The organism is Pseudomonas sp. R9.37 (genome assembly GCF_963878885.1).
Taxonomy (GTDB): domain Bacteria; phylum Pseudomonadota; class Gammaproteobacteria; order Pseudomonadales; family Pseudomonadaceae; genus Aquipseudomonas.
In genome coordinates this window covers 168,743-225,113 of sequence record NZ_CAWNZA010000022.1, presented here as the reverse complement: position 1 = coordinate 225,113, position 56,371 = coordinate 168,743, and the positions used below count along the sequence as shown (strand labels likewise).

The window sequence follows — 56,371 nt, the reverse complement described above, 5'->3', positions numbered from 1 at the left end:
CACGCCTTCTTCATCCATCTCCAGGCCGATCAGGCGCACGCCGAGCATGCGCGCGGCCGTGATCAGCCCTGGATAGGTCAGCTGTTCGGTGACCACCGTATCGCCCGCTCGCAGCAATGCCATCATCGCGCACAGCAGGCCATGCTGACCGCCGTTGACGCAGATGACCTGTTCGGGAATCGGATGAAAATCACGCTGCACCAGCCACTGCGCCCCGGCCTCACGGTAGCGCGGCAAACCGGCATCCGGGGTGTAGGCGCTGATGTCCTGGAGAAACTTGGCGTTGGTCGACAACGTTTGGAAGCTCTGGGCCAGAAACACCGTCTCCTGACCAGGAATATGCATGTTACGGCTCATGTCGAAGTAATGGCGCGGCTCCTCGCTGACGTTGCGAAAACCTTCATCACGCTGGCGCTCCATCCCACGCTTGCGCACGAAAGTGCCGTCACCCACTCGCGCCACCACCAACCCGAGGCGTTCCAGTTCGCCGTAGGCCCGGCTGATAGTGCCGATGGTCACACCCAGATTGTCGGAAAGCACCCGATGGGGCGGCAGTTTTCGTCCGGGTTCAATCAAGCCTTCAAGGATGCCCCGTTCCATCACATCGGACAGGCGCTTGTACTTCACGCCCTGACCGCTGGACAACCCCTCACGCATAATTGACACCATGTCAATATTTGTTTTGACAGCCATCATTCGCCCTAATAGTGTGCTTTTACGGGTTCAATCACCGAATGAAACAACTTAATACACAGTCAATATAGAGTTCAATTCCGGCTCAGGGAAGCAATAAACGATGCCAATGTCCGCCGTTCTTGAAAACACAACAAAAACAAAAACTCAGAAACAGTGGTTGGCCGGCCTGGTAACCAGCGTGATGTTTCTTATCGTGTGCCTGAGTTGGGGCACTACATGGCTGGGGATCAAGATCGCCGTCGAAAGCGTGCCACCGCTGACCTCCGCGGGCTTGCGCTTCCTGATCGCCTTCCCGCTGTTCCTGTGTTTCGCCCTGGTGCGCCGCGAGCCCATCCTGTTCCCGCGCGAAAGCCGCTGGTTCTTCGTATTCGTGACGCTGTCCTACTTCAGCGTTCCCTATTACCTGCTCAACTACGGCGAGATGCATGTTTCTTCAGGCCTCACCGCGCTGCTGTTCAGCTGCATGCCGGTGTTTATCCTGATTTTTTCCGCGCTGTTTCTGCGCGAGCGGATCTATTTTTCCCAGGTAGTCGGCATCGGCATCGGTTTCGGCAGCCTCTACATGATCATCAAGAGCCAGGGCCTGCACCTGGACCACGCCGAGTTCTTCGGGGTGCTGGCGATTCTGACCGCCGCGATCATGCATGCCTTGTGCTACGTCATTACCAAGCAAAAAGGCAGCGCCATCAGCGTGATCACCTACAACACACTGCCCATCGGCATTGCCGGGTTGATGCTGTTTGTGGCCGGCCTGTGGTTTGAAACTCCAACCTTCGAAACCATCACGCTGCGTTCCTGGAGCGCGCTGTTCTACCTGGGGCTGGTGGCGTCGGTGGGCGGGTTTATCGTGTATTTCATGCTGCTCAAGCGCTTGAGTCCGATCATTCTGTCGTTCGTGTTCATCATCTTCCCGGTATTCGCGGTGATCATCGGCGCCTGGTACGAAGGCGTGGAAATTTCCCGTGACCTGATGCTGTATTCCGCCATCCTGCTGGCTGGTTTTGCGATCACCAAGCTGCCTGTCGAAAAACTCCTGGCCAAGAAAAATTGAGCCTCCTGACCCACCCCTATCAGCAACGCGAGAGAAACATGGACGTCCTCCGCCCCAATGCCCTGGAGCAGATCTATGCCCACGCCAGCCGCAGCTACCCAGAGGAATGCTGTGGTTTTGTCTTCGCCGACGGCAGCGTGTACCTGGGCAGCAATATCCAGAACGAATTGCACCGCAAGAACCCCCAGATGTACTCGCGCAGCGCGGCCAACGGCTACACCTTCTCGGTGGCCGACACCCTGTTGATGAACAAGGCGTTGCGCAGTGATAACCCGGTGGTGGTGATCTATCACTCGCACCCGGATGTCGGCGCCTATTTCAGTGACGAAGACCAGGACAAGGCGCTGTTCCTGGGTGAGCCGATCTACCCCGTGAGCTACCTGGTGGTGGACGTACGCCAGGGCAAGGCCCTGGGCTCAAAGCTGTTTGCCTGGGACGGCAAGCATTTCGCCCCTCAACCCTTCAACGACCTGCACACGGAGTTGTCCATGAACGCTGTCTCTTTCCCCGACATTCTGGTTCGCGTGGCCAAGCTGCCGGAATCGACCCTCGAGGGCACCGGATCGACATTGCGCGAAGTCATTGAAAACCTCTGCAGCAGCCATCCGCAGCTGCGCCCGCACCTGTTTCACGAGCAGAACAATCAGCTCAAGGAACACTTCCTGTTCACGGCCGAGGAAGAACTGATCGACGCCGACGAACCCTTGCCGGAAAAAGCCAGAATCGAAGTGCTGCTCGCCACCTCGGGCGGCATGGACGTGGAGGCTTTAAGCAATGAAGAAGTGCAGCGCTACGTGCGTCATATCACTCTGCCTGGCGTCGGGCGCGAAGGTCAGTTGAACCTGAAAAAGGCCAAGGTATTGATCATCGGCACCGGCGGCCTCGGCTCGCCCATCAGCCTGTACCTGGCGGCGGCCGGCATTGGCACCCTGGGCCTGGTGGACTTCGATGTGGTGGAAAGCAGCAACCTGCAGCGCCAGATCGTTCACGGCAACAGCACACTGGGCATGCCCAAGGTCGAGTCGGCCAAGCAGCGCCTGCAGGATCTGAACCGGCACATCCAGATTAACGCGCACGACACCGCCCTCAACGCCGACAACGCCCTGGAGCTGGTAGGCGCCTACGACCTGGTGATCGATGGCACCGATAATTTCGACACGCGTTACCTGGTCAACGACGCCTGCGTGCAGCTGGGTAAGCCGCTGGTCTACGGCGCCATCTACCGCTTCGACGGGCAGATCAGTGTGCTCAACTATAAAGGTGGGCCGTGCTACCGCTGCCTGTTTCCCTCTGCACCGCCTGCCGAGCTGGCACCCAACTGCAGCGCCGGCGGCGTAATCGGCGTATTGCCGGGGGTGGTCGGCATGATTCAAGCCACCGAGGCCATCAAGTTGCTGATCGGCATTGGCGAGCCGCTGTCCGGTCGGTTGATGCGCTTCGATGCGCTGGCGATGAAATTCAGCGAAATCCGCTTCAAGCGTCGCGCCGACTGCCCGTGCTGCTCGGCGCTGCGTCGCAGCGAACCCGTGGCGCCGACAGTGTGCGCCGATGCCGTGCCCAGCCAACCGTCACTGGCCGAAGAACGCTACATCAAGCCGCGAGTACTCAAGCAAGTGCTTGAACACCACCGCAGCGCCGATGTGCTGCTGGACGTGCGTGACGCCACTGAACTGGAGGTGTGCAAACTGCCAGGCGTGGTGCATATCCCCCTGGCCGAACTGGATGAGCAACTGCACAGCCTCAGCCGCGACAACACCCATTACCTGATCTGCTACGCCGGCTCCCGCGCCGAGCAAGCCGCCAGCACTTTGCTGGCCGCCGGTTTCGCCAACACCAAAGTCCTGCAGGGCGGCATGAAACACTGGGTTCGCGACGTCGAACCCGACATGCCTTTGTACTGATCCGGGGGCTGACCGATGTTGCATAACTCCATTCTTGACGTGATCGGCCACACGCCGATCGTGCGTCTGGCGCAGTTTTCCGAAGACCTTGGCATCGAGGTCTACGCCAAGCTGGAATCCCTCAACCCAGGTGGCAGCCACAAGGCACGCATCGCCCTGGGCATGATCCTCGACGCCGAGCGCCGCGGCGTGCTGATGCGCGATTCCGGGCAGACCATCATCGAGCCCAGCGGCGGCAACACCGGCATTGGGCTGGTGATGGCCGGCAACGTGTTGGGTTACAAAGTGGTGCTGGTGATCCCGGACAACTACAGCCCCGAAAAGCAGAAACTGCTGCGCCTGTACGGTGCCAGGGTGGTGCTGTCGGACAGCCGCCTGGGGAACAATTCCCACGGCGAAAAGTGCATGGAGCTGCAGCTGGAAAACCCCAGCTACGTGATGCTCAACCAGCAGCGTAACGGCGCCAATCCGCAAACCCACCGCGACACCACCGCCCCGGAAATCCTCCGCGCGTTCGGTGAACGGCGCGTGGATTATTTCGTCAGCGGCATCGGTACCGGCGGCCACCTCACGGGCATCGGCGAAACGCTCAAGGCCGCCTGGCCTGCACTGCGGGTCATGGGCGTGGAACCGGAGGAATGCGACCTGCTGAAAAACCAGCACGCGCCGCACCATATCCAGGGCCTGTCGATTGGCTTGATCCCGAGCATTCTCAACCTGGACGTGATCGACGGCATGCTCAAGGTGTCGCACCAGGCCTGCATCGACATGATCAAACGCATCATGTGCACCGACGCCATCAGCCTGGGCTTGTCCTCGGCCGCCAACATGGTCGCCATCGCCCAACTCGCCCCCGAACTGCCGCCCGAAACGGTGGTGTTGACCATGGTCTACGACAATGCTGACAGCTACCTGCCCAGTTTCGAATAACCGGTTTCCCAACCATCCAGAACGCGGGGGTGCCTCCATGGGGGGCTTTATCGACATGCAACAGCTGCACGATGAGTTGCTCACCCACCTCATCAAGACCCTGACGCCTGCGCAGATCAAGCAGCTGGAACCGCACCTGGCGCCGCTGATCCAGAACGCCGCCCAGGCGGTGGCCGAAGACTTGATCGCCTATGCCTATCGCGACCCGGCGTCACGCGGGCGCGGCGAGTTGATTCTGGAATCCTATGCCTCGTTCAAGGCCGTGCTGTTCTACCGCCTTGCGCACCTGGTATGGCATTTCCCCGATCAAACCAATGGCGAGTTTTCGCGCATGGCTCTCAAGCTCAGCAACCAGGGCAAAATTCTCTCTGGAGCCGAGATCCATCCCGCTGCGCGCATAGGCCGGCGCTTCGTGCTGGACCACGGTTACGGCACAGTGATCGGCGAAACCTGCGAGATCGGCAACGACTGCTACATCCTCTGCGGCGTGACACTGGGCGCCCGTGGGATCGCCAACAACCCGGATGGCAAACGCCACCCGCGCCTGGGCAACAACGTCGAGGTCGGCGCCGGCGCCCGCGTGTTGGGTTATGTGCTGATCGGCGACAACGTGTTTATCAGCCCTTCGTGCGTCATCACCCAGGACGTGCCTGCAGGGACCAAGGTCAAGGTGGTCAATCAGGTTCAACTGCAGAAAAACGATGAGTCAGACCACAGCAACTACCTCGGGGCGTTTGCCCTGGACGAGCGTTTGCACGTGGTCGGCGAAGTAAATGCCAGCCACAAGGTCACGGTGCTCGACGCCGACTTTCACCCGTTACAGGGGCTGATGCTGGAGCCCACCGTGAAAGAGCGGCATCACCTGCAGTTTCGCCTGCGCCGCCTCGACGTCGGCGAGCAGCTGCCACGCTTGCCGCTGAACCTGAAAATCTGCGGGCCGGAATTTGAAATCACCCTGCTCTCCCCCCCTGGCTTGAGTGCGATGGTGCGCCACCTGTTGCAAGCCAGCCCACTGATTGTCGGAGGTTGAACATGTCTGTGCACACCATGGAAACCCTGGCGCTGTTCGACAGCGCGCCCTATCAGAATGCCTTCAGCGCGCGGGTAATTGCTGTCAGCGAACACGGCATTGCCCTGGAGCACACGCTGTTCTACCCCACCGGCGGCGGCCAGCCGGGCGACACCGGGCACCTGACACTGGCCGATGGCACGCGCGTCGAGGTGATCGGCACCGTACGCGACCCAGTGCTGCGTTCGATCATCTGGCATCAAGTCGAAGAGTGTCCGCCGCAGTTGACTGCCGGGGTCCAGGTGGACGCGGGTCTGAACTGGGAGCGCCGCTACCAGCATATGAAGATGCACACCTGCCTGCATTTGCTGTGCTCGATCATTGATGCCCCCGTCACCGGTTGCAGCATCAGCGCAGACAAAGGCCGGCTGGATTTCGACTTGCCGGAAATGACCCTCGATAAAGACAGCATCACCCGCGACCTCAACGCCCTGATTGAGCAGGCACACGTGGTGAAAACCCTGTCGATGCCCGCCTCGGAGTACTCAACCCTGCTGCAGATCACCCGTACCCAGGCGGTAGCGCCCCCGGTGATCCAGGGTTCGGTGAGGGTAATTGAAATCGCCGGCATCGATATCCAGCCATGCGGTGGCACCCATGTGATCAACACCGAGGAAATCGGCCGGGTGTTCTGCGAGAAAATCGAGAAGAAGAGCAAGCACAACCGCCGGGTGATCCTGCGGTTCGAGGGATAGATCAACCCTGACGCGGCCCGTATGGGGTGCCCCCATACACGGCCGACGCGGTGCAGCCCTTATTGCTTTTGCTCGCTGATTTTCTTGCTCAAGGCTTCGATCTGCGCCTGAAGCTGCGCAACCACGGCCTTGAACTGCGCTTCCATCTGATCAAGCCCAGCCTGGAGCTGGGCGTTTTCGCTCATGAGTGCTTCGACGCCACGCGCAGAAGTCGCGTCTGGCTCATCGCTCGGGACCGGCGTTGAGTCATTCGCGGGCGCAGTTGCGTCGGGTGACGGACCCGGCTCAGCGGAATTGTCCGGCTCAGAAGGCACCGCGTTCTGAGGCGTGCCAATCGCGTCAATGCGTTGAGCCAAGCCCTGGATTTGCTCTTGCAGTTGCTGAATTACCGTCTTGAGCTCTCCGAAAAACGCTAACACTTCCTGACGAAACGCTTTGCTCTCACGGTTCAACGCTTCAAGGCTTTGAGCCTGGCCCGGCTCAGTTCCCGATGGGTCCTGTGTAACCGGCGTAGCCTGCGACGGCGCAGTGTGCTGCTCACCTGCAGAACGGTTCTGCGGCGCCGCCTCAGGCTCGTTCGAGGAGGGTTGAGTGGTATTGAGTTGCTGAGTCAGGTCGACGACTTGCTGTTGGAGGCTCTGGATCTGCGGCCCAACCTCGGCGGCAAACCCCTGGAACTTGGCACGAAGCGCTATATTTTTTTGCGTCAGTTCTGCCAGCAAGTCCGTTGCCTCCGAGCCCTGTGACGGTGGCGGGTTCACGATGGCGCTATGACTTGAGAACTGGCCGCGCTGCTCGGGCGTCATCGCGGGACGCAGCGGCGCCGAATCGGGCGGGGTACTGGTGCGTTCGGATGCGTGGGCGCTGTCCTGGTAGCTGATGGGCGACGGCTTTTGAGGCTGTTCATAGCCAACCGTGTAGGGTGCTGGTCGAGTGTTTACGCTAGTCATAGGGACCTTCCCGGATTCAGGTAGTGGAGGGGTGATTGCCGATTCGAAGGCCTGCGTTCGCACGCCGTCTGGTTACCTGATTGGCGTTTCTCTGAAAGAGGGTTCCGGAACCGTAGGGCGGGTAAGTGGCTATTTGTATCTCAGGCAAAAAACAGCGGTGTCTTGCGGTTGTGTCAGGGCGCACGCCCGGCGCACCACCCCATAAGCCGCAGTTCGTACAGGAAACTGACAGCAAATTTATGTGCTTGTAACATTCAGAAACGTACAATCCCGCCAGCAACGCCTCGTTGCCCCTGACTCACGAAAACAGCGCCCGCCCTTCTCGGTGGGTCATTCGTGCAGCAGCTAAGCTCACTCCCATCACGCCCCTGAACGCTGCAGGACTGACTGCCTATGAACAGAGTGTTTCGTCACTATTTACCGGCGTCCACGCTGCGCTTGCTGCCCAATCGCTGGGATTTGGTCGCCTTGCCGTTGGTGATCGGCTTTTTATTGTTTTTCTCCATTACGGCGCGGGAAACCTGGGCACCGATCGCCACGTTGCAAAGTGAAGTGATCTCCCTCGACCCGGCCAACCTGCCGGAATACGCCATGCGCACCACCCTGCGCATGCTGGCGGCGATGGTCGCCGCGCTGGTCTTCACCCTGTTGTACGGCACCCTGGCCGCCAAAAGCCGGCGTGCCGAGAAACTGCTGGTGCCGGTGCTCGACATCCTGCAATCGGTGCCGGTGCTCGGCTATATCTCGTTTACCGTGACGTTTTTCCTGTTGCTGTTTCCCGGGCGTGTACTGGGCGCCGAGTTCGCCGCGATCTTTGCGATTTTCACCAGCCAGGCCTGGAACATGACGTTCAGTTTCTACCAGTCGCTGCGCATGCTGCCCCACGACCTGGTTGAAGTGTCGACCAACCTGCGGCTCTCCGGCTGGCAGAAGTTCTGGAAGCTCGACGTGCCCTTCGCCATGCCCGGGCTGGTCTGGAACATGATGATGAGCATGTCCGGCGGCTGGTTTTTTGTGGTCGCCTCCGAAGCCATTACCGTCGGCGACAAGACCATCACCCTGCCGGGCGTGGGTTCTTACCTGGCCCTGGCCATTGCCCAGAAAGACCTGCACGCCGTGGGTTACGTGATCCTGGCGATGATTGTGGTCATCCTGATGTATGACCAGTTCCTGTTCCGTCCGCTGGTGGCCTGGGCCGACAAGTTCCGCATGGAGACCACGGCCTCTCAGGGCGCCGCGCCGCAATCCTGGCTGTTGAACCTGATCCAGCGTACGCGCGTGGTTCAGCGCATCCTGCGCCCGATCACCCGTGCCATCAGCCGTATCGGTAACAAGCGTTTCAGCCTTGCGGGCGGTGCGCTCAAGGCGTTGCCGGCAGAAACACCGAAGGCGTCAAAAGTGATCGATTGGGTGTGGGGCACACTCATAGCGCTGCTGGCCGCGTATGCGCTGTATCACATCGTGCAGTACGTCGGCACAGAAGTGACCTTTGCCGAGGTCGGCCATGTGTTCGTGTTGGGCCTGATCACGCTGCTGCGGGTAACCGGGCTGATTCTGATCGCATCACTCATCTGGGTACCGCTGGGCGTGATGATCGGCCTGCGCCCCAGCCTGGCGGAGAAAATCCAGCCCCTGGCGCAGTTCCTCGCCGCCTTCCCGGCGAACCTGCTGTTCCCGGTATTCGTCATCGTGATCCTGCACTACAAGCTCAACCCGGACATCTGGCTGAGCCCGCTGATCGTGCTGGGCACCCAGTGGTACATCCTGTTCAACGTAATCGCCGGGGCCAGCGCGTTTCCCAATGACTTCAAGGAAGCTGCCGCCAACTTCCGCATCCGCGGCTGGTTGTGGTGGCGCAAGGTGATGCTGCCGGGGATCTTCCCCTATTACGTTACCGGGGCCATTACCGCTTCGGGCGGCGCGTGGAACGCCAGTATCGTTTCCGAGTACGTGTCCTGGGGCCAGGACAACGTGGTCGCCCACGGGCTGGGCGCCTACATTGCACAGACCACCGCCGCCGGCGACTTCCCGAAAATCGCCCTGGGCGTGGTGGTGATGTCGATCTTTGTGGTGGCCTTCAACCGCGCAGTCTGGCGGCCGATGTACGCCCTGGCTGAAAACAAACTTCGCTTGAATTGACGGGATTCGCTGTGATGAATACCAATACCGAACACGCTGCTGATACCCCGCAAATCTACTCGCTGAAAAACGTCAACCGGGTTTTCGGCAAGGGCAAAGACGAGCTGCAAGTGCTCAGCGGCGTGGACTTGAGCCTGCACGAAGGCGAGATCGTCGGCATGCTCGGGCGCTCCGGCTCGGGCAAGTCCACCTTGCTGCGCATCATCGCCGGGCTGATTCAGCCGTCGTCGGGCGAAGTCCACTACAACGGCGTACCGCTCAACGGCCCGGCCGAAGGCGTGGCCATGGTGTTCCAGACCTTTGCGCTGTTCCCCTGGCTGACCGTGCTGGAAAACGTGGAAGCCGGCCTGCAAGCCTTGCAAGTCGAGCGCAAGGAAAGCCGCCGCCGTGCCCTGGCCGCCATCGACCTGATCGGCCTGGACGGGTTTGAAAACGCCTACCCGCGCGAATTGTCCGGCGGCATGCGCCAGCGCGTGGGCTTTGCCCGTGGCCTGGTGGTTAACCCGACGCTGCTGCTGATGGACGAACCGTTCTCGGCCCTCGACGTGCTCACCGCCGAAACCCTGCGCACCGACTTGCTGGACTTGTGGAGCGGCAAGCAACTGCCGATCAAATCGATCCTGATCGTGACCCACAACATCGAAGAAGCGGTGCTGATGTGCGACCGCATCCTGGTGTTGTCGTCCAACCCTGGCCGCGTGGTCGCCGAAATCAAAGTGCCATTCGCGCACCCGCGCAACCGCCTGGACCCGACCTTTCGGCAAATGGTCGACGACATTTATGCCTTGATGACCGACCGGCGCAGCGCCGATGCCAAAGGCATCCCCGAGTTGAAAATGGGCAGCCTGCTGCCGGAAGTGTCGACCAACCTGATGGCCGGCCTGATCGAAACCCTCGCCGCCGAGCCATACAACGGCCACGCAGGTTTGCCCACGGTGGCCGAGCGCCGTTTGCTGGAAGTGGACGATTTATTCCCGGTGGCCGAGATGCTCGAGCATTTGGGTTTCGCCGAACTCAAGGGCGCCGACATCACCCTTACCGACGCCGGCAAACTGTTCGCCGACTACGGCACCCAGGAACGCAAAACCCTGTTCGCCGAACATTTGATCCGGCACGTGCCACTGGCCGCGCGCATTCATCAGGTGTTGCTCGAGCGCAGCGGGCACCGCGCGCCACGGGTGCGCTTCGAGCAGGAGCTGGAGGACTCGATGACCGAAGCCTTTGTGCAGAAAACCCTGGAAAGCGTGGTGGCGTGGGGCCGGTATGCGGAGATTTTCTCCTATGACGACCATACAGAGACCTTCAGCCTGGATGATGTGGAAGGCAGTATGTAGGGCACTTAAGCGAACACCCATCAAAATGTGGGAGCTGGCTTGCCTGCGATGCAGGCAATTCGGTCTTTCAGAAACACCGAGGTGATGCTATCGCAGGCAAGCCAGCTCCCACATTGATTGGGTTTACACAGTGAGTGTTGTGGTGGTGTTTAGACCACAAACAGGTCCACAAATCGGTTAACCGGCGTAGCCTCAAGCCGCGCCTGATCCTTGCACAACGCAAATATCTCGTCACTGCGCTGCGCGGTAAACCGTGTGGCCAGGTTGGCCTTGAACTTGTCTTCCAGCAATGGAATGCCATCCACCCGACGCCGACGATGGCCAATCGGGTACTCCACCGCCACCTGCTCGGTGCTGGAACCATCCTTGAAAAACACCTGCACCGCGTTGGCGATGGAGCGCTTGTCCGCCTCCAGGTATTCGCGGCTGTAGCGTGGCTCTTCGACGATCACCATCTTCTGGCGCAATTCATCGATGATCGGGTGGGCCGCGTGAAACGCGTCCTCGTACTGCTCGGCCACCAGATTGCCGAAGGCCAACGGCACCGCGGTCATGTATTGCAGGCAGTGGTCGCGGTCGGCGGCGTTGGCCAACGGGCCGACCTTGGAGATGATGCGAATCGCCGACTCGTGGGTGGTGATCACGATGCGCTCGATTTCATGCAGGCGAGCTTTGACCTGCGGGTGCAATGTCACAGCGGCTTCGCAGGCGGTTTGCGCATGGAATTCGGCGGGGAAACTGATCTTGAACAGTACGTTTTCCATCACATAAGTGCCGTAGGGCTGCGACAGGCGGAACGCGCGTTTGTCCTCAGGCTTGAGCGCCAGGTCGTTGTTGGTGTGACTGAACAGCACGTCATAGAAGCCCCACTGCGGCGCACTCAACACACCCGGAATGCCCATCTCGCCGCGCAAGGCGATATCGGCCAGGCGCACGCCACGGCTCGACGCATCCCCGGCGGCCCAAGATTTGCGCGAACCGGCGTTTGGCGCGTGGCGGTAAGTGCGCAGTGCCTGGCCGTCGACAAACGCATGGGACAACGCCGCGAGCAACTGCTCGCGGTTGGCGCCCATCAGCTTGGCGGTGACCGCCGTGGAGGCGACTTTCACCAGCAACACGTGGTCGAGGCCGACACGGTTGAAGGAGTTTTCCAGGGCGATCACGCCCTGGATTTCGTGGGCCATGATCATCGCTTCCAGCACCGCGCGCACGGTCAGCGGCGCGTCGCCATTGGCCACGCGCTTTTGCGAAAGGTGGTCGGCCACGGCGAGGATGCCGCCGAGGTTATCCGAAGGGTGGCCCCATTCGGCGGCGAGCCAGGTGTCGTTGTAGTCGAGCCAACGCACGATGCAGCCGATGTCCCAGGCGGCTTTGACCGGGTCCAGGCGGAACGAGGTGCCCGGCACGCGCGCCCCGAACGGCACGACGGTGCCCTCCACGAGTGGCCCCAGGTGCTTGGTGCACTCGGGAAAACGCAGGGCCAGCAGGCCACAGCCGAGGGTGTCCATCAGGCAGTGGCGGGCGGTGTCCAATGCGGCCTGGGAGTCGATGCGGTAATCGAGGACATAATCGGCGATGTCCTGCAGGACCTGGTCGTAGTCGGGGCGGTTGTTCTGGTCGACGTTGGCGCTCATGGCAGTTCTCCAAACAGTTAGGGGTTGTTCCATCCTCAGGGTCAGGGTTGATCATGTGTTGGCAGGTCTGATTGCCTGCTTATAAGTGTTGGGTAGCGCGCTTAAGCACTAGTGGGCGCGGGCTTGCTCGCGAATGCAGTGGGCCTGTCAACTTATGTGTAGCTGACACACCGCATTCGCGAGCAAGCCCGCTCCCACACAAGCCGGCTCCCACAGGGGTTCAGTGCCGGGGATTAAAAGGCGTCGCCGGGCACGCGTACGAAACCTTCCATCAATACCCGCGCGCTGCGGCTCATGATGGCTTTCTTAACCACCCATTCGCCGTTCACCTGGGTCGCCTCCGCGCCCACACGCAAGGTGCCGGACGGATGCCCGAAGCGCACCGCGTTACGTTCCACACCACCGGCTGCGAGGTTGACCAAGGTGCCGGAAATCGCCGCCGCCGTGCCAATCGCCACCGCCGCCGTGCCCATCATCGCGTGGTGCAACTTGCCCATCGACAAGGCGCGCACCAGCAAATCCACATCACCGGCCTTGATTGCCTTGCCGCTGGACGCCACGTAGTCCAAAGGCTTGGCCACAAAGGCGACCTTGGGCGTGTGCTGACGCTGGGCGGCTTCGTCAAGATGCTTGATCAGGCCCATGCGCAACGCGCCATAGGCCCGCACGGTTTCAAACATCGCCAGGGCTTTGGGGTCGCTGTTGATCGCGCTTTGCAGCTCGGTGCCGGTGTAGCCGAGGTCTTCGGCATTGATGAAAATCGTCGGAATGCCCGCGTTGATCAGCGTCGCCTTGAAAGTGCCGACACCGGGCACCTCCAAGTCGTCGATCAGATTGCCGGTGGGGAACATCGAGCCACCGCCGCCCTCCTCTTCCGCCGCCGGGTCCATGAACTCCAGCTGCACTTCGGCGGCCGGGAAGGTCACGCCGTCGAGTTCGAAGTCGCCGGTTTCCTGCACCGCGCCGTCGGTGATCGGCACATGGGCGATGATGGTCTTGCCGATGTTGGCCTGCCAGACCCGCACCACGGCCACGCCGTTGCGGGGCACGCGGGCGGGGTCGACCAGCCCGGCGCTGATGGCGAACGAACCGACCGCCGCCGACAGGTTGCCGCAGTTACCGCTCCAGTCGACAAAAGGCTTGTCGATGGAGACCTGACCAAACAGGTAGTCCACGTCGTGATCGGCGCGGGTGCTCTTGGCCAGGATTACGGTTTTGCTGGTGCTCGAGGTGGCGCCGCCCATGCCGTCAATTTGCTTGTCGTAGGGATCGGGGCTGCCGATCACGCGTAACAGCAAGGCGTCGCGCGCGGCGCCCGGCACCTGCGCGGCTTCGGGCAGGTCCTTGAGGCTGAAAAACACGCCCTTGCTGGTGCCGCCACGCATGTAGGTGGCGGGAATTTTGATTTGCGCTGCGTGTGCCATGGTTATCCCCTTAAGCCGTCGCCGCCGATTCCAGGAAGTCCTGGGCAAAACGTTGCAACACGCCGCCCGCCTCGTAGATCGACACTTCTTCGGCGGTGTCCAGGCGGCACGTCACCGGCACTTCGACACGCTCACCATTTTTGCGGTTGATCACCAGGGTCAGCTGCGCACGCGGGGTGCGCTGGCCAACCACGTCATAGGTTTCGCTGCCATCGATGTTTAGGGTGTGGCGGTCGGTGCCCGGCAGAAACTCCAGCGGCAACACGCCCATGCCCACCAGGTTGGTGCGGTGAATACGCTCGAAGCCTTCGGCGGCAATGGCCTCCACACCGGCCAGGCGCACGCCCTTGGCCGCCCAGTCGCGGGACGAGCCCTGGCCGTAGTCGGCGCCGGCAATGATGATCAGCGGCTGCTTGCGTTCCATGTAGGTTTCAATGGCTTCCCACATCCGCGTGACCTGGCCTTCCGGCTCGATACGCGCGAGAGAACCCTGCTTGACCTTGCCGTTTTCCTGGACCATTTCGTTGAACAGTTTCGGGTTGGCAAAGGTCGCGCGTTGCGCGGTCAAGTGGTCGCCGCGGTGAGTCGCGTAGGAGTTGAAGTCGACTTCCGGCAAGCCCATTTTCGCCAGGTACTCACCGGCCGCGCTGTCGAGCATGATCGCGTTGGACGGCGACAGGTGATCGGTGGTGATGTTGTCCGGCAGCACCGCCAACGGGCGCATGCCTTTAAGCGGCCGCGCACCGGCCAGTGCGCCTTCCCAATACGGCGGGCGGCGGATGTAGGTGCTTTGCGGGCGCCAGTCGTACAGCGGCGCGACTTTGGGGCCGGTGTCTTCGTGAATCGCAAACATCGGGATGTAAACCGCGCGGAACTGCTCCGGCTTGACCGAGGCCTTGACCACCGCGTCGATCTCTTCATCGCTCGGCCAGATGTCCTGCAGGCGGATTTCCTTGCCGTTGGCATCGAGGCCGAGCACGTCCTTTTCAATGTCGAAACGGATGGTGCCGGCAATCGCGTAAGCCACGACCAATGGCGGCGAAGCGAGGAACGCTTGCTTGGCATAGGGGTGAATGCGCCCGTCGAAGTTGCGGTTGCCCGACAACACGGCGGTGGCGTACAGATCGCGGTCGATGATTTCTTGCTGGATCACCGGGTCGAGTGCGCCGGACATGCCGTTGCAGGTGGTGCAGGCAAACGCCACAACACCAAAACCCAGCTGCTCCAATTCGTGGGTCAAGCCCGCTTCGTCGAGGTACATCGCCACGGTTTTCGAGCCGGGCGCCAGCGAGGATTTGACCCACGGCTTGCGCGTCAGCCCAAGCTTGTTGGCGTTACGCGCCAGCAGGCCGGCGGCGATCACGTTGCGCGGGTTACTGGTGTTGGTGCAACTGGTGATAGCGGCGATGATCACCGCGCCATCCGGCATTTGCCCTGGCACTTCGTCCCACTGGCCGGAGATGCCCTTGGACGCCAGATCGCTGGTGGCCACGCGCGCATGCGGGTTGCTCGGCCCGGCCATGTTGCGCACCACGCTGGACAGGTCGAAGGTCAGGCCGCGCTCGTATTGCGCGCCCTTGAGGTCATCCGCCCATAGGCCGGTGTGACGCGCGTATTGCTCCACCAGGGTGACTTGTTCGTCTTCGCGGCCGGTGAGTTTCAGGTAGGCGATGGTCTGCGGGTCGATGTAGAACATCGCCGCGGTGGCACCGTATTCCGGGGCCATGTTGGAGATGGTCGCGCGGTCGCCCAGGGTCAGCTTGGAGGCGCCTTCGCCGAAGAATTCCAGCCAGGCACCCACCACTTTCTGCTTACGCAGGAATTCGGTCAGCGCCAGCACCATGTCGGTGGCAGTGATGCCAGGCAGCAGCTTGCCGGTGAGTTCGACGCCGATGATTTCCGGCAGGCGCATCCACGACGCGCGGCCAAGCATCACGCTCTCGGCCTCCAGGCCGCCGACGCCGATGGCGATCACGCCCAGCGCATCCACGTGCGGCGTGTGGCTGTCGGTGCCGACGCAGGTGTCCGGGAACGCCACGCCGTCACGCACCTGAATCACCGGAGACATTTTCTCCAGGTTGATCTGGTGCATGATGCCGTTGCCCGGCGGGATCACGTCGACGTTCTTGAAGGCCTTTTTGGTCCACTCGATAAAGTGAAAACGGTCTTCGTTGCGGCGGTCTTCGATGGCGCGGTTTTTCTCGAACGCGTCCGGGTCCGAACCACCGGCTTCGACCGCCAGGGAGTGGTCGACGATCAGCTGGGTGGGCACCACCGGGTTGACCTGGGCCGGGTCACCGCCTTGCAGGGCGATGGCGTCGCGCAGGCCGGCAAGGTCGACCAGGGCGGTCTGGCCGAGGATGTCGTGGCACACCACACGCGCCGGGAACCAGGGGAAGTCGAGGTCGCGCTTGCGTTCGATCAGTTGGCTCAGGGACGCATTGAGCGTGGCCGGGTCGCAACGGCGCACCAGGTTCTCCGCGAGCACGCGAGAGGTGTACGGCAAAGTGGCGTAGGCGCCGGGGGCGATTGCATCGACAGCCGCACGGGCGTCGTAGAAATCCAGGCGGCTGCCAGGGAGCGGTTTGCGAAATTCAGTGTTCATCGTCAGGACTCGGTCACGGTAGTTACAAAAGAAGAACCGAAGCAGATCCAGAATTGGAACGTGATCAAAATGTGGGAGGGGGCTTGCCCCCGATGGCGGTGGTTCAGTGCCAGCTGTATCAACTGACAGACTGCTATCGGAGGCAAGCCCCCTGCCACATTTGACCTCATGCCCATTCCCGGCTCGTCGGTCTCCTCATTCAGCGACGTTCGATTGGCACGAACTTGCGCTGCTCAACGCCGATGTACTCGGCGCTTGGACGGATGATGCGGTTGTTGGCGCGCTGCTCGAACACATGCGCAGCCCAGCCGGTGAGGCGTGAGCAGACGAAGATCGGCGTGAACAGCTTGGTCGGGATGCCCATGAAGTGGTACGCCGAGGCATGGTAGAAGTCGGCGTTGGGGAACAGTTTCTTCTGCTCCCACATGGTTTTGTCGATGGCTTCGGAGACCGGGAACAGCACCTTGTCGCCCACTTCGTCAGCGAGTTTTTTCGACCAGCCCTTGATCACTTCATTACGCGGGTCGCTGTCTTTGTAGATCGCGTGGCCAAAGCCCATGATCTTATCCTTGCGCGCCAGCATGCCGAGGGTGCCTTCGACGGCTTCTTCGGCCGAGCCGAAACGCTCGATCATTTCCATCGCCGCTTCGTTGGCGCCGCCGTGCAGCGGGCCGCGCAGCGAACCGATGGCGGCGGTGACGCAGGAATACAGGTCGGACAGGGTCGAGGCACACACACGGGCGGTGAAAGTCGAGGCGTTGAACTCGTGCTCGGCGTAGAGAATCAGCGACACGTTCATGACCTTCTCGTGCAACGCGCTCGGCTTCTTGCCATGCAGCAGGTGCAGGAAATGGCCGCCGATGCTCGGCTCGTCGGTCACGCAATCAATCTTCTTGCCATCGTGGCTGAAGCGATACCAGTAGCACATGATCGCCGGGAAAGCGGCAAGCAGGCGGTCGGTGACATCGCGCTGCACACTGAAGTCTTTTTCCGGCTCGATATTGCCCAGGAACGAGCAGCCGGTGCGCATCACGTCCATCGGGTGGGCGTCGGCGGGGATGCGCTCCAGCACTTCTTTGAGCGCCTGCGGCAGGTCGCGCAGCTTGCCGAGTTTTGCGGTGTAGGCCGCCAGCTCGGCTTTGGTTGGCAATTCGCCGTACAGCAGCAGGTAGGCAACTTCTTCAAATTGCGCATCGGCGGCCAGTTCACGCACGTCGTAGCCGCGATAGGTCAAACCGGCGCCGGCCTGGCCCACGGTGGACAGTGCGGTCTGCCCGGCCACCTGGCCACGCAGGCCGGCGCCACTCAATACTTTTGCTTCAGCCATGGTTGTTCTCCAATTTTGTAGTTATTCAGGGAGCGTGTGGGAGCGGGCTTGCTCGCCCCCACAGGGTTTATTTTTTCGCGGCGAACAGCGCGTCGAGCTTCTGCTCGAAGGTGTGGTAGTCGATGCGATCGTATAGCTCCATGCGGGTTTGCATGGTGTCGATCACATTCTGTTGAGTTCCATCGCGACGGATCGCGGTGTAGACATTCTCGGCGGCCTTGTTCATGGCGCGGAAGGCCGAGAGCGGGTACAGCACGATGGAAACATCGGCAGATTTCAACTGTTCGGTGGTGTACAGCGGCGTCGCGCCGAATTCGGTGATGTTGGCCAGGATCGGTGCCTTCACGCGGGAGGCAAAGAGCTTGTACATCTCCAGCTCAGTGATGGCTTCGGGGAACACCATGTCAGCGCCGGCTTCGATGCAGGCGGCGGCGCGTTCCAGTGCCGATTCCAAACCTTCGACGGCGAGGGCGTCGGTGCGCGCCATGATCACGAAACTGTCATCGGTGCGCGCATCCACGGCGGCCTTGATACGGTCGACCATTTCCTGCTGGGACACGATTTCTTTGTTCGGGCGATGGCCGCAGCGCTTGGCGCCAACCTGGTCTTCGATATGGATGGCGGCGGCGCCGAACTTGATCATCGACTTGACCGTGCGCGCCACGTTGAAGGCCGAGGAGCCAAAACCGGTGTCCACGTCCACCAGCAGCGGCAGGTCGCACACGTCGGTGATGCGGCGCACGTCGGTCAACACGTCATCCAGGCCCGTGATGCCCAGGTCTGGCACCCCCAGAGAGCCCGCCGCCACGCCGCCACCCGACAGGTAAATCGCCTTGAAACCGGCGCGCTTGGCCAGCAGCGCGTGGTTGGCGTTGATCGCGCCAACGACCTGTAGCGGATGTTCGCTGGCAACCGCGTCACGGAAACGCTGGCCGGGTGTACTTTTATTGTTAGAACTCATGACTCACCTCTTCAGGAAGTGCCGTCGGGGAAGTGACGGGCAATGTTGCGTTTGGAGGCGCCGATGTGCCGGCGCATCAACAATTCGGCCAGTTCACCGTCGCGATCGGCAATCGCGTCAAGAATGCGGTGGTGCTCGGCAAAAGCCTGGCGTGGACGATTGGGCGTGGCGGAGAACTGGATGCGGTACATGCGCACCAACTGGTACAGCTCGCCGCAGAGCATTTGGGTCAGGGTGCGATTGCCGGCGCCTTGAATTATCCGGTAATGAAAATCGAAGTCGCCTTCCTGCTGGTAGTAGCCCAGGCCGGCCTGGAACGCTTCGTCGCGTTCATGGGTATGAAGCACGTGGCGCAGCTCTTCGATTTCCGCGTCGGTCATGCGCTCGGCGGCCAGGCGGCAGGCCATGCCTTCCAGGGACTCGCGAATTTCATAGAGTTCGATCAGCTCGGCATGGCTCAAGGACACCACTCGCGCGCCAACGTGAGGCACGCGCACCAGCAGGCGCTGGCCTTCCAGGCGGTGGATGGCTTCGCGCAACGGGCCACGGCTGATGCCGTAGGTGCGGGCCAGTTCCGGCTCGGAAATCTTGCTGCCGGGGGCGATTTCGCCTTTGACGATGGCGGCCTGGATGCGCCGGAAGACGTTCTCGGACATGGTCTGGGAATCGTCTTGCGCCACCACAGGGGTTTCCAGTTGATCCAGCATATTGTCGACACCTTTAAAAGCAATGCCGCAAAAACTAGCCACTCAGACCCAAATAGTCAAAGAATAAATCAACATTGTCGACAATCGTCTAATAACCCCGTGTGCGCTGAATAGGGGCATGGCCGCCTGCCAGCGCTGGCGCCAAAAAAGCATCATGTTAGAATGCCCGCCGCTTTTGCCTGACATCACTTGATGAAACGGCGCACCCGAGATTGCGCAGCAATGCCAGTCGCCTTGAATTAAACATCGCACTGCAGCGCCTCAGGATCTATGAGACTCAAGCCCCTCCTTTTAATGTTGTGCCTAGCGTGCATACCGAGCCTTGGCGGCGCCGCCGAGAAGACCGTGTATGGCCTGAATGAATACGCGAAACTGGCGGGCATAGACCTGGAAGTGGCGGCCAAACTCGACACCGGCGCCAAGACCGCCTCGTTGAGCGCCCGCGACATCAAGCGCTTCAAACGCAACGGTGAATCCTGGGTACGTTTCTACCTGGCCATCGACACCGCCCATTCCCACCCCATCGAACGCCCCCTGGCCCGCGTCAGCAAAATCAAACGCCGCGCCGGTGACTACGACCCCGATGAGGACAAGAACTACACCGCCCGCCCAGTGATCGCCCTGGACATCTGCATGGGCACTGCTTTACGCAGCATCGAAGTGAACTTGACTGACCGCAGCGCATTCCAATACCCGCTGCTGATCGGCTCCGAAGCCTTGAAACGCTTTGATGCGCTGGTCGACCCCAGTCTTAAATACGCAGCGGGCAAACCTGCCTGCGCCGCTGACGCTCCTACCGCCGAGTAAACCGAATGCGCTCTCTGACCCTGCACCTGAAAATCCTCATCACCATTTTGGTGGTGTTGGGTATTTCGGTCACCGCCTACCAGATTTTCGTGCTGGGAATTCCCGTCACCGAGGACGCCACCGACGACCTGTGGAACATCGACGCCAAGGTCGAGTTTGTCGCCAGCCCCAAAGACCCGGTGAAGATCTCGATGTTCGTGCCGCCCCTGAGCCGCGACTTCGTCAGCCTCAACGAGAGTTTCATCTCCAATAACTACGGCGTGAGCGTCAACCGCACCGACGGCAACCGCAAGGTCACCTGGTCGGCGCGCCGCGCCAAGGGCAACCAGACGCTGTATTACCGCCTGGTGCTGACCAAGCGTTACAGCGGCGAAAAGGTCAAGGTCAAAGGTCCGACCTTCCGCGACAGCATTGCCGTGGAAGGCCCGGAAAAAATCGCCGCCGAAGCCTTGCTGGCGCCGATCCGCCAGCATTCGGCCGACGTCGAAACCTTTATTACCGAAGCGATCAAGCGCACCAACAACCTCAACGACGACAATGTGAAGCTGCTGCTGGCGGGCGACCCGTCGACGCCGCACAAGGCCAAGATCGTCGAGTTATTGCTGTCCATCGCCCATGTGCCGGTGGAAAAAGTCCACACCATCCGCCTCGTCGCCGACCAGCCGCAAACCCCGGAACTATGGCTGCGCAGCTTCAACGGCAATGACTGGCTGTATTTCAACCCGGAAACCGGCGAGCAAGGCCTGCCCGCTGACCGCCTGCTGTGGTGGACCGGCGATGAAAACCTGATCACGGTCGATGGCGGCAAGAAAGCCATGGTGACCTTCAGCCTGAACAACAGCGAAATGAACGCGATTCGCCTGGCCAAGCTGACCGACGAGAACACCGACGCCAACTTCCTCGAATACTCGCTGTACGGCCTGCCGCTGCAAACCCAGCAGACCTTCATGATCATGGTGATGATCCCGATTGGCGTGCTGGTGATTCTGATCCTGCGCAACCTGATCGGCCTGCAGACGCTGGGCACCTTTACGCCGGTGCTGATTGCCCTGGCGTTCCGCGAGACGCAGTTGGGCTTTGGCATTGTGCTGTTCACCATTATTACCGCGCTGGGCTTGTCGCTCAGGTCGTACCTGGAACACTTGAAGCTGCAGATGCTGCCGAGGCTGTCGGTGGTGCTGACCTTCGTGGTGGTGCTGATTGCAGCCATCAGTTTGTTCAGCCACAAGCTGGGCCTTGAGCGCGGGCTGTCGGTGGCGCTGTTCCCGATGGTGATTCTGACCATGACCATCGAACGCCTGTCGATCACCTGGGAAGAACGCGGCGCCAACCATGCGCTGAAAGTGGCGATCGGTACGCTGTTCGCCGCCTCGCTGGCGCACATCATCATGAGCGTGCCGGAGCTGATCTACTTCGTGTTCACCTTCCCGGCAGTCCTGTTGATCCTGGTGGGCTTCATGCTGGCCATGGGTCGTTATCGCGGCTACCGCCTGACCGAACTGGTGCGTTTCAAGGCCTTCCTCAAGGCTGATTCGTAATGTTCGGCTTCTGGAAGACCTGGAAGGCCCTGGAAGCGCGGGGCATCATGGGCATCAACCGGCGCAACGCCGACTACGTGCTCAAGTACAACAAGCGCAGCCTGTACCCGATTGTGGATGACAAGATCATCACCAAGGAACGGGCGATGGCGGCCGGCATTCACGTGCCGGAAATGTACGGGATCATTTCCACCGAGAAAGAAATCGACAAGCTCGACGAGATCATCGGCGGGCGCAGCGACTTCGTGATCAAGCCGGCCCAGGGTGCCGGCGGCGATGGCATCCTGGTGGTGGCCGACCGGTTTGAAGGGCGCTATCGCACGGTGTCCGGCAAGATCATCAGCCATGAAGAAATCGAACACCAGATTTCCAGCATCCTCACCGGCCTGTATTCCCTGGGCGGCCACCGTGACCGCGCGCTGATCGAATACCGCGTGGTGCCCGACCAGATCTTCAAGAGCATCAGCTACGAAGGCGTGCCGGACATCCGCATTATTGTGCTGATGGGTTACCCGGTAATGGCCATGCTGCGCTTGCCGACGCGCCAATCCGGCGGCAAGGCCAACCTGCACCAGGGCGCGATTGGCGTGGGTGTCGACCTGGCCACGGGCTTGACGCTGCGCGGCACCTGGCTGAACAACATCATCACCAAACACCCCGACACCACCAACGCGGTGGATGGCGTGCAACTGCCCAACTGGGACGGTTTCATGAAGTTGGCGGCCAGCTGTTATGAGCTGTGCGGGCTGGGTTACATCGGCGTGGACATGGTGCTGGACCAGGAAAAAGGCCCGCTGATCCTCGAGCTGAACGCGCGGCCGGGGCTCAATATCCAGATTGCCAACGACTGCGGCCTGACGTTGCGTACCCATGCGGTGGAAGCGCGGTTGGAAGAACTGAAAGCTGCGGGCGTGACCGAAACGCCGGAAGAGCGGGTTAAGTTCGTGCAGGAGATGTTCGGGCATATTCCCGCCGTTGAAGGCTGACGCCACTCAACTGTGGAAGCGGGCTTGCTCGCGAAAGCGGAGTGCCATTCAACACAACCGGGACTGATACGCCGCCTTCGCGAGCAAACCCGCTGCCCCATTTAAACCGCGCTCTAGGACCAAACCCTTCGGGGGACTACAATCGCCTCCCCCAAGCCAACAGCTGATCCACCCCGCATGTCGACCTGTTCTGTACACCCGCTGCCCTACCGGGCCAACCCCGCCGACTACTTCGCGGCGATTCGTCACGCTCCCGGCGCAGTGTTGCTCGACAGCGGCCGCCCGGCTGCCGAACGCGGGCGCTATGACCTGCTCAGCGCCTGGCCAGTGGAAACGCTGACGGTACGGCCTGACGAAAACGGCAGTGATTTCCTGCAACGCTTGCGCGAAAACCTCACGCAGTTGGGTAAGGCGGGGTTGCCTGCGGGTTATGAGTTGCCGTTCGCTGGCGGCTTGATCGGTTACCTGAGCTACGACTTCGGCCGCCACCTGGAACACATGCCGCACTTGGCGGTGGACGACCTGCACCTGCCGGACGCGCGCTTTGGGCTGTATGCCTGGGCGCTGATCAGCGATCACCAGGTGCAGAGCAGTCAGCTGGTCTTCCACCCTTCGCTGATCGACAGCGAGCGACGACGCTTGATTGCGCTGTTCAACGTTGACGCAGTCGACAGCCAGGCCAGCTTCAAAATGCACGGCCCCATGGTTGCGGACCTGACCGCCGACGCTTACCGGCAGGCCATCGTGCGCATTCAGGACTACATCCAGGCCGGCGACTGCTACCAGGTCAACTTTGCCCAGCGCTTTCGCGCGCCGTGCGTCGGCGATCCGTGGGCGGCTTACTGCGCCTTGCGAGAGGCGTGCCCCACCCCGTTTTCCGGGTTCCAGAGCCTGCCGGACGACGGCGCCGTGCTGAGCCTGTCGCCGGAGCGCTTTGTGCACATCAGCGAGCGCCGCGTCGAAACCCGCCCGATCAAAGGCACCCGCCCGCGTGGCCTGACACCCGAAGACGACGCGGCCCAGGCCGCCGAGCTGATGGCCAGCCCCAAGGATCGCGCCGAAAACCTGATGATCGTTGATCTGCTGCGCAACGACCTTGGCCGCACCTGCCGGACGGGCTCGGTGAAAGTGCCGCAATTGTTCAGCCTGGAAAGCTACCCCAACGTGCATCACTTGGTGAGCAGCGTCACTGGCATCCTGGCCGACGGCAAAGACGCCCTCGACCTGATCGCCGGCAGCTTCCCCGGTGGCTCCATCACCGGCGCACCGAAGATTCGCGCCATGCAGATAATCGACGAGCTTGAACCCACGCGGCGCGGGTTGTACTGCGGCTCGTTGGTGTACCTGGATGTGCGCGGCGAGATGGACAGCTCTATCGCGATTCGCAGCTTGCTGGTCAAGGATGGGCAGGTGTGCTGCTGGGGCGGTGGCGGGATCGTGGCGGACTCGCAGTGGGAGGCGGAGTATCAGGAGTCGCTGACGAAAGTGCGGGTGTTGTTACAAACGTTGGAAGGCTTGTAACAGCCCGGCCCTGCCTGAGGCTCAGACGCAGAGCCGAGCTACCGAATAAGCCTGCATGAGGGCTTGAGTATTCCTTATGATCGGTTGCTCGCAGAGGCCTGACCTGGCTGTACCGGCCCTGTCGCAGGCAAGCCAGCCACCACACATTCAACTGTGTGAACCCGATCACATGTGGGAGCGGGCTTGCCTGCGAAGGGGCCATCAGCAGCGCTGAAAAACTTACAGGCTCAACGCCCGATTTGACGCCTTGAGGAACGCTTTCTTCAAATCCTCAAACGTATGCACCGCCGGAAATTGCGGGAACTCGCGAATCACATTCTGCGGCGCATGGAACAGAATCCCACGGTCAGCTTCGCCCAGCATCGTGGTGTCGTTGTAGGAATCGCCGGCGGCGATCACTCGGTAGTAGAGGGTCTTGAATGCCAGCACGGATTGGCGCTTCGGGTCCTTTTGACGCAGTTGGTAACTCACCACCCGGTCGTTTTCGTCGGTGATCAAGCGGTGGCACAGCAAGGTCGGAAAGCCCAGCTGGCGCATCAGCGGTTGGGAGAATTCGTAGAAGGTGTCGGACAGGATCACCACCTGGAAACGCTCGCGCAGCCAGTTGACGAACTCGATGGCACCGTCCAGCGGCTCAAGGGTGGCAATCACTTCCTGGATGTCGGCAAGCTTGAGCCCATGCTCGTCGAGGATGCGCAGGCGTTGCTTCATCAGCACGTCGTAGTCGGGAATGTCGCGGGTCGTGGCGCGCAGGGATTCAATACCGGTTTTTTCGGCGAAGGCGATCCAGATTTCCGGAACCAGCACCCCTTCCAGGTCAAGACAGGCAATTTCCACAAGACACTCCCATTTAGATGTTGTTAGTTGAGCGAGCAAAAGGACTGCCGAACTCTAGCGACTCAAGCTCTGCGCCGCAACGCAGGGCGGATTTTGGTACCATCGCTTCCCTATAGAGCGCTCAGCGCCACTGACCTGTAGGAACCGTCCTGATGAACCAAGCCTTCGACGTCGTTGAACTCGCCACGACTTACGCCAACAAATCCGCCCAGGACATTCTCAAACTGGCGTTCAGCCAGTTCGGTGACGACCTGTGGATTTCCTTCAGCGGCGCCGAGGACGTGGTGCTGGTAGACATGGCTTGGAAGCTGAACAAGAACGTCAAGGTGTTCAGCCTCGACACCGGGCGCCTGCACCCGGAAACCTATCGGTTCATCGAACAGGTGCGCGAGTTCTACAAGATCGACATCGAGCTGATCTCGCCGGACCAGAGCAAACTGGAACCCTTCGTCAAGGAAAAGGGCCTGTTCAGTTTCTACAAGGATGGCCATGGCGAGTGCTGCGGTGTGCGCAAGATCGAACCGCTGCGGCGCAAACTGTCCGGCGTGAGCGCCTGGGCCACCGGCCAACGCCGTGACCAGAGCCCCGGCACCCGCAGCCAGGTGGCGGCGCTGGAAATTGACACGGCGTTCTCTACACCCGAGCGCACCCTGTACAAATTCAACCCACTGGCGCAAATGACCAGCGAGGAAGTCTGGGGTTACATCCGCATGCTTGAGCTGCCGTATAACAGCTTGCATGAGCGCGGGTTTATCAGCATCGGCTGCGAGCCGTGCACCCGGCCAGTATTGCCGAACCAGCATGAGCGTGAAGGCCGCTGGTGGTGGGAAGAAGCCACGCAGAAGGAATGCGGGCTGCACGCCGGGAATATCATCAGCAAGGCCTGAGGTCTGTCGCAGTAAAAAATGTGGGAGCGGGCTTGCTCGCGATGAGGGTGTGTCAGTCAATGAATTGTTGGCTGATAGATCGCCATCGCGGGCAAGCCCGCTCCCACATTTGCTTTGTGAGGGACAAAATTTTGTACACACCTATGTAACTATCGGTGCCATTTATGTGTGCAATTCATATTTCACCGCACCAAAACGTAACACCCCTGCCCGCGTGCCGTTTGCCTATCCAATAGCGCGCCTCCCCATTTAAAAATAAATACCTGTTCAAACGGTCAATTTATATCGCTTTAAATTCAGATAGTTATTTTAATAATTAGTAAAAACGAAATTAAACACCGTTTTTATAGATCGAGAACTGGCACGCATGTGGCTTAAGGTGAATTACGCTTTGTATACAATAAATACAAAACCTACATACACTTTGCCATCTGCGACGTTGCAGCAGATGCGCCGGAGCCTGCCGGAATGCGTACAAGCCTCTCGAATAACATCGCACTGGATCTGCCCTCCTCCGTCCTGAACCCTGTGGCCGCAAGCCCCGGCCCGCTCGTGCTCAGCCCGCGCTTGCACAACAAAGACCTGGCGCCCACCAAGGTTGAAGGCCGACGTTGGGGCCGCTACAGCATCTTTGCGCTGTGGACCAATGACGTGCACAACATCGCCAACTATTCGTTTGCCATCGGCCTGTATGCCTTGGGCCTTGGCGGCTGGCAGATTCTGATGTCGCTGGGGATCGGCGCAGCGCTGGTGTATTTCTTCATGAACTTGTCGGGGTTTATGGGCCAGAAGACCGGAGTGCCCTTCCCGGTGATCAGCCGCATCAGTTTCGGCATCCACGGTGCACAGATTCCGGCGCTGATTCGTGCGGTCATTGCGATTGCCTGGTTTGGTATCCAGACCTACCTGGCCTCGGTGGTTTTCCGCGTGCTGCTGTCGGCCATTCATCCAGGATTTGCCGACTATGACCACAACTCCATCCTCGGCCTGTCGACCCTCGGTTGGGCCTGTTTCGTGGCGATCTGGTTTGTGCAGCTGGTGATCCTGGCTTACGGCATGGAAATGGTGCGCCGCTACGAGGCGTTCGCCGGGCCGGTGATTCTGGTGACGGTGGCCGCGCTGGCCGGTTGGATGTACTTCCAGGTCGGCGGCAATATTGCCTGGTCGATCCGCGAGCCGCTGAGCGGCGGCGAGATGTGGCGCAATATCTTTGCCGGTGGCGCGTTGTGGCTGACGATCTACGGCACGCTGATCCTCAATTTCTGCGACTTCGCCCGCTCCTCTCCCTGCCGCAAGACCATTCTGGTCGGCAACTTCTGGGGCTTGCCGGTGAATATCCTGGTGTTTGCCGCAATCACCGTGCTGCTCTGCGGCGGGCAGTTCCAGCTCAATGGCCGGGTGATCGAAAGCCCGACCGAAATCATCGCAGCCATTCCCAATACCTTCTTCCTGGTGCTCGGCTGCCTGGCCTTCCTGATCGTTACCGTGGCCGTCAACATCATGGCCAACTTCGTCGCCCCCGCGTTTGTGCTCAGCAACCTGGCGCCCAAGTACCTGAACTTTCGGCGCGCCGGGTTGATCAGCGCCACGCTGGCAGTGCTGATCCTGCCGTGGAACCTCTACAACAGCCCGCTGGTAATCGTGTATTTCCTCTCGGGCCTGGGCGCACTGCTGGGGCCGCTTTACGGGGTGATCATGGTCGATTACTGGCTGATCCGTAAAAGCCAGGTGGACGTATTGCAGCTGTATAGCGAAGACCCCAATGGCGTTTATTACTACAGCCGCGGAGTCAATTTACGTGCGGTCGCGGCGTTTATTCCCGCAGCGGTGATCGCAATTCTGCTGGCGCTGTTGCCCGGTTTTGCCAGCGTCGCTCCGTTTTCCTGGCTGTTTGGCGCCGGTATTGCAGGGCTGTTGTACCTCTTGATCGCCAAGCGTCGGCCGCACTACGCCGATGTCAGCGGCGAAAGCATTGCAGTCGATAACGTCAGTCATTAATCAAGGACATTCCATGCGTATCCTCGTGGTCAACGTCAACACCACCGAATCCATCACTGAAACCATTGCCCAGCAGGCGCGGGCCGTCGCCTCGCCAGGCACTGAGATTGTCGGGCTCACGCCGTACTTCGGCGCCGAATCAGTGGAAGGCAATTTCGAAAGCTACCTGGCCGCCATCGCGGTGATGGACCGCGTGATGGCCTACGACCAGCCGTTTGATGCGGTGATCCAGGCCGGCTATGGCGAACATGGCCGTGAAGGGTTGCAGGAGCTGTTGAACGTGCCAGTGGTGGACATCACGGAAGCAGCCGCCAGCACAGCAATGTTCCTGGGACACGCCTATTCAGTAGTCACCACCCTGGATCGCACCGTGCCCTTGATTGAAGACCGCCTGAAACTCGCCGGCCTGTACCAGCGCTGCGCCTCAGTACGCGCCAGTGGCATGGCAGTGCTGGAACTGGAAGAAGACCCGCTGGCGGCGATGGAAGCCATCGTGCGTCAGGCGGAACGGGCCATTCACGAAGACAAGGCCGAGGTGATCTGCCTGGGCTGCGGCGGCATGGCCGGGCTGGATGAACAGATTCGCCAGCGCACCGGCGTGCCGGTGGTGGATGGGGTGACGGCCGCGGTGACCATTGCCGAATCGCTGGTGCGGCTGGGGTTGTCGACGTCGAAGATCAGGACGTATGCCACGCCGAGGCCGAAGAAAGTGATTGGCTGGCCGGGTCAATTCGGCCGGTAGACCGCTCCGCCTGCATCGCGGGCAAGCCCGGCGCCTACAGGGGAATGCGATTAAAAGTGGGCACCGGGCTTGCCCGCGATGGCCGCGCCTCGGTAGGCCGCCGTGATCAAATGGCGCTGAACCGTCGCCCCAGTTGCTGCTCGGCAAACTGCTCAATGATGAAATCCACAAACACCCGGGTCTTGCCGGGCAGCAGTTTGTGCTCGGCGTAGTACAGGGAGATGTTGCCGTCGTCGACGTACCAGTCGGGCAACACCCGCACCACCGCACCGCTGTCCAGAAACGGCACGGCCATCGGCATGCTCACCAGCGCAATGCCCAGGCCTTGAGCGCTGGCGCAGCAGGCGGCTTCGGAGTCGCTCATGGTCATGCGCGGTTTGAGCACCAGCGGGCGTTGTTCACGGTCCGGGCCGGTGAGTTGCCAGGTGCGCACGCGGCCGGTTTGCGGCGAGCGGATCAGGATGCCCAGGCACCGCGATAAATCTTCGGGCGCGTGCACCGGCAGGCGTCGCGCCAGGTAATCCGGCGAGGCCACCAGCACTCGATGCGCGGGGCTCAGCTTGCGCGCCACCACGCCCTGGGGCAGTTCAAAACCACCGCCAATGGCAGCGTCGAAGCCTTGACCGATCAGGTCGACCTGACGGTTATCGAAATGCCAATCCGGGCTGATGTCCGGAAAACGCCGCATAAACTCCGCCAGCAGCGGCACCACATAACGATTGCCGAACACCGTGCCCATGCTGACTTTAAGCGTGCCCACCGGCCGCCCCTCGGCGCTGGCCAGGTTGGCTACGGCGTTCTGGATGGTGGTGAGGCTGCCACTGACCTCCTCGAGGAACAACTTGCCGGCCTCGGTCAGGGTCAGGCGTCGGGTGCTGCGCTGGAACAGCCGCACACCCAGGCGTGCCTCCAGCTTGGCGACGCTTTTACCTACCGCCGCCGGCGTCAGGCTCAAGTGCCGGGCGGCCTCGGCAAAGCTGCCGCCTTCGGCGCTGCGCACAAAACATTCGATACTGCCAAAGCTTTCCATATCGCCCCATTGCAAACTTTTGATTTACACAGACTATAGCAATCACGGTCTACCGGGGCGGCGGGACGAGGTCGATACTCACCCCATCAACTACTTGGAGATCGACATGACTGCACACAACCTCACTGGCAAAGTCGCCTTGATTCAAGGCGGTTCCCGCGGCATCGGTGCCGCCATCGTCAAACGCCTGGCCGCGCAGGGCGCAGCCGTCGCCTTTACCTACGTCAGCTCGGCCGCAAAAGCTGAAGCGTTGCAGAACAGCGTGATCAGCGCAGGCGGCCAAGCCCTGGCGATACAGGCCGACAGCGCCGATGCCACAGCGATTCGCGCCGCCGTCAACGCCACCGTCGACGCTTTCGGACGCCTGGATATCCTGGTCAACAACGCCGGGGTGCTGGCCATCGCGCCACTGGAAGACTTCAAGCTGGAAGACTTCGACCAGACCCTGGCGATCAATGTGCGCAGCGTGTTCATTGCCACGCAGGAAGCGGCCAAACATATGAGCGAAGGCGGCCGCGTGATCAACATCGGCAGCACCAATGCCGAGCGCATGCCGTTCGGCGGCGGCGGGCCGTACGCGATGAGCAAGGCGGCGCTGGTGGGGCTGACCAAGGGCTTGGCGCGGGACCTGGGGCCGCGTGGCATCACGATTAACAACGTGCAGCCTGGGCCGGTGGACACCGATATGAACCCGGCGAATGGCGAATTTGCCGAAACATTGATCGGGTTGATGGCAGTGGGACGTTATGGCCACGTGGAGGAAATCGCCAGTTTCGTGGCGTATCTGGCGGGGCCGGAAGCCGGGTATATCACGGGTGCCAGCTTGACCATCGATGGTGGCTTCAGCGCCTAAGGGGTCTGGAGAACAGCACAACCCAATGTGGGCGCTGGCTGGCCTGCGATGGCGTCCTCAGGTCGCCATCGCAGGCCCGTCAGCGCCCACATTTTTTGACTGTGTTGAGTCAGCGCATGGGTGGGAGGCCGTAGGCGGCCAGGTCAAAGTCTGCGAGTTTGCGGATGATCTGGTCGGCATGCGCGTACTTGCTGTCGGCCATGGCTTCATCCGGCACGGCGATGGCCGTCATGTTGGCCGCTTTTGCGGCCGTTACGCCAAACGGTGAATCTTCGAACACCAGGCAATCTTCTGGCGCTACGCCCAAGCGGCGCGCAGCGGTAAGGAAGATATCCGGTGACGGTTTGGCGGCGCCGACTTCCGGGTCGTCAGCGGTGACGATGGTGCCGAACAGGCCAAACCATTCCCGGTGCAACGTGGTTTTGTGGCCAAACGAATGACGCGACGAGCTGGTGCCCACCGCAATCGGGATGTTATGCGCGTTCAAGTGCCGCACCAGCGCTTCGGCGCCGGGCATGCCCAAGGCCTTGGGGAAACGCTCGCTCATCAGCGGTTCGCGAATTTTCAGAAACTCCGCCGGCGTGATGGGCAAGTCCAACGCTTTCACCACATAGTCGGCCAGGTCCTGCGCACCTCGGCCGATGATGTGCTGCTTGATCCCCCAGTCATAGGTGCGACCGTAACGTTCGGCGATGATCTGCGTGACTTCGGTGTAGATGCCTTCAGTGTCCAGCAACAACCCGTCCATATCGAAAATCACGGCCTTGATTGGACCGACTGCAATACGCGGTGCATTCATCACAACAGAACCTTGGGGGAAGGACTAAAAGGATTCAGCACAATAACGGTCATGGTTGCCTGCAAGCAACCGTTGCGACCGCCACAGCCCTTCCCCCTCAGGCCTTACTCAGGGAAATCCGCGCCCTCAGCGACCGCGGCCCAGGCGTCAAAATCAGCACTCAACGCCTCGACCTTGGTGCGCGCAAAACCCAGCGCGGCCTTGCCCAACAACAGGCGTAACGGCGGTTGCTCGGCTTCCACCGCCTTGACGATGGCATGGGCTGCGCGCACCGGGTCACCGGGCTGCTTGCCGCTGTAGTTACGCACGCGGCTGGTACGCGCCGCGGCTGTGTCGCGGTAGTCATCAATGGCGTGAGGCGCCTCATTGGCTGAACGCCCGGCCCAGTCAGTCCGGAAGGGGCCCGGCTCGACCAGCAGCACCTTGATGCCCAACGGGGCGACTTCCTGGGAGAGCGCCTCGGACAAGCCTTCCACGGCGAACTTGGTGGCGTTGTAGAAACTCAAGGACGGGAACGCAGCAATCCCGCCTACCGAGGAAATATTCACCACCGTGCCCGAGCGACGGGCGCGCATGCCCGGCAACACGGCACGGGTCATGGCGCTAAGGCCCCAGACGTTGATCTCGAACATGCGGCGCACTTCATCCAGGTCGCTTTCCTCAAACGCGCCGAAATAGCCGATACCGGCATTGTTGACCAACACGTCGATATGCCCGAAGCGGGCCTGAGCCGCCTGCACGGCCGCCTCGACCTGGGCCTGGTCGGTCACGTCCAGCGCCAGCACCAGTGCCTGGTCTTCATGCCCGGCAACAATGTCATGTACCTGTTGCGGGTTGCGCGCGGTGACCACCGTCGGGTAACCCAGACTCAAGGTGTGCAGCGCCAATTGGCGGCCGAAACCGGTGGAACAACCGGTGATAAACCAGACAGGTTTTGCAGTTGAATCGGTCATGAAGGGGCCTTCCTCGTGGGTGTGGAAAAAGTATGCGCGCCGGCGTTCTTGTGAAAAAGATGCATAATCCACAAGACCCTTTCGGAAAAACCACACAATGGACACGCCTGATTTTCAGCAATTGCGCCTGTTCCTGCAGGTTGCACGCGCCAGAAGCTTTACCCAGGCCGCCGATGCGGTGAGCCTGTCGGTGTCGACCGTCAGCCAGCGCGTCGGCGCCCTGGAAAAACAGCTGGGCGTTCGCCTGCTCAATCGCACCACCCGCAGTGTCAGCCTCACTGAAGCCGGTGCGCAATTGCTGGAAAAAATCACACCGCTGCTCGAAGAGCTGGAAACCAGCTTGCACAGCGTCGCCGCCGCCACTGTCGAGGCCAGTGGCACCCTGCGCCTGAACGTGCCCTCCACCGCCAGCCGGGTGGTGCTGCAACCGTTGCTGCAGGGTTTCTTGCGCGCGCACCCGGGGATCAACCTGGAAGTGGCCGTGGACAATGCCCTGGTGGATATCGTCGCCCAAGGCTTTGACGCGGGCATCCGCTATGACCACGTGCTCGCCGAGGACATGGTGGTCATACCGGTCGCCCGGCAGCTGCGCTTTGTCATCGTCGCCACGCCGAGTTACTTGCAGGGGCGCAAAATCCCGACCCATCCTCACGACTTACTTGAGCACGACTGCGTCAACTACCGCAGTGCCCAGACCGGTTTGATGCACCGCTGGGATTTCGAAAAAGACGGCAAGCCGATGCGCGTTACGGTCAAAGGCCGGCTGGCCACCAATGACATCGAACTGATGATCAAGGGCGCACTGGACGGCTTCGGCTTCGCGTATGTGGCGCGCTCCAGCGTCGAGCCATATTTGCGCAGCGGTGAATTGGTGGAAGTATTGGGCGACTGGATCACGCACAGCGCGTTGTATTTGTACTACTTCAACCGCACTAATACGCCGAAAAAACTGCGCGTGTTTATCGACTACCTGCAAGCCCAACTCGGCGCCTGAGACGGGCCCACCTTAAAAGCGAACCCACACATGTTCTATCGCGTTGCCGCCGACAGTCTGGTGCTGTTTCACCTGTGTTTCATCCTCTTCGTGCTGTTCGGCGGGCTGCTGGCGCTCAAGTGGCGGCCGGTCATGTGGCTGCACTTGCCCGCTGCCGCCTGGGGCGTGGCCGTGGAAGTGTTTCACCTGCCCTGCCCGCTGACTCGCTGGGAAAACCTGTTTCGCCACCTCGCCGGGCAGGACGGTTATGGCGGCGGGTTTATCGAGCATTACATCGTCACGCTGATCTACCCGGCCGGGCTGACGCCGAACATTCAACTGGTGCTTGGCGCGCTGGTGTTGCTGATCAACCTCGCGGTGTATGTGCGCCTGATCAGACGGGCGTAGGCAGGCAGCCAAGGTCGGCCAATGTGGCTTCCACCGCTTGTTCCAGCGGCGTGTGCGGTTCCTGCCCCAGCGCCGCAACCAGTCGCCTGTTATCGAGCAGCAGCGGAGTTTGCCACAGGTAACGCATCTCCAGCATCTCGCGGACGGTGACGACAAAGGGCGCGATGAGTTTCATCAACCACCACGGGAAGCGGCCTACGCGGGGTTGATGACCCGTCCTGCGCAGCACCACACGCTGGATCGCCCGGGTCATCTGCGTGCCATCGGTGTCCACGTGCCCCGCCATATGAAAGCGCGCGAACGCATCAAGGCTTGCCCGGCGCTCAATCAACTCGAGCATGGTGCGCGCCACATCCGGCAAGTACGCCCATTGGTGCGCCACACCCGGCGCGCCCGGATAACTCACGGCGTGCACCGGCTTGCCGGGTTTGACCAGGCCTTGGGCAAACCAGTTGTTGGCCACGCGGGCACCGAAAAAGTCCCCGGCCCGCACGATCAACACCCGCGCGCCCTGGCGGGAAGCCTGTTCCAAATGCTGCTCCAATTGCACCCGGATCGCGCCCTTGCGCGTTTGCGGGTGTTGCGGCGAGTCTTCGTGCAGCACGGGAAATGCGTCCGGGCCGAAGTTGTAGACCGTGCCGGGCAACACGATGGTCGCGCCCTCGGCGATGGCCGCCGCAACGGTGTTGTCGATCATCGGCATCACTAATTCAGCCCAGTTGCGGTAGCCCGGCGGGTTGACCGCATGCACGATCACTGCACAGCCATGGGCGGCTGCGAGCACTTCCTGACGATTGAGCGCGTCGCCCTTGATCCAGGAAAAGCCCGCGTTCTCACGCCGCGCCTTGTCCACATCACGCGTCAACGCACACACCTCCCAGCCCGCCGCACGCATCTGCCGCGCCACTTCGCCGCCAATCCCGCCCGTTGCACCCAGTACCAGAACCTTGCCCATGACCTTCTCCCACGTTGTTGGTGAGGCCATATTGTGTGCAGCGTGGCTATAGATAAATTGCCGAAGAGCATCCAGCAGCTATACATTTATGCATGGCCGCAAATATTGGTTGGGAGCTTTACCGATCGTTCCTTGGTGTACTCAAGGAAGGTTCGTTGTCGGGGGCCGCACGGCAGCTTGGCATCACACAGCCCACGGTCGGTCGGCACATTGCCGCGCTTGAAACGGCGCTGGGCGTGGTGCTTTTTACCCGTTCACCGACGGGGCTGTTGCCAACTGCGGTGGCGCACACCCTGCGCGCCCATGCTGAAACCATGGAGCGCACCGCCGCCGCCCTGGAACGCGCGGCGTCTTCTCAAGGCGATGAAGTGCGCGGGGTGGTGCGGGTCTCGGCCAGTGAGGTGGTCGGCGTGGAAGTGCTGCCGCCGATCATCACCGCGCTGCGCCGCCAGCACCCGCACCTGCGGGTTGAACTGATCCTGACCAACCGCCTGATCGACCTGCTGCAACTGGAGGCCGACATCGCCGTGCGCATGGTCCGCCCCAGCCAGGAGCAATTGCTGGCGCGGCGTGTCGGCTTGATCGAAGTGGGCCTGCACGCCCGCGATGATTACCTGCAAGAACGCGGCACCCCACTTCAAATGCAGGACTTGGTCAGCCATTCCGTGATCGGTTTCGACCAGGAGAACGCGTTTATCCGCAGCCTGGCCATCAAGGGCTTTGAACGCAGCGCCTTCGCCATCAGCAGCGACAGTGACCTGGCGCAATTGGCGCTGATCCGCGCCGGTGCCGGTATCGGCGGCTGCCAGGTGCAACTGGCCAAGCAGAACCCACGCCTGCACCGGGTGCTGCCTGAAGGTTTCGCGTTCAAGATGGACACCTGGGTGACCATGCACGAAGACCTGCGCAACAGCCCGCGCTGCCGGGTGACCTTTGATGCGCTGGTCGCAGGTTTGCAGCATTACGTACAGGCTTGAGACAGCTTGGTTGGTAAAGAATCAGTCTCCCTCATTCCGTTCGTAGACGCCCCCATGTCCGAAGCCTTCGAAGTCCCCAGCCCCCACGAAAAACACATCGAACACACCACCGAACATGCGCACGGGCGCGGTGACAATTTTGCCAGCCGCATCGCCGTGATGACCGCGCTGATGGCCACCCTCGGCGCCATGCTCAGCTACCAGGCCGGCTCCACCGAAAGCGAAGCGGCGATGGACAAGAACAACGCCGCCATCATCAAGACCGAAGCCGCCAACCAGTGGAACTACTACCAGGCCAAATCCAGCCGGCAGAATTTGGCCGAACTGGCCACGCATATTCCCGGCGTGGACGCTGCGCATTACAAGGATGAGATCGAGCGTTACAAGAGCCAGAAGGAAGACGTGCGCAAACAGGCCGAAAAGCTTGAGGCGACCTCCAAGGAATGGGATCAGAAATCCGAAGAGGCGCTGCACCAGCATCACCGTTGGGCGCAGGCGATGACGGCGATTCAGATCGCGATTTCGTTGGCGGCGATTACGTTGCTGACGCGCAAGGAGTGGTTGAAGCGGATGTCGTATACCGCTGGCGGGGTCGCCGTGGTGCTGGGTGGCCTGGCGTGGTTGCAGCTCTGACAGACTGAACACAGTCAAAAATGTGGGAGCTGGCTTGCCTGCGATGGCGGTGGGTCAAGCAGCATTAATGTTTGCTGTGCCACCGCTATCGCAGGCAAGCCAGCTCCCACATGGGCTCTGCGGTGTTTTCGGAGTTGGGTTCAGCCATCACATCGCTATATAGTAAAACGCATAACGCCTGATGCTGTTCAATGCGAGGGGAAACCGGTGACTGCACAACCCAAAGAAGCCGTGGGCGCCGCCTACAGTATCGACTCCATGCGCTACGCCCAGGCCATGACGTGGCAAGCCATCGACCACCTCGCCCAACGCATTCGCCCCGGCATGCTTGAATCCCAAGCGCGTGAGCTGGGCAAACAGGTACTCGCCGAGCTCGACATGCAACGCATCTGGCATCCGCTGCTGGTGCGGTTTGGCGCCAATACCCTCAAGGCTTTCAACCAGCGCTCGGACGGCGACCCGGTGCTGGGTGAAAACGATATCTTCTTTATCGACATGGGCGCCGTCTGGCAAGGCCACGAAGGTGACGCCGGCGCTACCTTCACCACCGGCAACGACCCTGAAATGATCGCCTGCGCCAGCGCCGCCAAAGTACTGTTCGACCGCGTACAATCGCGCTGGAAAAATGACCAGGTCGTAGGCCTTGAGCTATACCGCTACGCCGAGGAACACGCCAAGGCCATGGGCTGGCAACTGAACCTGGACATCAAGGGCCACCGCGTCAGCGACTTTCCTCACGCGATCCACCGTGGCGGCGACCTGGGGGATTTCGAGCATTGCCCGAACGCCGGGCTGTGGATCCTGGAAATTCAGATTGCCCACCCGAGCAAGCCCTACGGCGCTTTTTACGAAGACCTACTCGCTTAAGGAATACCCATGGAACACTCCACCCAATTCCCCGTGCTGTTGTTTTCCTACGGCACCTTGCAAGACAAGGCCGTGCAACTGGCCAACTTTGGCCGGGAACTGGTCGGCCAGCACGACGCGATGCTCGGCTATTCGCAAAGCTGGGTCGAAATCACCGACCCCGAAGTGCTGGCCACCAGCGGCAAGACGCACCACCCGATTGTCGCGCCGACCGAAGAACAGGCTGCCAGCGTTGAAGGCATGGTGTTTCAGATCAACGAGCAGGAACTGGCGGCAGCCGATGCCTACGAGGTGTCGGACTACAAGCGTGTGTCAGTGGCATTGGCTTCGGGCCTGACAGCGTGGGTCTACGTGCAAGCCTGAGATGAAATTGCGGGCAATTGATTTCAATCTGCCACTGTGCAGATTAAAGTGGCGCCCCCTCGAGAATTGAATCTCGAGGGTCAGTCCATGGAGTTACACAGTGAAGTACGTCAGTAAAGTGGTTGCAGCAGCTGTTCTCGGTTTTACCCTCGCAGGCTGCACCGGCACCGCCATCAAATCCCCGCAGTACGACAGCAGCCAATACACCGTTTTGGGCCACAGTGAAGCCAGCGCTACCGGCATCATGTTGTTCGGCGTCATCCCGATCGGCCAGAATAGCCGCTTCGTGCGCGCCCAGACTGCGGCCATCAAGGCCAAAGGCGGCGACGCGCTGATCAACACCCAAGTGCAGGAAAACTGGTTCTGGGCCTGGGTGCTGAGCGGTTACACCACCAAAATCTCCGGTGATGTGATCAAGCTGAAAACCGCGCAATAAGCAGGAAGTTGTCAGGGCCTTGAGCCCGACAAGCGACGTATCATGGGCCAGACCTTCGAGGACGGCCCATGAACCTCAGTATCTTTTACGCACTCGCCGCTGCCGCGCTGTTCGGCGCCAGCACCCCGCTCGCCAAAACCCTCGGCCTGGGCCTCTCGCCCATACTGCTTGCCGGCCTGCTCTACCTCGGCAGCGGCGTCGGCCTCGCAGGCGTGCGCCTGATCCGTGATCATGGCTGGAAACCCACTGGGCTCACCCCGGCTGAATGGCCGTGGCTGATCGGCGCCATCGCGTTCGGCGGCATCCTCGGGCCGGTGGCACTGATGTTCGGCCTGACCCGCACCGCCGGCACGACCGCCTCGCTGATGCTCAACCTTGAATCGGTGCTGACCGCCGTCATCGCCTGGCGGGTGTTCAGAGAAAATGCCGACCGGCGCATTGTGTTCGGCATGATCGCCATTGTGCTGGGCGGCGTGGTGCTGTCCTGGTCCGACGCCGGCGGCGCCAGCCACGATTGGCTCGGGCCGGTGGCCGTGGCAGTCGCCTGTTTATGCTGGGGCATCGATAACAACCTGACGCGCAAGGTATCCGCGTCGGACGCGCTGTTTATCGCCGGGGCCAAAGGGTTGATTGCCGGGTTGGTGAACTGCAGCCTGGCGCTGTACCTCGGGGCGCAGATGCCGGGTGTGGCGCAGCTGGCGCCGATCTTGCTGGTGGGGTTTCTCGGGTACGGCATCAGCCTGGTCATGTTTGTACTGGCCTTGCGCGGGCTGGGCAGTGCGCGCACCGGAGCGTACTTCTCGACGGCGCCGTTCCTTGGGGCGGCGGTGGCCCTGTTGGCATTCGGGGAGTCGGTGACGGTGGCGTTCTGGATTGCGTCGGCGCTGATGGCCGTGGGCGTGTGGTTGCACCTGACAGAGCGGCATGCGCACGAACATCTGCATGACGCGACGGAACACGGGCATCGGCACGTGCATGATGAGCATCATCAGCATGAGCATGGGTTCGAGTGGGACCCGGCGCAGCCACATAGTCACGTGCATGTTCACAGCGTGATGAAGCATAGCCATGCGCACTTTCCGGATGTGCATCATCGGCATCGGCATTGAGGCACCGATTTGAGCAACGTCCTACAGCCCATTCGGAAGCAGCTCGCTCCTGTTTTTCAAAGACCAACCTTATAGTCGCTCGGTCGCTGTGTGAGCGGCCGGGTTTGGCGACTCGACTACAAGACGGAATGCAAACAACGCTATGCCAGGCAACGGCCGTTTTTGGCCGTAGCGGGTGAAAAAGCGTCGTGGTTATTTATCTTTGTCTTAATGGAGTCACTCATGAACCAATACATGGCCCTTACCAGCAACGACAGCGCCACACCGGCACTTTTTGTCGATACCACTGCACCGCTGGAAGTACTCCTCGACGCCGCGAGTTATCGGCTGCAGGCCGTCACCCAAGTGCTTGAGAACCTTGCACTACGTAGTGAGATAAGTAGTGATGCAGTGGTGCTCAGCGATTTTGCGTTGCTCTGCTCAATTCCGCTGCGCGACGGGTGCGACTTGCTGGATGTCATTGCGCGGCGGATGGACATGCCGCGCGCATGATCTAAGAACGCTACGCTTTCAAACTCCACAACCCCCAGGTCTCTGCAGAAACCTGGGGGTTTTGTTTGTCACGTATTTGACGCCATGTCCCTCGCTTTAGAATTCAAGGGCTCGCCTATACACTGAGCTGCAATGGCACCTGCGGGATCCCCTTCGATTCAGCCCTGACTCAAACAACAAGACCTTATAAAAATGAAAATAGTGTTCATCGCTACGCTGGGAATGTTATCGCTCATCCAAACGCCCCTGTCCTTCGCGGAAAATACCAATGGGAAAAACCTGTTCTTACAGCGATGCGCCATGTGCCACGGAGCTGATATCAAGGGAACAGGACCATTAGCGCATAAGAGCAATCCGCCTACGCCTGATTTGACAACACCTGCTTTCAAGAAACGACTGAGTGATTATCCGGGCGTTATTGTATCGTCGGTAATACTTCGGCCGAATGGAGACTTGATTCCGAGAACGTTGCGGGACAATGGTGTGAAGGTGCCGCCCCATGCCTGGACGGTTAATGATTTTCGCGATTTGAATCAATATATGAGTGGCGCTATTTTAAAAAAATGATGTTTTTTTAAACAGCAATCCATGTATCAATTACTTTGTCATTTGCCAAGTAGATGGGGATAACCCTCGCAAAACAAGCTCTCTCACCGAGCGAGCGTGTGAGGGCCTGTATTAAATAAGCGGCCTTATTCGAATTCAGCGTTAAGCCACTATAAAGTTCTTTTATCGCCTTGCTGATAACGGCCTGCCGTTTACAAATCGAAGCGGCGCATGGCCAAGGTCTACTGCCGTCAATTGCAGTTTGTCAGAAGCGTTCTAACTTCGATCTATCTCAAGCGCCAGCGCCCAGCGCTTAAAGGGTGCTATGCCCGCCAAACCCAGCACATCAAAAAACACCCATTTGCGAGTTCGTACCGAAAAAACCTGAACGGCTTGCCCCGGGGTAAGGCTCTGAGCATTGCTGATCGATATGAGCGCACCAGACATGCTTCCTACATAAGGCGAATTTGCGGGGTCAAGCAGACCGACTTGCAACGTCCCGCAAGCATCCGGAAGGACTAGAGATAATGTTTCACCCGTTTCCAGGCGCCCTACGACCTTACCGTCAAACAAGATTGCCAGCGCAATAGCTTGACCATAAGCGCTATCAAACAGGCCTTTCTTGCGATGAATTGTGATATCCATGCGCTGTCCTGAGAGTGCTCGATGCACAAAGTGTAGTTGTAGGTTTACGACGCACCGGGGGCAAGGGCACTGAGGACTGAACGCCGCTGATTTGTGATAGCTGAATAGCCGCTTGGGTGGGATCAGTCACACATAGACAAAGTCGTCAGCGGCAGATGGATCGGCCCTGCCAATTCAGTTATTGGCTGTACTTATGTACCCACCTAGCACACCCGTCCCATGGAGATAATTTCCAGACACCAAAAACCACAAACCCCCGACTTTCTCTAGGAAAATCAGGGGTTTGTGTTTACTTAATGTGGCGGTGAAGGAGAGATTCGAAACTACCCGCAAAGTCACTTTCATTATGCAAGTGCCCGGTTTACGCGGGCTGCAGCGATGCTCTCGCTCTAAAAAATCGGCTTTCTCAGTCCCATGGTGGTCCCATGGCTTTTGCACCAAGTTAGTGCGCGAGGGTTGAAAGGGGGTAAAAAACGGGGTGTCGCCCGATTTATGTTGAGGCATGGGAAAAAGGTAATATTGGTAATACGCTTGATAAATCAGAATAAAACCCTTTAATTTCAGTAGCTTGCTAGATATTTAGAAAGGTAATAATTTGGTAATTTGTAGGTTAGGTCATTACCTTTTCATCAGGTAATTACTGACAGGCTCAATCCTCAACAAAACCGGGGGACTTGGACGAATATTACCTTCGCCATTACCAGATATTACCCCTCAAGGTAATACGTCAAACCCACGAGCTACGCGGGCTGCGGCAGATTTAATGCCTTTCCTAACCAAAATTACCTTTTTCCCAGCCCTGGTTCCAAAATCGCCATCTGTTTGGCGATTTCTTCAGCTTGGGGCTAGTCTGAGAGCTCACAATAGGAACCCCTTGTATGGCGCATGAATATTCGCTCTCAGATGTGCTTGAAAGGATGTATGAAAATCAGTTGGCACTTGAAGCCGCTTTGATGGAACTCACGCTACGCCTGGAACAACATGGCTCCGTAGAAGTGGGTGAAAACGTGCGTGGTGCCTTAGAGGCAATCGGTGAGAACGCGGGGCATATCAAGCAAGGTTTGGCCAGATTGAGAAGGCCAGGCGCCAGCTGATGAATCGAGACAAATTGTGAAATGCCACTTTCTCGGCAAACCCACAAGATTCGTGGCTTATGACAGCTTTCGACCTCATCGACGGCAGCCACGGTCGGCGAGAAAAAAGACCTATCTCGTTTTGGAAAATACCCTTACTCCTGTATTTCTCTGTACACAGACCAATGAATCCGGGGCCTCCAGCCCTCCCCGGTCCGTGATCGTCAGCTGCACCTCCGTGCAGTCGTCCTGCACTTCTCTTCAAAACTTTGCAATCTGTGAAACTGCCGACCCCCTCAAGAGCCCCCCGGCCCGTCTAGGCTGCCGGTTCGTTTGCACTACATCTGGATTTGCACAAAAAAAGGACGCAAACCCCGTCGGCGGGAGGGGGATAAGTGCTTTTTCCCAATATTTTTTCTTCCGCCATCAGTTTCTATCAAGCATATGAAGTGGAATATGCCACTCGACCCGGATCCTTCCTGCCGGCCGCTGGACGCACTCCCTGCAGAGATTGCAGTGACCGGTTTGGTCTGAGTGGGAATGAATACAACGATGAGCGTGTGTGCGCACAGGCCTGGTGCCGTCGGCAAAGATAGCCGCGTTCAATACATTTATTCGGGTGTAGGCCCTTCTACCTGTTTTCAAGATATGTGCTTACGAAAAACACTTGAAATGCGAGTGGTAACGCTGGCCTACTCGCCTCATCAATCGGAGCAGATCAGGGGTAGAAATGGAAGTTTTCGCAATCACGCCAGAAGAACTGCAAAAGCTGCTGGATTTGAATGAAGACCACTTTAACGATGTTAAAAGTTTTCGTATCAGCCCCGCAAAATTGCAGGAATCATTCGTCGCCTTTGCAAATTCGGATGGAGGAGACTTGTATGTTGGCATCGAAGATAAAGCAGTCTCAGGCGAAAGAATAGTCGGCTTTACAGAGCAAGAGAAAGCTAACGACTTGATATCCACACTTCTTGAACAAACTACCCCTGCCGTAGAAAACGTAGTAATCGAATTTCTCGACACTGGCGAGAGAGGGCTTATCCTTCACTTCGGCATCCCTAAGAGCCCCAAGGTACATTACGCCGCGAATGGCGATTGTTATATCAGAGTCAACGCTCGAAAATCAAAAATCAAAGGCGAGCGAATCACTCAACTTGGTTACTCAAAAGGAGCCGAACTATACGAACGAAAAGCAGTTGACGATCTTGATGTTGAGGAAATTCTAGAGAGCCCACATCTAAAAAATTACATACACAGAATTAAATCCGTACTTGATCCTGAAATCTTTCTCAGAAAACAGAGACTATTGACAAAAAAAGATGACGTGCGACTACCGAATGTTGGGTGCGTACTGTTATTCGACGAGACACCACAAGCCACGCTACAAACTCGCTGTGCGATTAAAGTTTATAGACTCCGCACTACAGATAAGGAATACAAGAGAGAGCAGCTTGAGGAGATGCCTGTAACCATAAATGGGACTGTGGAGGAATTAATCAGCCAGTCTATCGCTCAGGTGGCAAAGTATATAGATGGTGCCTCTTACAATGACGGCAAAAGCATCGTAAAGCTCCAGTACCCGGCAGAAGCTCTAAAGGAAGTTCTTGTTAACGCTGTAATACATCGCGATTACAGCCTAAATGATGATGTTCATATTAGAATTTTTGATAACAGAGTTGAGATTAGAAGTCCTGGTCGACTTCCAGGATATATGACCACCGACAACATTTATGATGATCGGTTCTCGCGCAATCCTAACATCGTTCGCATGCTGCACAATCTGCCCAACCCGGTAAACCATGACATCGGCGAAGGCTTAGATACAGCAAGAAATGAGCTTAAGAAGGTCGGCCTTGTCGCGCCAGACTTTGAAGAAGCAGAAAATGCTTTCATCGTAACAATTAAGCACCAAAGGATCGCCTCAGTAGTAGACGTCGTCGAAGCGTACTTGAATGACAATCCCGGGGCCATTATAACGAATAAGTTAGTAAGGCACCTGAGCGGTGAGGATGATATGCAGAAAGTCAAAAAAGCACTTCAGCGCTTACGTGCGGATGGAAAGATAAAGCCGGTCGATGAAAATGTTCAAGTATTCAAGTATGAATACATCAAGGCATAAGTTAATTGCGTACTATCACCTTGTGATTGCCTTAAGGGCGGTAGAGAAATGTAACGCCTGAGCCGCACCGTCTTTAAATGCTGAAGCAGTATTTGGGGGCGGTGTCGGGCCATGAGTATGCACAGACAATTGGGTGTTCATCTCTTGCAACAGATCAAGCGTGTCGCATACAACCTTAAATAGGTTCACATCCTCGGAACCGATCCAGGTCTTGGGCGCTACCAACCGCTGGCTGACCGCCGCCACGCTCTTACGCAGCCCCTGAATCCTTTCCTCCATATCGCCGCCCACCGTCGCGTTGTGCTTCTGCCCCACTACCAGGTTGAGGTCCCGCCCGGTCGCCTGGTGTAAGTCATCTACCGCTGCAAGACTCGCAGATCCGCCCGATAACAGCTTGAGCGCGCCCAGGGCTTCAAGTGTCTTGATACCCCCCACCAATTCGGTTGAATGATCGTCTACGTTCTTGGTGTGGCTCTGGTACCGCTCGGTGTTGCTCATGGCCTCCACGTTCCGCTCTATCGCCTTGTCCAGGATCTTGCCGTCAGTCTGGCGCAGCCAATTGCCGTCAGCGTCGACCCGCTGCTGGCACGCCTCGCTGTGCTGCCACACCTGGTCACCTTTCGGGACGCGGGGCATACTCAGGCCGTGGGGCAAAATGGTTTGGATATAGGGCTTGTGCGGCAGACCGTACGCGAAGCACACCACAACCTGTGTGCCTTCCTCGGGGAACGCATAGATGCCCATTTCCTCACCACCGGTGGGCAGTGGCAACGGCACGCCGGCCAGGATCGGCAGCTTGGTGTCTGGCTCGCCGTCAGGCCCCATGACCTCAATGTCGACCGCGTAGCGTGGGCGGAAATCGTCACAGATCCCGGCGCCGGCGGGCGCGTCGGCCACGGCGACAACCCGGGCAAAGCGTGGCAGGTGGTAACCACCAGTGAGTTCGGGGAATTGTCGTTCTACGCTGCGGCGGATTGCGTCGTCCATCGGATGGCCATTTGATTGTCGATGAGCGCCACACTGGTGATGCGCTCGCCGTGGTTGATTGTTGCACCTGGTCGCAACCCGGGAAGGGCCGCAATCATCGCGCTTTGGTTGCCCTGGTAGTCGTCGAACAGCTCCACCGGAAGCTGCAGCGGCGAGCGAACGCCGAAGAAGCTGTCGGCCCAGCTGCCCACGAATACTTCCCCATCGCCCTGTTGCTGCCAGATAAAGTCGGGGATGTTGAAAACCCGGGCCAGGCTGTCCATGGCTTGATAGCCGGCAGCCAAGCTGTAGAAAAACGGCGCCTTCACGCCGGCATACAGCCGGTCCGGTACGCGAAAGCGCAAACCGGTGTGCTGGCCGATCTCGACCAGGACCGCGCGCAGGTCGACGTGACGCAGGTTCAGCGGCAGCGAGTTGGCCAGGATCGCGGCCAACTCGCGGCAGAACAGCACCTGCTGGCCACTGCTGGCCGTGGTGGAGCGTTCGACGTAGCCAATGAAGTGTCGCTGCAGTGGGCTGTCGTTGTAGCCGATATCGAGCGTCACCAAACCCTTGACCGGTGCAGAGGCCTGAACGGTAAACGTCGCCCGGCCGGGGCTTTTTGCGTCCAGCCGAACTTCGTTTTTGACCAGGGCATACGGCTTGCCGTTGATGGCCAATTCCTTGTGCAGCTTCATTCCTTGGCACCCCCGCCCAGCCAGGTGTCAACTTTTTTCAAAGTTGCTTCAAAGCCGGTCAGTTCCTCGGCCCCATCAGGTGAATCGCCGCCGGCGCCGCCAACCGCCCCGCCAGGGCCAGACTGCGCGGTAACCGCGTTGCCCGATCGCCGCCCTTCGACCTTCTCCGGGTTGGACAGCTTTTCAGCCAAGGTGAACTGAATCAGCCAGGCGCGCAGGTTGTCGTCCTCCCGGGCGCTCACGCCTTCGGTGAAGGTCACCTGGCGCATGCCGAACGCGGCGGCGGTATCGTTGACGATTCGGTAGGTCTTGAGCTGGCCACCGCCGGCGGTCGCTTCCACCAGGCGCATCAGGTCGCGCAGTTGCTCCTGGTCAACGAACGGAATCATCAGGTTGACGGTCAGGGTCTTGGGCTTGAAGCCCTTGTGCCCCTTGTCAGTGTTGCTTGTCTGGCCTGACAGATCGTCGCTCTCGATACGCAAATTGCCAGTGACCTTGAGGTATTTCCCGCGCACCTGGTGCCCGTCAAGTAGCAGAGTCATAGGCCCACCAGTTCGCGGACGAAGCTCAAACCCTTCTCAGATCCCACCAGGAGCGCGCCCGCGCACAGTACCCACTCATGCCCCGGGGCGTCGCCGGTCAACAGCGCTTCGCGTAACTCAGTGGCGTTGCCAGGGCCGATCATGCGGGCACACATGCTGCTGTCGGGGTTGCCATCGGCCAACAGCGCTTTCAGGCCGGCCAGTTGCTGATCCCGGCCCTTTTGCTGGGCGGCTTTGCGGCTGGCCAGCGCGGCAAGATCAGCCATGGGCGAACTGTCGGCGGCGTAACCCTCCAAAACGGCCAGTTGGCCGGCCATGGATTGCTGCGCGGCCTTCACTACAGTGCAGCGCTCCAAGGGCAACGCCTGCCAACGCGGCAAAGTGCCGGCGGCGGGAATCTCCCACTTTTCCGCTTCCAGCTTCGACAGGTGACGTGCGCGGCGTTCAGTTCGCACCAGGTCAGGCAACGGCAACAAAGCGTTGAAGCGTGCCAGGCTCGCCGCCAACTGATCAAAGCGCGTCGACAGGAACATTACGCACAGGGCGAACTGGGGGCCGTCCGGCCGGCCGGTGTCGCTCACGTCCACCAGTTTGCCGGCGAGCTGCTGCAGCAAGTTCGGCGCGGAAAGGAACCGCTGGTAGCCACGGCCCTGACCAATCCCGCTTTGAAATGGCGTCACCACCAAGCAGATAGGAATGTCGCCCATTTGCTCAGCGAGTGCGGCACGGCCCGCCGCAATCGCGCCTTGGGCAGCACCACCCACCGGCCCTGGGCTTGTGGAGGTTTTCCCGCTCAGGTCTGCCAGGCGTTTAGCCGTGCCGACCAACTCACCGCCGGCAAGCCCCTGGGCTGCTGAAAGTTGTCCCATCCATTGGGTAGCCTGGGCGGGCCAACGCATTGCCACCGGCGCCCAATCATTTGCCATCTTGTAGAACCGCGCTCAACCAATCAGGCGCTTTAGGCTGGCTCGACTCGGCCGGATAGTGTTTGGCTTTCGGCCAGTCTCTAACCGCCTGACGCCAAGTCAGCAGAGTTGTGAATTGCTCAGCCGTGATCGGCAAGTCCCCGCCCAGGTCGCGGGCGTCGCGGTATTCGGCAACGAGCGCTTCTGTTTTTTGCAGACTTGTTTCAGCCCAAAGTCGTGCAAGGACAAGAGGATCTGAATCGACGAAAACATCTTCCGCATATTTGGAAAATTTCCCGCCTTCGTCCAGGTAGGCGCGAATGGCCTGATAAAGATCCTTGTTGTAGTCCCGGGTAACATGACACCGATTACCGGCAACGGTGACCACAAAAGTTTTGTCTGCTTTAACGGACACGTCACTGAACATCACCATTACCTCCGCCGGCGGAACAGATGGAAAATCGTCAATCGGAGCTGCAACCCGGGCATTTTCAAATTCTTCAATCACGGCGCATACCTCCAAGCAAAACCATAAATAGTTGCACCACCAGCAAAAGAAATAACTGTTCCACCAGGTGCATGGCCACTTTTTCCAACAACGCCCTGGCCGGCCGCGTAGTAGTGCATCAGTGAGTAACACCATGAACCGCCGGGCGGAAGTTGTATTGAAGTGCCCATTACGCCGACACCCATAAAGTTATCGCCATCAGGCCTGTAAAAATTCTTCTCGCCCCACTGCAACCCCATGTCGGAACTGTCTACTTGGGTACGCATGCCTCGGCCTTGACTATCCCAACCGTAGCGAATTTTGTTAGTGGCCTGCCCCGCGCCACCACCCTGTTCTACGGGCGCGAACCCAAGCTGTGGTTGAAGGTAGTAAACCTGCCCACTCTCTTTATGACGAAAGTACGGGTACGCCGTGTTACCACTTGCAAACCCTAACGTAGACACAGAATCCCCCACAGTCCTGAGCAAGAGCTGTTGGTTAGTCTGCTCGATCGTGTAGGCATTCGTGATGCCATACGCCTCTAAAGAGGAACCTTTGTTGGCCTTGTCATCAGGATTGAAGTTCCACGCGGACCAGACTACGCCTAGATCAAGATTGTCAACGGTAGCCTTGAGTGCACTACCACTCCAACCAATCTTAATAACATTCCCTAACTGTCCGACACCAGTGCCTTGTTGGACTGCCGTATACCCTAACCTCGGTTGAAGATATTGGACTTGTCCATCTGACTCCCGACGGAAGTACGGAAGATTTATATCTCCCCCAGCAAGGCCGGCAGCTGTGATGCCGTCGCGGATAACACGATAATTTATCTGCTGATTAGTTTGATCAATGGTGTACGCATCCTTAATGCCATAACCCGCAAGCGAATTTGACTTATCCGCTTTGGTATTAGGATTGAAGCTGTATTCGGTCCAAATCCGACCTAGATCAGTAGCGTCAACTGTCGCCTTGAGCCCTATATCAGACCAACCAATGAACACACGGTTTGGCGTTTGCCCGATCCCACCACCTTGTTTTACAAATGCGTTGTAAGCATCTGTTTTTGAGTACGCGTCAGTGATGCCGTAGCCGCCCAGCGTCGTGGGATTGCTCCCCGCTATTATCAAACCCTTCGTGTTAATAGTGACCTTCGTATAGCCACCTGCGACTGCGCCACTGTCAGCAAGAGTCAGAGCGACTTCCACGTCAGCGGAGCCGTCAAAGGTCGCGCTGCCGGTGGCTGCGCCGCTGAAAATGAATCTGCGCGCGGTGGCCAGTTTCAGCGCTTTGCCGGCTGCAGTCGTGCCGGTCACCAGCGCGTTGATCCCGGCATTTAGGCTGTTTCGTACCAACTGCACCATGCGAGTGGTGGCCAGTACCCAAGGGTCATCCGAGTTTGAATCATTGCTGATGGCGTTCGGGATCTGGTCCAGCCCTACGTCAGCTTTGGTCGTGGCTCGGGCGCGCAACAGGGGGTAGTCACCTGCCCGGGCTGCCAGATGCTTGATCAGCTCGCCGGCGATCGGCTCGACGGCTCGCAGGTCGTTGATCGCACTGGTGGTCGGAATGTCAGCAATGGGGACCAGGTAGTGGCGAACACCGGCGCTGTCGGTGTAGTCCTGCTTATCGGCGCCGAAAACGACTTGGTACACGCCCACCACATCGCTCAATTCGCGCTGCAGCCTCACATCAAGCCAGGCCTTGTTGGGAATTGATGGAATCTCAACCGCCTGCACGCTTTGGCGCTCCAGTCGGATACCTTCCACGTAGGCAATACCAGGCTTCAGGCGGTAAGCAGCGCCGACCTTCTCCAGTTCGAAAGCGCTGCCTTGAAAGCAGGCACGGCCGAACACATCGCGATTGCTCAAGCGTTCGCGCTCATCGATGCCGCTCAGTCGCACAGTAAAGTCATGTTGCCAGGTGCTTGCATCGATCTTGATCCCGGTCAGCGCATGGGCGCCGTCAAACACCACCAAAAAGTTACGCGTTACGTTGTTGCCGATCTGGCGCGGCGGGATGTTTCGGCGCTTTTGCTGTACCGGCAGATACGCCACGGCCAGCAACACGTTTTCACTGGTCTCAAGGCCGATCCAGTTGAAGTCAAAATCTCCGATGTCGCTACCGAGCATCAGGCTATAAACCACCTGGTTCGGATTCACGAAACCTTTCTGGGTCACCTCATAGGTGCCGACAACTTGCGCCGGCACCGGCTTGCCCGCCGCTCGATCAACAGTAGCGTTTGGGTCAAGCCCGGGCACGTTGGCCAGGACAAATCGAGCAACGTTTAGAGATTGTTGTGCGCCGACTTTCTGCGCGATCAGGCTTTCACCTGCAAGGGTAATGCTGGCTCCCATGGGGGGCTCCTACAGGCTGGCGACCAGCGTTTGCTGGTCGTCGTTGAAGTCCACCGCGACGATGCGCAGTGATACGGGGGTGATGGTCACGAAGTCATAGCGCCGGCAGGTGCGGCCGTACTGTTGAATCAGCACGCGCATCAGCTCCGGGTTTTGCGACAGTTGGGAATCGGAAAGGCGAAGCAGCACCACGTCCCAATCCCGATCGGGCAACCGTTCGTTGATCTCGACATAGCCAACGCCCAATCGCTGCAGGATGCGTTTGAGCCCGGCCGTGCTGCCGGCGTCGACCGCGTTTATGAAGGCGAACTTCACCCGCAGCCGGTAGAGGGTTTCCGGTTCGTCTTTGAAGCGGCTGATGTCGCGCTGCCAGGCCAGCAGATCCAGCACAGTGATGTGACAGGTGTCCGCGTCCATCTGCAGCAGCGGCCATTGCAGCCAGCCTTCGACTTTCTGCCACCAGGACTGCGCGGCGGCTTTCAACTTGGCCAACTGCGGGCCATCCAGCCAGAAAGGCAAATTGAGCTTGATCATGCCTGCACCACCTGCAGGGTCTTGATCCGGGGAATGGTCAGCTCTGACACGATGTCGGCATTGTCAAAATGCAACGATTCAATGCCGGCGAATTGCTGGTGAAGCTCTTCGCCCAGGCGGCTGAACGAGAACCGCGATTGGGGGTAGGTCAGCGTCGGCTGATAGTCGCCGGTGCCGCTCTCCCGAAAGGCCGCGCGGATGAACTGCCCAATTTCCGCCTGCAGTTTTTCGCGTTGCTCGATTGTCAGTAACGGCCGGGGCCACCAGGTGAGGCTGAGCGCGTGTTGTGTCTCAGGCATGACCATTACCAGCATGTCATCACCGTGGCCATGGTTGCCCTGGTCACGGATATGCGAGTTGATTTGCTCCAGGTACGTCGACGCCGGTACGTCTGCATCAAACAACACGTAGGCATTTGCGCTGCCGGGGCCCCGTGGCGCGCCATGCAGGAAATACACCCCGTCCGGCCGCACACCTGGGAAGGCGGAAATCATGGCGCGGTACACCGAGTCGGTGTGCCACTGGTTGACCGCCGAGAACTGGTTGCGTGTGCGCAAACGCAGCTGATCGTCCGGCTCAGGGTCTGCACCTGGTGCAATCAGCCAACCATCCGCGTTCACCACCTGGGCGATGCCGGCAATGGGCACGGGGAGGATTGCGTAGTAACCCGGGGCCAAGTTGTAGCCGCTGCCCACTTCCTGCGCTTCCACCGGGACTTCCAGCTGCAGCACGCCATCCGCAAAGGTCGCCGCCTGGGTGGTAGTCAGCTGATAAATGTGGCCGTTGATAGCGGCGGATTGCACCAGGATGCCGGCGGGCAACTCCAGCACGCCGCCGGCGACGTCCCTGGTAAACAACAGCGTGCCTTGGGCCTTGGTCGCTCCTTTGCGCTCGACGTTGACCGCCCAGGCCAGCATGTCCAACCACTTACCCACGGCGGTTTTAACAAAGAAATTGGGCAGAACCGTGCCGCTGACAAAGTTGATCAGCCACAGCACCGGCTTGGTCACCAGCGCGGTGATCAGTCGCCAGAACGGCGAATAGGCGCTGGTGTTGCTTAGCTTGCTTCCCTGCGCGGCAACCTCCTTTTCCCAGGCCTGGCGCAACCCGTTCTCGGTAACAGGAATGCCGCTGTCTGCCAATGCCTGTTTAAAATCTACGTCGCTCACAACGTCACCTCGATGTCGCCAAATTTCAGCGTTTTCGCCGTGACCAGGTAATGGCCAGACTCCACTTGTTTGATCAGCGCCGTACCCGGTACCAGGCGCTCGTCGGCTTCCACCAGCAGTTCCAGTTGCTGGATGCAGTCGCGCTGACGCAGACGGCTACGCTCAGCCACCAGCGTGACCAGCAACCCGCTCTCGCGGATCATGTGCGCGATGTCCTGGGCGATGCTGGCCCGGTCTTCGATCAGCAGCGGCTGACGCGATGGGTCCAGCACCAGGTCGTTGTCCATGATCAGCAGGTCGATGTACTCGCTCATCCGCCCACCGCCATGGCCAACATGCCTTCCAGTTCCAGCGGGTTCATTTGCTTGGCGGTATGAATGTTGACGTTCTCCACGTGAGTGCCCTTGTTCTGGGTTTGATTGTTGTTCTGGATGCTGGCCAGGAAGCCGCCCCGGGGTACCGCGTCAGGCCGTTTCGGAGACAGAGTTGATACAGAGCCGTTGATGCGCTGCTGGCTTTGCTCGGCCTTCTCCGTGGGAGCGGGAGCGGTGACCAGGGGCGGCGTCTGCAGCGGCTGCGGGACAGTTAACTGCGGCCCGATCGGCGCCGGCGTTTGTACCGGCGGCACTGCCACCAGCTTGGGCAACGTGCGCGGCAATTCCTTGGGCGTTTGGGGCTGCGCCACCGGCGCCAGAACCTGGGATGGAAGCTGTGCCGGCGGCTGCAACGCTGCAGGTGCGGCCATGGCCGGGGCCAATACCAGTGCCGGCGCCTTCGCTGGGGGCTGCAACGCTTCCAGCGTCGGCATCACCGGCGCCGGTGCTTTAGGCGTGGGAGCCAGCACCAGGGGCGGTGCTTGGATCGATTGCTGGGGCGCGCTTACCAGTTGAGGCAGTAACGGCGCTTCGACCTGCGGGGCGCTAATGGTGGGAAGCTCTGGCGCCGCCGGCATGTCCCCGAACGCCGCTTCAATGTTCACGCCGGGGATCTTGTTCAACATCTCGATCAAGCCATTGATAGCGCTTTTAAAGACGTTGACGATGGCGTCCCACGCGGCGCTGGCCATGTTCGACCAACCGCCCATCGAGTCGAACCACTCCGACAGCGCAGTCAACTGGCCGCTAACCCACTGGAATGCCTCGCTATTGAGTAGCGCACTGGTCCAGTCGTCCCAATAGATGATCGCCGCCGCCACGGCCGCGACCAGGGCAACAATGCCGATCACGATCCAGGCCACCGGGTTGGCCAGCAACGCGGTGTTGACCAGCCAGATCGCGCCCTGCCAGAGCAACATTGCGCCCTTGACCAGGCCCATCCAGGCAACCATCAGCACCAGGCCGGCCACGAACCCCACCACCATGACGGTGTGGTACAGGAACATGGCGATACTGCGATAACCCGACCAGGTGAGGGCATTCCACACCACAACGGCCCCCAGCCACGCCATTTTCGAAAGCCCCACGGTCAGTGTAAGCAACGACATGGCGGCGGTAATCGCCAGGAACGACAGGGTTACGATCCCAATCAAGCGCGTGATGTTGGGGAACAACTGAGTCCAGCGGGTCAGCGTGCTGGCAATCCCCACCAGGCGCTCCATCAGCGGGGTCAGGATCGGGATCAACGCCTGGCCGAAGGCAATGCGCAACGCCTCGACAGCCGAACTGAACTGCTGCCACGGGTCCACCATGTTCTTGGCCATGCGCTCGGCGTTCTCGAGGCCGCGCACATTGCCCAGTCGCTCCATGCCGTTTTTCAGGCGGTCGGTGTCGCCCATCAGGCTGCTGATCAACCGCGCCGCTTCGCCACCGAAAGCATCGCGCAGCTTCGCGCCGTTGGCCTCAATCGACAGATCCCCAAACTTGCCTTTGAGCTTGTCCAGGATGTCCATCATCGGCAGCAATTTGCCCTGCTGATCCACGAACTTCATGCCCAGCTTTTCAGAGGCAGCGCTGACGTTTTCAAAGAAGGATTTGTAGAGGCCGCCAGCCTCGCCGCCGTCCATGGTGCTGCCCAGCGTTCCCAACACAGCCATCTGCTCGGCCAGGCTCACACCGGCAGTGCTGGCCAAGCCACCTGCAGCCTTGAACGCCTCACCGATCTGCTCGCCACTGGTGCGAAACAGCTGCACGGCCGTGGCCGTCTGGCCCGCCAGGGTTTCAACCCATTGGCCTTTGCCCATGGCGTCGGCCTGGCCTTTGAACAAGTTGTACATGGTGCCGACATAGGTGCCCATGGTGTCGGCGTCGGACTTGGTGGCCTTGGCCAACACGTTGCTGGCATTGGTGAAGGTGGCCAGCTGGCTGCCAACCAACCCTTTGATGGCGCCCTCGATGTGATACGCCGAGGCGACAAAGTCCTTGGCGTTCTCGCCGTAGGCCACCGAGAACTCCAGTGACTTACGGTTCAGCGAGTTCAAGGCTTCTTCGGCCACGTTCAGCGATCGGACCTCGCCAAGGGCGCGGTTCATCTCCAAAGCGGGTTCCATGGATTGGGTGATACCGACATAGGCGCCCGTGATGCCCGCCAGACCAAAACCCATGGTTTTGATGTGCTTTTCGCTCTGTTCGGCCAGGTCGGAAAAACCGGTTTTGACCTTGCCCATTGGCGCCGTGACCTTATCGGTCAGGCTCAAAATAAAGGCCAGGCGGGCGCTTTTGTCAGCCATCAGTGTTTATCCGTTGAGTGCGTAGGCGATGCCATTGGCAATGGCGATTTCCATGCGGCGCCAATGCTCGTCCTCCAGCCACTTGGCCGTTCCCATCACCTCTGCGGTGGGCTCGGCACCTGGTAGCCAGCGGCCGGCCAGGGCCACCAGTTGGCCCAGGCCGTTTTCGGTCAGTCGTTCGGCGTGCTCGAGGGCTTTTTTACGGTGATTTCAACGTCCGGGCCGTACTCCTCGAGGAGCGCGCCCGCCAGCTGCATGACCAGCACCGGATTACCCAACAGAGGCTTGAGGGTGGCGCGTTCTTCCTGCTTAACGGTGGTCACCAGCAGGTTATTCGCCGGCGAAACCTTGTTGGCCTGGGTCACGGCGTTGAAGTACTTCGTCACGTCCTGGGGGGTCAGGGCGAAGGTGAATTCCTTGTCGCCTACTTCCAGGGTGATATCGCGTGTATCGGTCATGGGTGTTGCTCCGTTCAGAGGTTGGGTGTCAGTTATGGTTGGCGCGGGCAAACCCGCAGGGCATGGTCTTGCAAGCCCAGGATCATTTGCCGGCTGAGGGCGAGCTGATCTCTGAGGGTGAAATAATCCGATCGAGCGTCTGCTGTGAGTTCGGCGGTGCTTGCATGAGCCACGCCGCCGGCGCTGGCACTGGCGGGCACTGGGGCGCTGCAGGTGGCGTTGAGCCGCAACCGCTTACGGCCAGTGGCAACATCGAGACGCAGAGCATCGTTTTCAGCCCGTTCATGGTTCAGTTCCTGGGTACGTTGAAGGTCGATAGCGTCACGCTCAGCCAGCATTTCGCCGCTGATCCGCGCGGACTCTCGCAGGCCGTTCACTTCAAACAGCGCCGCGTCACGCTCGATCCGTGCGTTGTCGCGCTGGTCCTGCAGCAGGTCAAAGCCGAACCAGGCCACCAGGCACAGCACCAGGATGAAAGTGCCTTCGCGCATCACAGGCCCGCCTTACAAAGCTCGGCCTCGGCCAATCGGCGTTTATGCAAACCTGGGACTAATTCCTTCTTGCCATCGGCGGTGGTGATGAAGGCCCAGACCGGTGTTTTGCCGTCAGGCGCCCAGGCCAGCGCCTGGCAGCCCTCTTTGATACGGCCGGCATTGATCAATCCCACGGCGCGGCTCGCGCACGTGCTGGCAGTGCCGAAGTTGTGGCCATGGCTACTCAGGGCATCGAATGTGTTCTGGCCCACGTTCTGGTTGGTGATGCAGTCGGCCAGTTGCAGTTGGCCTTTACTGATCACCAGTTGCTCCACCTCGCTGCAGCGCGCATCCGACCAGTAGTCGCCTACAACTACCGGGTAGGGGCTTGTATGGCGGGTGATGCCCTTGCACACGGTGGGTAGGCCACGGGCCAGCTTGTCCGCATAAACGGTGTTCTGGGCGTTGCCTTCCCAGGTGCCCAGGAAAACGACCAGCGCAGAGCTGCAGAGCGTGATAGCGCCGGCGGCGATCTTGCCGCGCAGGCTCACGGCTTCACCTTCCATTCGCGCAGCATCTGGCGATATTTGGGAACCAACAGCAGGATCTGCAGCACCATGTAAACGGCAGTCAGCATGTAGGCGACAGCCGACCAGTCGACGGCCCCTGTCGCCCCAGTGGCGGCTACACCGATCGCAGGTGACGCCTTCGCCAGTGCGATGGCGGTGTCCTGGGCCGCCTGATTGGTGCTCATCGCTGCACTCCTTTTTCGAAGAAAGACTGGCACGGGACACACCGGGTCTTACCGCCGAGCGCCTGGCGAGCTGCCGGAATCTCGTTATCACAGTCCTGGCAGTGAGTAAGGCTTGGGCCCGTTGACTCACGCCGGGCCTGGGCCAACTGGGCGTTGATAGCCTGGTCCCGCTGACGTTGTTCCAGGGCTTGAGCGCGATCGAACGGGCATACCATCAGCTAATGCCCTCGATCTCGGTGGAATCCAGGTAAGGCACGCCGTTGATGCGGATAAAGTCCGGACTGGTGACCTCAAACGGCACCTTGTGCTTGGTCTTCTCGCCGCCCTTCGGATCAATGCTCAGCAGGCTGGAAATCTTCAACTTGCAGCCGAACGCCTCAATGCGCAGCTCGT

General features: G+C 59.8%; 58 protein-coding genes (2 of these 58 cut by a window edge). 27 read left to right on the top strand and 31 right to left on the bottom strand.

The features are described from left to right. On the bottom strand, positions 1-693 hold the 5' end (the start) of the coding sequence (locus AACU78_RS13295) for an aminotransferase-like domain-containing protein (RefSeq protein WP_106576709.1). Its footprint begins 732 nt before the window's first position; 693 of the gene's 1,425 nt are visible here — the first part of the coding sequence; the start codon lies at positions 691-693; the stop codon falls past the left edge of the window. 160 nt (positions 694-853) lie between these two features. Here AACU78_RS13295 and AACU78_RS13290 point away from each other — a divergent pair, with 160 nt between their 5' ends. The 5 genes from AACU78_RS13290 to AACU78_RS13270 are packed head-to-tail and all read left to right on the top strand — an operon-like array spanning position 854 to position 6,342. Continuing rightward, a complete protein-coding gene (locus AACU78_RS13290) occupies positions 854-1,747 on the top strand; it encodes a DMT family transporter (RefSeq protein ID WP_164487959.1) in 894 nt (297 codons plus the stop codon). A gap of 38 nt (positions 1,748-1,785) precedes the next feature. Then, positions 1,786-3,648 carry a molybdopterin-synthase adenylyltransferase MoeB gene (moeB, locus tag AACU78_RS13285; protein WP_106576298.1) on the top strand — a complete coding sequence of 621 codons (1,863 nt, stop codon included), beginning with the start codon at positions 1,786-1,788 and terminating at the stop codon, positions 3,646-3,648. Positions 3,649-3,663: 15 nt separating this feature from the next. Then, positions 3,664-4,578: a PLP-dependent cysteine synthase family protein gene (locus AACU78_RS13280; RefSeq protein WP_106576297.1), complete on the top strand. Its 915-nt coding sequence runs from the start codon at positions 3,664-3,666 to the stop codon at positions 4,576-4,578. A gap of 37 nt (positions 4,579-4,615) precedes the next feature. Next, the gene (locus tag AACU78_RS13275; RefSeq protein WP_106576296.1) at positions 4,616-5,608 is read left to right on the top strand and encodes a serine O-acetyltransferase; all 993 of its coding nucleotides are present in this window, start codon (positions 4,616-4,618) and stop codon (positions 5,606-5,608) included. A gap of 2 nt (positions 5,609-5,610) precedes the next feature. After that, positions 5,611-6,342: an alanyl-tRNA editing protein gene (locus tag AACU78_RS13270; protein WP_106576295.1), complete on the top strand. Its 732-nt coding sequence runs from the start codon at positions 5,611-5,613 to the stop codon at positions 6,340-6,342. Between the two features lie 59 nt (positions 6,343-6,401). Here the strand turns inward: AACU78_RS13270 and AACU78_RS13265 are convergent, their stop codons facing one another. Continuing rightward, positions 6,402-7,148 (bottom strand): hypothetical protein, encoded by a 747-nt coding sequence (locus tag AACU78_RS13265; protein ID WP_146151410.1) that lies wholly within the window; start codon positions 7,146-7,148, stop codon positions 6,402-6,404. Between the two features lie 537 nt (positions 7,149-7,685). Between AACU78_RS13265 and AACU78_RS13260 the strand changes: the two genes are divergently transcribed. Together AACU78_RS13260 and AACU78_RS13255 are read left to right on the top strand one after the other, a co-directional pair. Continuing rightward, positions 7,686-9,431: an ABC transporter permease gene (locus tag AACU78_RS13260; RefSeq protein WP_106576293.1), complete on the top strand. Its 1,746-nt coding sequence runs from the start codon at positions 7,686-7,688 to the stop codon at positions 9,429-9,431. A gap of 14 nt (positions 9,432-9,445) precedes the next feature. Then, positions 9,446-10,765 (top strand): ABC transporter ATP-binding protein, encoded by a 1,320-nt coding sequence (locus AACU78_RS13255; RefSeq protein ID WP_106576292.1) that lies wholly within the window; start codon positions 9,446-9,448, stop codon positions 10,763-10,765. A 149-nt stretch (positions 10,766-10,914) separates the two neighbouring features. On the opposite strand, the gene prpD is transcribed toward AACU78_RS13255, so the two are convergent. The 6 genes from prpD to AACU78_RS13225 all read right to left on the bottom strand — a co-directional run bounded on the left by prpD (position 10,915) and on the right by AACU78_RS13225 (position 19,423). Next, entirely contained in the window at positions 10,915-12,399 is a 1,485-nt protein-coding gene (gene prpD / locus AACU78_RS13250; protein WP_106576291.1) for a 2-methylcitrate dehydratase, read from the bottom strand. A 233-nt stretch (positions 12,400-12,632) separates the two neighbouring features. Continuing rightward, on the bottom strand, positions 12,633-13,823 hold the full coding sequence (gene prpF / locus AACU78_RS13245; RefSeq protein ID WP_106576290.1) for a 2-methylaconitate cis-trans isomerase PrpF: 1,191 nt from the start codon (positions 13,821-13,823) through the stop codon (positions 12,633-12,635). 10 nt (positions 13,824-13,833) lie between these two features. Further along, positions 13,834-16,428, bottom strand: a complete 2,595-nt coding sequence (gene acnD / locus AACU78_RS13240) for a Fe/S-dependent 2-methylisocitrate dehydratase AcnD (protein ID WP_106576289.1) — start codon at positions 16,426-16,428, stop codon at positions 13,834-13,836. A 199-nt stretch (positions 16,429-16,627) separates the two neighbouring features. Further along, entirely contained in the window at positions 16,628-17,755 is a 1,128-nt protein-coding gene (gene prpC, locus AACU78_RS13235; protein ID WP_106576288.1) for a bifunctional 2-methylcitrate synthase/citrate synthase, read from the bottom strand. Between the two features lie 67 nt (positions 17,756-17,822). Further along, the gene (gene prpB, locus AACU78_RS13230; protein ID WP_025854214.1) at positions 17,823-18,716 is read right to left on the bottom strand and encodes a methylisocitrate lyase; all 894 of its coding nucleotides are present in this window, start codon (positions 18,714-18,716) and stop codon (positions 17,823-17,825) included. 11 nt (positions 18,717-18,727) lie between these two features. After that, positions 18,728-19,423, bottom strand: coding sequence for a GntR family transcriptional regulator (locus AACU78_RS13225; RefSeq protein ID WP_106576287.1), 696 nt, complete (start codon positions 19,421-19,423; stop codon positions 18,728-18,730). Between the two features lie 270 nt (positions 19,424-19,693). On the opposite strand from AACU78_RS13225, the gene rloA reads away from it, so the two are divergent. From rloA to pabB, 4 genes are all read left to right on the top strand, one after another. Continuing rightward, positions 19,694-20,230, top strand: a complete 537-nt coding sequence (rloA, locus tag AACU78_RS13220) for a retropepsin-like aspartic peptidase RloA (protein WP_106576286.1) — start codon at positions 19,694-19,696, stop codon at positions 20,228-20,230. Positions 20,231-20,235: 5 nt separating this feature from the next. Further along, complete coding sequence (rloB, locus tag AACU78_RS13215) at positions 20,236-21,768, top strand: osmotic stress tolerance membrane protein RloB (RefSeq protein WP_106576285.1); 1,533 nt, start codon at positions 20,236-20,238, stop codon at positions 21,766-21,768. Then, positions 21,768-22,754 carry an alpha-L-glutamate ligase-like protein gene (locus AACU78_RS13210; RefSeq protein ID WP_106576284.1) on the top strand — a complete coding sequence of 329 codons (987 nt, stop codon included), beginning with the start codon at positions 21,768-21,770 and terminating at the stop codon, positions 22,752-22,754. The genes rloB and AACU78_RS13210 overlap by 1 nt, the downstream gene beginning before the upstream one ends. 177 nt (positions 22,755-22,931) lie before the next feature. Beyond that, positions 22,932-24,275 (top strand): aminodeoxychorismate synthase component I, encoded by a 1,344-nt coding sequence (pabB, locus tag AACU78_RS13205; RefSeq protein WP_106576283.1) that lies wholly within the window; start codon positions 22,932-22,934, stop codon positions 24,273-24,275. 219 nt (positions 24,276-24,494) lie between these two features. Here the strand turns inward: pabB and thrH are convergent, their stop codons facing one another. Further along, positions 24,495-25,112: a bifunctional phosphoserine phosphatase/homoserine phosphotransferase ThrH gene (gene thrH, locus AACU78_RS13200; RefSeq protein ID WP_106576282.1), complete on the bottom strand. Its 618-nt coding sequence runs from the start codon at positions 25,110-25,112 to the stop codon at positions 24,495-24,497. Between the two features lie 152 nt (positions 25,113-25,264). Between thrH and AACU78_RS13195 the strand changes: the two genes are divergently transcribed. The 3 genes from AACU78_RS13195 to AACU78_RS13185 all read left to right on the top strand — a co-directional run bounded on the left by AACU78_RS13195 (position 25,265) and on the right by AACU78_RS13185 (position 28,739). After that, positions 25,265-25,999, top strand: a complete 735-nt coding sequence (locus AACU78_RS13195) for a phosphoadenylyl-sulfate reductase (protein WP_106576281.1) — start codon at positions 25,265-25,267, stop codon at positions 25,997-25,999. Between the two features lie 468 nt (positions 26,000-26,467). After that, positions 26,468-27,997: an NCS1 family nucleobase:cation symporter-1 gene (locus AACU78_RS13190; RefSeq protein WP_106576280.1), complete on the top strand. Its 1,530-nt coding sequence runs from the start codon at positions 26,468-26,470 to the stop codon at positions 27,995-27,997. A gap of 13 nt (positions 27,998-28,010) precedes the next feature. After that, complete coding sequence (locus AACU78_RS13185; protein WP_106576279.1) at positions 28,011-28,739, top strand: aspartate/glutamate racemase family protein; 729 nt, start codon at positions 28,011-28,013, stop codon at positions 28,737-28,739. Between the two features lie 106 nt (positions 28,740-28,845). Here the strand turns inward: AACU78_RS13185 and AACU78_RS13180 are convergent, their stop codons facing one another. Next, the gene (locus AACU78_RS13180) at positions 28,846-29,769 is read right to left on the bottom strand and encodes a LysR family transcriptional regulator (RefSeq protein WP_106576278.1); all 924 of its coding nucleotides are present in this window, start codon (positions 29,767-29,769) and stop codon (positions 28,846-28,848) included. A 106-nt stretch (positions 29,770-29,875) separates the two neighbouring features. On the opposite strand from AACU78_RS13180, the gene AACU78_RS13175 reads away from it, so the two are divergent. Beyond that, on the top strand, positions 29,876-30,622 hold the full coding sequence (locus tag AACU78_RS13175) for a 3-oxoacyl-ACP reductase family protein (protein ID WP_106576276.1): 747 nt from the start codon (positions 29,876-29,878) through the stop codon (positions 30,620-30,622). A gap of 109 nt (positions 30,623-30,731) precedes the next feature. Here the strand turns inward: AACU78_RS13175 and AACU78_RS13170 are convergent, their stop codons facing one another. Together AACU78_RS13170 and AACU78_RS13165 are read right to left on the bottom strand one after the other, a co-directional pair. Then, a complete protein-coding gene (locus tag AACU78_RS13170; protein ID WP_106576275.1) occupies positions 30,732-31,421 on the bottom strand; it encodes an HAD-IA family hydrolase in 690 nt (229 codons plus the stop codon). A gap of 104 nt (positions 31,422-31,525) precedes the next feature. Continuing rightward, complete coding sequence (locus AACU78_RS13165) at positions 31,526-32,374, bottom strand: oxidoreductase (protein ID WP_106576274.1); 849 nt, start codon at positions 32,372-32,374, stop codon at positions 31,526-31,528. A 97-nt stretch (positions 32,375-32,471) separates the two neighbouring features. Here AACU78_RS13165 and AACU78_RS13160 point away from each other — a divergent pair, with 97 nt between their 5' ends. Then, positions 32,472-33,368, top strand: a complete 897-nt coding sequence (locus AACU78_RS13160) for a LysR family transcriptional regulator (RefSeq protein ID WP_106576273.1) — start codon at positions 32,472-32,474, stop codon at positions 33,366-33,368. A gap of 30 nt (positions 33,369-33,398) precedes the next feature. After that, positions 33,399-33,755, top strand: coding sequence for a DUF2784 domain-containing protein (locus AACU78_RS13155; RefSeq protein ID WP_106576272.1), 357 nt, complete (start codon positions 33,399-33,401; stop codon positions 33,753-33,755). On the opposite strand, the gene AACU78_RS13150 is transcribed toward AACU78_RS13155, so the two are convergent. After that, on the bottom strand, positions 33,742-34,710 hold the full coding sequence (locus AACU78_RS13150; protein ID WP_106576271.1) for an NAD-dependent epimerase/dehydratase family protein: 969 nt from the start codon (positions 34,708-34,710) through the stop codon (positions 33,742-33,744). The genes AACU78_RS13155 and AACU78_RS13150 overlap by 14 nt on opposite strands. A gap of 92 nt (positions 34,711-34,802) precedes the next feature. Between AACU78_RS13150 and AACU78_RS13145 the strand changes: the two genes are divergently transcribed. The 8 genes from AACU78_RS13145 (at position 34,803) to AACU78_RS13110 (ending at position 40,154) form a co-directional block, all read left to right on the top strand. Beyond that, complete coding sequence (locus tag AACU78_RS13145; RefSeq protein ID WP_106576269.1) at positions 34,803-35,687, top strand: LysR family transcriptional regulator; 885 nt, start codon at positions 34,803-34,805, stop codon at positions 35,685-35,687. A gap of 54 nt (positions 35,688-35,741) precedes the next feature. After that, complete coding sequence (locus AACU78_RS13140; RefSeq protein WP_106576268.1) at positions 35,742-36,320, top strand: DUF4337 domain-containing protein; 579 nt, start codon at positions 35,742-35,744, stop codon at positions 36,318-36,320. A gap of 207 nt (positions 36,321-36,527) precedes the next feature. After that, entirely contained in the window at positions 36,528-37,187 is a 660-nt protein-coding gene (locus AACU78_RS13135) for a M24 family metallopeptidase (protein ID WP_106576266.1), read from the top strand. 9 nt (positions 37,188-37,196) lie between these two features. Continuing rightward, positions 37,197-37,550: a gamma-glutamylcyclotransferase family protein gene (locus tag AACU78_RS13130; protein ID WP_106576264.1), complete on the top strand. Its 354-nt coding sequence runs from the start codon at positions 37,197-37,199 to the stop codon at positions 37,548-37,550. Between the two features lie 100 nt (positions 37,551-37,650). Beyond that, the gene (locus AACU78_RS13125) at positions 37,651-37,986 is read left to right on the top strand and encodes a hypothetical protein (protein ID WP_106576263.1); all 336 of its coding nucleotides are present in this window, start codon (positions 37,651-37,653) and stop codon (positions 37,984-37,986) included. Positions 37,987-38,054: 68 nt separating this feature from the next. Next, on the top strand, positions 38,055-39,095 hold the full coding sequence (locus AACU78_RS13120; protein WP_106576261.1) for a DMT family transporter: 1,041 nt from the start codon (positions 38,055-38,057) through the stop codon (positions 39,093-39,095). A gap of 222 nt (positions 39,096-39,317) precedes the next feature. Further along, positions 39,318-39,587, top strand: coding sequence for a short-chain dehydrogenase (locus tag AACU78_RS13115; protein ID WP_106576259.1), 270 nt, complete (start codon positions 39,318-39,320; stop codon positions 39,585-39,587). 192 nt (positions 39,588-39,779) lie between these two features. Further along, on the top strand, positions 39,780-40,154 hold the full coding sequence (locus AACU78_RS13110) for a c-type cytochrome (RefSeq protein WP_177410066.1): 375 nt from the start codon (positions 39,780-39,782) through the stop codon (positions 40,152-40,154). Positions 40,155-40,409: 255 nt separating this feature from the next. Here the strand turns inward: AACU78_RS13110 and AACU78_RS13105 are convergent, their stop codons facing one another. Continuing rightward, positions 40,410-40,778, bottom strand: a complete 369-nt coding sequence (locus AACU78_RS13105) for a hypothetical protein (RefSeq protein WP_106576256.1) — start codon at positions 40,776-40,778, stop codon at positions 40,410-40,412. Positions 40,779-41,656: 878 nt separating this feature from the next. Between AACU78_RS13105 and AACU78_RS13100 the strand changes: the two genes are divergently transcribed. Then, positions 41,657-41,872 carry a hypothetical protein gene (locus AACU78_RS13100; protein WP_106576255.1) on the top strand — a complete coding sequence of 72 codons (216 nt, stop codon included), beginning with the start codon at positions 41,657-41,659 and terminating at the stop codon, positions 41,870-41,872. Positions 41,873-42,581: 709 nt separating this feature from the next. After that, a complete protein-coding gene (locus tag AACU78_RS13095) occupies positions 42,582-43,970 on the top strand; it encodes an ATP-binding protein (protein ID WP_106576253.1) in 1,389 nt (462 codons plus the stop codon). A gap of 15 nt (positions 43,971-43,985) precedes the next feature. On the opposite strand, the gene AACU78_RS13090 is transcribed toward AACU78_RS13095, so the two are convergent. The 17 genes in view from AACU78_RS13090 to AACU78_RS13015 are tightly spaced (at most 46 nt apart) and all read right to left on the bottom strand, a layout consistent with a single transcriptional unit that may run on beyond the window. Beyond that, on the bottom strand, positions 43,986-44,957 hold the full coding sequence (locus AACU78_RS13090) for a hypothetical protein (RefSeq protein WP_106576252.1): 972 nt from the start codon (positions 44,955-44,957) through the stop codon (positions 43,986-43,988). Further along, on the bottom strand, positions 44,930-45,634 hold the full coding sequence (locus tag AACU78_RS13085) for a hypothetical protein (RefSeq protein WP_106576250.1): 705 nt from the start codon (positions 45,632-45,634) through the stop codon (positions 44,930-44,932). Before AACU78_RS13085 ends, AACU78_RS13090 begins: the two co-directional genes overlap by 28 nt. Then, on the bottom strand, positions 45,631-46,176 hold the full coding sequence (locus AACU78_RS13080) for a baseplate complex protein (RefSeq protein WP_106576249.1): 546 nt from the start codon (positions 46,174-46,176) through the stop codon (positions 45,631-45,633). Before AACU78_RS13080 ends, AACU78_RS13085 begins: the two co-directional genes overlap by 4 nt. Further along, complete coding sequence (locus AACU78_RS13075) at positions 46,173-47,045, bottom strand: hypothetical protein (protein ID WP_256586906.1); 873 nt, start codon at positions 47,043-47,045, stop codon at positions 46,173-46,175. The genes AACU78_RS13080 and AACU78_RS13075 overlap by 4 nt, the downstream gene beginning before the upstream one ends. A gap of 46 nt (positions 47,046-47,091) precedes the next feature. Then, positions 47,092-47,589 (bottom strand): hypothetical protein, encoded by a 498-nt coding sequence (locus AACU78_RS13070; protein WP_256586905.1) that lies wholly within the window; start codon positions 47,587-47,589, stop codon positions 47,092-47,094. Further along, a complete protein-coding gene (locus AACU78_RS13065; protein WP_106576246.1) occupies positions 47,586-49,925 on the bottom strand; it encodes a phage tail-collar fiber domain-containing protein in 2,340 nt (779 codons plus the stop codon). The genes AACU78_RS13070 and AACU78_RS13065 overlap by 4 nt, the downstream gene beginning before the upstream one ends. Positions 49,926-49,934: 9 nt before the next feature. Continuing rightward, a complete protein-coding gene (locus tag AACU78_RS13060) occupies positions 49,935-50,459 on the bottom strand; it encodes a phage tail protein (RefSeq protein ID WP_106576244.1) in 525 nt (174 codons plus the stop codon). After that, complete coding sequence (locus AACU78_RS13055; protein WP_106576242.1) at positions 50,456-51,628, bottom strand: baseplate J/gp47 family protein; 1,173 nt, start codon at positions 51,626-51,628, stop codon at positions 50,456-50,458. Before AACU78_RS13055 ends, AACU78_RS13060 begins: the two co-directional genes overlap by 4 nt. Continuing rightward, a complete protein-coding gene (locus AACU78_RS13050) occupies positions 51,625-51,942 on the bottom strand; it encodes a DUF2590 family protein (protein ID WP_053253851.1) in 318 nt (105 codons plus the stop codon). Before AACU78_RS13050 ends, AACU78_RS13055 begins: the two co-directional genes overlap by 4 nt. Continuing rightward, positions 51,939-54,293: a phage tail tape measure protein gene (locus AACU78_RS13045; RefSeq protein WP_106576241.1), complete on the bottom strand. Its 2,355-nt coding sequence runs from the start codon at positions 54,291-54,293 to the stop codon at positions 51,939-51,941. Before AACU78_RS13045 ends, AACU78_RS13050 begins: the two co-directional genes overlap by 4 nt. Positions 54,294-54,299: 6 nt before the next feature. After that, positions 54,300-54,443, bottom strand: coding sequence for a DUF6890 family protein (locus tag AACU78_RS30080; RefSeq protein WP_370881244.1), 144 nt, complete (start codon positions 54,441-54,443; stop codon positions 54,300-54,302). 20 nt (positions 54,444-54,463) lie between these two features. Beyond that, positions 54,464-54,751, bottom strand: a complete 288-nt coding sequence (locus AACU78_RS13040) for a putative phage tail assembly chaperone (protein ID WP_106576239.1) — start codon at positions 54,749-54,751, stop codon at positions 54,464-54,466. A gap of 32 nt (positions 54,752-54,783) precedes the next feature. Continuing rightward, positions 54,784-55,242: a lysis protein gene (locus AACU78_RS13035; RefSeq protein WP_106576238.1), complete on the bottom strand. Its 459-nt coding sequence runs from the start codon at positions 55,240-55,242 to the stop codon at positions 54,784-54,786. Then, entirely contained in the window at positions 55,242-55,775 is a 534-nt protein-coding gene (locus tag AACU78_RS13030; RefSeq protein ID WP_106576707.1) for a lysozyme, read from the bottom strand. The genes AACU78_RS13035 and AACU78_RS13030 overlap by 1 nt, the downstream gene beginning before the upstream one ends. After that, entirely contained in the window at positions 55,772-55,978 is a 207-nt protein-coding gene (locus AACU78_RS13025; protein ID WP_106576237.1) for a hypothetical protein, read from the bottom strand. Before AACU78_RS13025 ends, AACU78_RS13030 begins: the two co-directional genes overlap by 4 nt. Beyond that, the gene (locus tag AACU78_RS13020) at positions 55,975-56,193 is read right to left on the bottom strand and encodes a TraR/DksA family transcriptional regulator (protein WP_106576236.1); all 219 of its coding nucleotides are present in this window, start codon (positions 56,191-56,193) and stop codon (positions 55,975-55,977) included. The genes AACU78_RS13025 and AACU78_RS13020 overlap by 4 nt, the downstream gene beginning before the upstream one ends. Further along, a protein-coding gene (locus tag AACU78_RS13015; protein WP_053253844.1) for a phage protein crosses the window boundary here: on the bottom strand, positions 56,193-56,371 show its end. Its footprint extends 271 nt past the window's final position; the window shows 179 of its 450 coding nt (coding positions 272-450); its start codon lies beyond the right edge, outside the window; it ends in the stop codon at positions 56,193-56,195. Before AACU78_RS13015 ends, AACU78_RS13020 begins: the two co-directional genes overlap by 1 nt.

Coding starts and splice junctions, on each gene's coding strand:
- AACU78_RS13105 (WP_106576256.1), bottom strand. CDS start 40,778: ATGGATATCACAATTCATCGCAAGAAAGGCCTGTTTGATAGCGCTTAT.
- AACU78_RS13265 (WP_146151410.1), bottom strand. CDS start 7,148: ATGACGCCCGAGCAGCGCGGCCAGTTCTCAAGTCATAGCGCCATCGTG.
- AACU78_RS13145 (WP_106576269.1), top strand. CDS start 34,803: ATGGCCGCAAATATTGGTTGGGAGCTTTACCGATCGTTCCTTGGTGTA.
- AACU78_RS13165 (WP_106576274.1), bottom strand. CDS start 32,374: ATGACCGATTCAACTGCAAAACCTGTCTGGTTTATCACCGGTTGTTCC.
- prpF (WP_106576290.1), bottom strand. CDS start 13,823: ATGGCACACGCAGCGCAAATCAAAATTCCCGCCACCTACATGCGTGGC.
- AACU78_RS13280 (WP_106576297.1), top strand. CDS start 3,664: ATGTTGCATAACTCCATTCTTGACGTGATCGGCCACACGCCGATCGTG.
- AACU78_RS13180 (WP_106576278.1), bottom strand. CDS start 29,769: ATGGAAAGCTTTGGCAGTATCGAATGTTTTGTGCGCAGCGCCGAAGGC.
- AACU78_RS13080 (WP_106576249.1), bottom strand. CDS start 46,176: ATGACTCTGCTACTTGACGGGCACCAGGTGCGCGGGAAATACCTCAAG.
- rloB (WP_106576285.1), top strand. CDS start 20,236: ATGCGCTCTCTGACCCTGCACCTGAAAATCCTCATCACCATTTTGGTG.
- prpC (WP_106576288.1), bottom strand. CDS start 17,755: ATGGCTGAAGCAAAAGTATTGAGTGGCGCCGGCCTGCGTGGCCAGGTG.
- AACU78_RS13225 (WP_106576287.1), bottom strand. CDS start 19,423: ATGCTGGATCAACTGGAAACCCCTGTGGTGGCGCAAGACGATTCCCAG.
- prpB (WP_025854214.1), bottom strand. CDS start 18,716: ATGAGTTCTAACAATAAAAGTACACCCGGCCAGCGTTTCCGTGACGCG.
- AACU78_RS13060 (WP_106576244.1), bottom strand. CDS start 50,459: ATGATCAAGCTCAATTTGCCTTTCTGGCTGGATGGCCCGCAGTTGGCC.
- AACU78_RS13120 (WP_106576261.1), top strand. CDS start 38,055: ATGAACCTCAGTATCTTTTACGCACTCGCCGCTGCCGCGCTGTTCGGC.
- rloA (WP_106576286.1), top strand. CDS start 19,694: ATGAGACTCAAGCCCCTCCTTTTAATGTTGTGCCTAGCGTGCATACCG.
- AACU78_RS13160 (WP_106576273.1), top strand. CDS start 32,472: ATGGACACGCCTGATTTTCAGCAATTGCGCCTGTTCCTGCAGGTTGCA.
- AACU78_RS13150 (WP_106576271.1), bottom strand. CDS start 34,710: ATGGGCAAGGTTCTGGTACTGGGTGCAACGGGCGGGATTGGCGGCGAA.
- AACU78_RS13050 (WP_053253851.1), bottom strand. CDS start 51,942: ATGAGCGAGTACATCGACCTGCTGATCATGGACAACGACCTGGTGCTG.
- AACU78_RS13045 (WP_106576241.1), bottom strand. CDS start 54,293: ATGGCTGACAAAAGCGCCCGCCTGGCCTTTATTTTGAGCCTGACCGAT.
- AACU78_RS13185 (WP_106576279.1), top strand. CDS start 28,011: ATGCGTATCCTCGTGGTCAACGTCAACACCACCGAATCCATCACTGAA.
- AACU78_RS13275 (WP_106576296.1), top strand. CDS start 4,616: ATGGGGGGCTTTATCGACATGCAACAGCTGCACGATGAGTTGCTCACC.
- AACU78_RS13130 (WP_106576264.1), top strand. CDS start 37,197: ATGGAACACTCCACCCAATTCCCCGTGCTGTTGTTTTCCTACGGCACC.
- AACU78_RS13020 (WP_106576236.1), bottom strand. CDS start 56,193: ATGGTATGCCCGTTCGATCGCGCTCAAGCCCTGGAACAACGTCAGCGG.
- AACU78_RS13040 (WP_106576239.1), bottom strand. CDS start 54,751: ATGACCGATACACGCGATATCACCCTGGAAGTAGGCGACAAGGAATTC.
- AACU78_RS13155 (WP_106576272.1), top strand. CDS start 33,399: ATGTTCTATCGCGTTGCCGCCGACAGTCTGGTGCTGTTTCACCTGTGT.
- moeB (WP_106576298.1), top strand. CDS start 1,786: ATGGACGTCCTCCGCCCCAATGCCCTGGAGCAGATCTATGCCCACGCC.
- AACU78_RS13255 (WP_106576292.1), top strand. CDS start 9,446: ATGAATACCAATACCGAACACGCTGCTGATACCCCGCAAATCTACTCG.
- AACU78_RS13090 (WP_106576252.1), bottom strand. CDS start 44,957: ATGGACGACGCAATCCGCCGCAGCGTAGAACGACAATTCCCCGAACTC.
- AACU78_RS13140 (WP_106576268.1), top strand. CDS start 35,742: ATGTCCGAAGCCTTCGAAGTCCCCAGCCCCCACGAAAAACACATCGAA.
- acnD (WP_106576289.1), bottom strand. CDS start 16,428: ATGAACACTGAATTTCGCAAACCGCTCCCTGGCAGCCGCCTGGATTTC.
- prpD (WP_106576291.1), bottom strand. CDS start 12,399: ATGAGCGCCAACGTCGACCAGAACAACCGCCCCGACTACGACCAGGTC.
- AACU78_RS13170 (WP_106576275.1), bottom strand. CDS start 31,421: ATGAATGCACCGCGTATTGCAGTCGGTCCAATCAAGGCCGTGATTTTC.
- AACU78_RS13035 (WP_106576238.1), bottom strand. CDS start 55,242: ATGCGCGAAGGCACTTTCATCCTGGTGCTGTGCCTGGTGGCCTGGTTC.
- AACU78_RS13065 (WP_106576246.1), bottom strand. CDS start 49,925: ATGGGAGCCAGCATTACCCTTGCAGGTGAAAGCCTGATCGCGCAGAAA.
- AACU78_RS13260 (WP_106576293.1), top strand. CDS start 7,686: ATGAACAGAGTGTTTCGTCACTATTTACCGGCGTCCACGCTGCGCTTG.
- pabB (WP_106576283.1), top strand. CDS start 22,932: ATGTCGACCTGTTCTGTACACCCGCTGCCCTACCGGGCCAACCCCGCC.
- AACU78_RS13190 (WP_106576280.1), top strand. CDS start 26,468: ATGCGTACAAGCCTCTCGAATAACATCGCACTGGATCTGCCCTCCTCC.
- AACU78_RS13270 (WP_106576295.1), top strand. CDS start 5,611: ATGTCTGTGCACACCATGGAAACCCTGGCGCTGTTCGACAGCGCGCCC.
- AACU78_RS13085 (WP_106576250.1), bottom strand. CDS start 45,634: ATGAAGCTGCACAAGGAATTGGCCATCAACGGCAAGCCGTATGCCCTG.
- AACU78_RS13210 (WP_106576284.1), top strand. CDS start 21,768: ATGTTCGGCTTCTGGAAGACCTGGAAGGCCCTGGAAGCGCGGGGCATC.
- AACU78_RS13195 (WP_106576281.1), top strand. CDS start 25,265: ATGAACCAAGCCTTCGACGTCGTTGAACTCGCCACGACTTACGCCAAC.
- AACU78_RS13175 (WP_106576276.1), top strand. CDS start 29,876: ATGACTGCACACAACCTCACTGGCAAAGTCGCCTTGATTCAAGGCGGT.
- AACU78_RS13100 (WP_106576255.1), top strand. CDS start 41,657: ATGGCGCATGAATATTCGCTCTCAGATGTGCTTGAAAGGATGTATGAA.
- AACU78_RS13110 (WP_177410066.1), top strand. CDS start 39,780: ATGAAAATAGTGTTCATCGCTACGCTGGGAATGTTATCGCTCATCCAA.
- AACU78_RS13115 (WP_106576259.1), top strand. CDS start 39,318: ATGAACCAATACATGGCCCTTACCAGCAACGACAGCGCCACACCGGCA.
- AACU78_RS13025 (WP_106576237.1), bottom strand. CDS start 55,978: ATGAGCACCAATCAGGCGGCCCAGGACACCGCCATCGCACTGGCGAAG.
- AACU78_RS13095 (WP_106576253.1), top strand. CDS start 42,582: ATGGAAGTTTTCGCAATCACGCCAGAAGAACTGCAAAAGCTGCTGGAT.
- AACU78_RS13075 (WP_256586906.1), bottom strand. CDS start 47,045: ATGGGACAACTTTCAGCAGCCCAGGGGCTTGCCGGCGGTGAGTTGGTC.